A 57671-nucleotide genomic window follows, 5' to 3' on the forward strand; every position below is an offset into this window, starting at 1 on the left:
TACTGCACCCGGGAGGGTGTGGGAGAGTAGGTCACCGCCGGACAACCATTAGGTCGAGAGCCCCAACCACACGGTTGGGGCTCTCCCGCATTTAAACACCATTCTTCACAGTGCCGCTGAAGATAGGGCCTGGGGTTCGACTCCACCAGCACGCACACGGCAGGGGTTTTCACACGCTCCACCCGTGGCCCCTCCCGGAGCAGGACCTGTCGGGGAAGCACCAGACGGGAGCGTGGATCCAGGATGGAGGCCGCATTTGGATGGAAATCCTTGAAATACCGGTGATTTAGGTCAAAAAGTGGCGGAAACACGCGGAATTTGTCCCTCTCGCGGGTGCAAGCTGGTAAGTTTTCGAACAGTGGCTTGCACGCACGCCGCATGCAGGATCCAGAATCAAAAGCGTCCAGGAGGACATACATGGCTAAGAACCGTAGTGAACTTGTTTCCGAGGTAGCAGGCAAGGCCGGCACCAGCCAGGCAGCCGTCAACTCCGTGCTCGATGCACTGTTCGAGGTTTTCGAATCTTCTGTCGCCGCCGGCGAGAAGATCACCATCCCGGGCTGGCTCGCAGTTGAGCGCACTGACCGTGCAGCCCGCACTGGCCGCAACCCGCAGACCGGCGAGACCATCCAGATTGCCGCTGGCCACAGCGTCAAGCTGACCGCCGGCTCCAAGCTGAAGGCCGCTGTCTCCAAGAAGTAGTCTTTACGCAGCTCAAAGGAGCGGCTCCCCCGCAGGGGTGCCGCTCCTTTTGCTTTTAACCACGGATCCGCCGAGGCCCCGATTCGCTGCCGTGGCGACGGTAGCGGACAATGGATAGGTGCCCTCAGCAGCAAAACCCCTAACACCGCAGCCAGCGCCCGATTCGGGAACGCGGGCCACTGACAGTGCCTTCGGCATTCCGCGGGCCTGGCAGCTGGCCGGACTCGGTGCCCTCTTCCTGGGGCTGGTGGCCGCGCTGCTGTTCTCCGGTGCCGCAGCCGCCCGCGAGGTCTCCGACCCCGGTGCACTGGTCCGGTGGGGGCTACCGGTCAGCAAGGCCATCCACAATGTTTCCCTGGCCACGGTGATCGGCGGGCTCATCTTCGCCGCGGGAGTTCTGCCGCACAAGCTCGGTGCCGCGCGGTCGAAGGAGACCGACGCCCCCGAGCACCCGGCCTTCACCCGCGCGCTGGCCATCGCGGCGGCCGCCGGCGTCGCGTGGACGCTGTCTGCCATTGCTGTGCTGGTGCTGACTTACTCCGATGTGGCGGGGCAGGGCATCTCCGGGGATGCCGAATTCACCCGTGCCCTCGTGTACTTCATGACTGATATTGAAACCGGGCGGGCCTGGCTGGCAGTCACGATCATCGCCGCTGTCGTGACAACCGCCCTCTTTGGAGTGCGTTCCCTGACTGGCCTCGCGTTCACGCTGCTGCTCGCGCTGATCGGCCTGGTTCCCACCGCCCTGATCGGCCACTCCGCCAGCTCCAATGACCACGAGGGTGCCATCAACTCGCTGGGCCTGCACCTGGTGGGCGTCAGCGTCTGGGTAGGCGGCATCATCCTGCTCGCCCTGCTCTCCGGCAGTCTCGCGCCCCGCAAGCTGTCCCGCAGCGGCCAGATGTCGCAACCGGGAGGACAGGACATCACCGAGCCCGTCCTCCGCCGGTTCTCCTCGCTCGCAGGTTTCGCTTTCGCGCTGGTCTTCGCATCGGGCGTCATCAATGCCAGCATCCGCGTGACCAGCTGGGCCGCCCTGTTCGACTCGGCCTACGGGCAGCTGATCCTGGCGAAGGCCGCCGCCACACTGGTCCTGGGCGGCATCGGCTTCATGCACCGGCAATGGGTCATCCCGCAGCTGGCCCGCGCCGGGGCGTCCCTGTCCGCACGCCGGGTCCTCTGGCAGCTGATCCTCATTGAACTCCTCATCATGGGCGCCACGTCCGGCATCGCCGTCGCACTGGGCCGCTCGGCGCCGCCGGAACCCACCACGTATGCCCCCGATGCCTCCCCGGCCTTCATCCTTTCCGGCTACGAGCTGCCCCCCGAGCTGACGCCAGAACGCTGGCTCACCGAGTGGCGCCTCGACTGGCTCTGGATCGCCGTCGGAATCTTCGGCCTGGTGTCCTACCTGCTGGGCGTGGCCAAGGTCCGCGCACGCGGGGACAAGTGGGCCTGGTTCCGCACGACGAACTGGATCATCGGTCTTGTGGTGCTGACCTACATCACTTCGGGACCGCCGTCGGTATACGGCCGCGTACTGTTCTCAGCGCACATGGTGGACCACATGGCCCTCACCATGGTGGCCCCGATCTTCCTGGTCCTGGGCGCCCCCGTGACGCTCGCGCTCCGCGCACTTCCGGCGAGGAAGGACGGGTCCCGCGGCCTGCGCGAATGGATCCTGCTGTTCGTGCACTCGAAGTTCTCGCAGGTGGTCACCCACCCGCTGTTCGCGGCGGCCAACTTTGCCGGCTCCATCATCCTGTTCTACTACTCGGACGCCTTCAGCCTGGCGATGCGGGAACACGTGGGCCACGAGCTGATGAACCTGCACTTTGCCCTGACGGGGTACATCTTCGTGCTCAGCATGATCGGCACAGACCCGCTGCCGCGCCGCGCCCCCTACCCTTTCCGGCTCCTGCTCCTGCTGGCCACCATGGGCTTCCACGCCTTCTTCGGCGTGGCCATCATGGGCGGCACCAACCTGCTGGCCGCCGACTACTTCGGCAACCTCGGCCGCACCTGGGGAGGCTCGGCCCTCCTGGACCAGCAAATGGGCGGCGCCGTGGCCTGGGGAATCGGCGAAGTGCCCACACTTCTGGTGGCGATCGGGGTCGCCATCATGTGGTCCAGGTCCGATGAACGCGAGACCCGGCGCACCGACCGGGCCGCGGACAGGAATAACGACGCCGATCTGACCGCTTACAACGATATGTTTGCCAAATTGGCCGAACGCGATGCCAAGCTGGCTGAACGCAACTCAAAGCTGGAAGGACGCTGATGAGCGAAACCGTACGCACCCACCTCCGGGTCCGCGCCTCCGAACTGGTGGGCCGTAACTGGCTGAACACCGGCGGCAAGTCTCTGGACCTGGAAGCCCTGCGCGGCAAGATCGTGCTCCTGGACTTCTGGACCTTCTGCTGCATCAACTGCCTGCACGTGCTGGACGAACTCCGGCCGCTGGAGGAGAAGTACTCCGACGTCCTGGTCACCGTGGGCGTGCATTCGCCGAAGTTCGAGCACGAGGCCGATCCTGTCGCGCTGGCCGCCGCCGTGGAGCGCTACGAGATCCACCATCCGGTCCTGGACGACCCCGAGCTGGAAACCTGGAAGGCCTACACGGCCCGCGCCTGGCCCACGCTGGTGGTCATTGACCCCGAGGGCTACATCGTGGCACACCTGTCGGGTGAGGGCCACGCCGACGGCCTGGGCGTGCTCATTCCCGAGCTGATCGCCGAGCATGAGGCCCGCGGCACGCTTCACCGCGGCAGCGGCCCCTACGTGGCCCCGGAGCCGACGTCGGGAACCCTGCGGTTCCCGGGCAAGGCACTCTACCTTCCCGCCGGCCGTGGTTCGGCGTCCGCCGGTTCAGCGTCCGACGCCGGTGCTGCCGCCGGCACGGGTGCCAACGGCACCGCCGACGCGGGCACCTGGCTGGTCACCGATACCGGCCACCACCGCGTTCTGGAGCTCGGCACCGACTTCCACACCGTGCTGAACACGTACGGTTCCGGGGAGAAGGGACATGCCGACGGCGCCGCCGGCGCCGCCCGGTTCAACGAACCGCAGGGTCTTGTCCTGCTGCCGGAAGACGTGGCAGCGAAGACGGGCTACGACGTCGTAATTGCCGACTCCGTCAACCACCGCCTGCGCGGACTGTCGCTCGCCGACGGAACCGTCACCACCCTTGTTGGAAGCGGTGTGCAGCGGCTCCTCGAGACCGGGCCCGCCCGCGTGGACGAGGACGCGGCCGGTTTCACCGGACGCCTGGGGGACCACCCCCTGAACGTTGCCCTCAGCTCGCCGTGGGATGTTGTCTGGTCCAGCAAGCTGAACGCCGTGGTGGTCGCCATGGCCGGTGTGCACCAGATCTTCAGCTACGAGCCGCTTACCGGGGATGTCTCGATCGTCGCCGGCAACGGGCTGGAAGGCCTGCTGGACGGGGCTGCCCACGAGTCGTGGTTTGCGCAGCCGTCGGGTGTGGCCGAGGACGCCGACGGGAACATCTGGGTTGCGGACTCTGAGACCTCTGCCCTGCGCAAACTGGTGATCGACGACGACGGCACCGTCACCGTTGAATCAGCGGTGGGCAAGGGCCTCTTCGACTTCGGCTTCCGCGACGGCAAGGCGTCCGAGGCGCGCCTGCAGCACCCGCTGGGTGTCACGGTGCTGCCGGACGGCTCCGTTGCGATCGCCGATACCTACAACGGTGCTGTGCGCCGCTACGACCCGGCCGCCGGCACCGTCTCGACGCTGGCGCGTGGCCTGGCCGAGCCGTCTGACGTGATTGTCGACCACACCCAAGTGGCGGGCTCCGAGCCGCTGCTGGTGGTGGTGGAGGCGAACAAGCACCAGCTCGTGTACGTGCCCATCCCCAAGGAGGCCCAGCAGGTGGACGAGGGGGCCGCCCAGACGCACCGGCCCAAGAGCCCTGTGGCCCCCGGGCTGCTGCAGCTCGCCGTCCGCTTCACGGCGCCCACCGGGCAGAAGCTCGATGACCGCTGGGGCGACCCCACCCAGATGAAGATCTCCTCCACCCCGCCGGAACTGCTCGTGTCCGGCGGCGGGACCTCAGTGGGCTTGCTCCGCACGCTCGAGCTGGCCTCCGACGTTCCCGAGGGCGTGCTGCACATTACCGCCCGCGCCGCTGCCTGCGACGGCCCCGAAACCGAAGACGGCGAGATCCCCGACCACGCCGCGTGCCACCTCTACCAGCAGGACTGGGGAATCCCCGTGGTGCTGCAGGCCGACGGTGACACGGACCTTGTGCTGGACCTGCGCGGCATGGACTAAGGTCCCCCGAGGCTGAGCCGGCGCCTGGCTGACGCGGCCCGGTTTTCCGCCCTCGCGGCGCGAAAGCCGGGCCCTTGCCGTTGCTTTGGGGTCCAAAACCGGGCCTGTCCGGCCACCGACGAAGGGCACTTGTTCACATGGACCAAGTAATGCCTGACGCGGGAGTCATGCGGCAGGCAGGGTGGACGTGTGGATCCCGCGTACATCATCAGATCCGCCGGCGGTGTGCTGCTGACACGGGACGTGCTGGCCAGGGGTGCCTCGGAGGCAAGTATTCGCCGGGCCGTCCGTAGCGGTGCGGTCTTGCGGGTTGAGCGCGGGCTGCTTGCCGTGGCTGGGGCGGACCCCGAACTGGTGGCGGCCGGGCGCATTCGTGGCCTCCTGACTTGCGTGTCAGCCGCTCCGAGGTTCGGCCTATGGCAGCTCCGTCCGGCAACGCAGCCCCATTACTGGCACAGCAACGGCCGGGCAGCCGAGGGCTGCGTCAGCCACCGCCTTGCCCTGACGCAACCGAGACGCCACGGAACCGTCGCCGCGCTCCCGGATGTCCTGCTCCAATCCCTGCTGTGCCTGCCGCCCCTGGAGTCGCTGGTGATGGTGGAGTGCGCTTACAACCGGGGAGACATAGACCCCACGTTCCTGCGCAACCACCTCGTCGGTAACCGCTGCGGGAAGGCCCGGGACGTTCTGGCAAAGGTGGAACGGGGCTCCGATTCACTGCTGGAGACTCTGGCCCGCGTTCTGTTCCGTGAGGCGGGGATCGCCACCGAAACCCAGGTTTGGATCGATGGGATCGGAACCGTGGACTTCCTGTTGGAAGGCTTCCTCATCGTGGAGCTCGACGGGGTCGCCTTCCATCCCGAGTCGCGGCAGTTCAAGAAGGACCGGCGGCGGGACAATGCCGCCGCCGTGCGGGGGCTGCCGGTCCTTCGCTTCTTCTATGACGACGTCGTTCACGCGCCGGAAATGATGTTGGCACAGGTGCGGGAGGTCCTGGCCCGTGGTTCATCACGCTGGCCGCAGCCGGACCAGCCCGGTTTCGGGCCTTACAGGCGGTTGCTGAGGCCGTAATGATGGGGGACGGGCCATTGAAGATGGGCCAGTCCGGCAGACCGCCCAGCTCGGCACCAGGCCTTAGAAGGTGAGCAGCGGCGTGACCTTGATGGTGTCGCCGTCGATGTCCAGACGCGTGGTGAAGCTGAAGTCGTGCTCCTCGTTCAGCGGCGAGACGGCTCCGGTGAACAGGTCGATCTGCTGGGCCGTGATCTTGGCCTTGCCGTCCAGCGGCGCCACCACCCACTTGCCGTCAAACGGCTCGATGGTGACCTTCGGGTACTGGGTGATGCTCCACTTGATGGTCCCGTCCACCACGCGGTTGTTGGTCACGTGGTAGAACGGGCAGTCGGGCTGGAGCCGCTGCTGCTGGCCGGCTTCCGCGGCGCACTTGTCGAGGAACTCCTTCACCCGGGCGGACACTGCCTGGTTCAGCTCGTCCGTGGCGTGCGTCAGCAGGTTCAGCGGCGCGGCGGGAGCCTCCCGTCCGGAGACCGTGGCCCGGGTGGACGGAGCCGCGAAGTACTGGCCGTTGAGGGACGCCTCGTACTCGCCCGGATAAAACACGGCGAAGCTGTTGTGGCCGCCGGGCATGTTCACCGGCACGCCGTTCATCGTTGCCTCGCTGGAGTTCACCACCGTCACGTCCACGGTGGGCAGTGTGGTGGGCACGAAGGACCATTTGTGGAAGAACAGCCATTCGGTGCCGGTGCTCTCCAGCAGGAACTCGGTATGCAGCTGGCTTCCGTCGATGGTGTAGTCCATCGGCACCATTACCCGGTTGCCGCCACGCGCAACAGCGGCGCCGAGCTTGACGTTGGTGATCCGTGAGGCCGAGGTCTGCAGGGCCGTGCCGTCGAGCATGGCGGGATCGGCGTCAGGTACCGACGCGCGGAGCAAGCCAAGCGCGCGCTCGCCTTCACCATGCTGCAGGGCCTCCAGATATTCGCGGACTGGCTGCTGCGGACTGGCCACGGAGGAGTTGACCAAATTGACCGAAATGATGGCGCCAACGATGGCAAGCATGAGGCCCAGCAGCCATCCGGCCGCCGTCTTCACCAACGCTTGACTCATTTGCACGCACCCCACGTTACCTGCAACGCCCGGCAACTCTGGAGTAGGGCCGGTCCCCGTGACGCTCAGCCAGCGTGCAGGAAGGCCCGACGGCGGGGGCTCACCGGCCGCTTCCGGCGCTGCCTTACGCTAGCGCCGGCGCCGGGACGAGGTGCCGAAAACGCCCCGCAGGAGCTCCCGGCCCAGCTGGGTGCCCATGGACCGGGCCATGCTTTTCAGGCCGCTGCCAAGGACCCCGCCCAGGGCGCCGGTGATGTCATCCATCATGCCGCCGGACGCGGGAGCCTGGCGTCTGGCCGGGGGCGGAGGCGCGGGCCTGCTGTCGGGCTGGCTGTTGGGCTGCCTGCTGCTGGGGCGGCCGAGGATCTCCTCCTCGATACGGCGGGCTTCGTCGTCGATGGCTGTGGGGTCAGGACTGCCGGGAACGAACACTTCGGGCGACGGCACAGGCGGCTGACCCGGCGCCGCGGCGCCGGTGGCCGCCCCTGCCTTGCCGGTTAGCTTCTCGTACGCTGAGACGTTGTCCACCGCCGTGCCGTACTTCGCGAGCAGCGCCGACCCCGCCACGGTGCTCCTGACCAGTTCGGCGCTGCTGGGACCCATGACGGATTCCGGTGCCCGCAGCCGGGTGAGGGCAACCGGCGTCGGCGCTCCCCTCTCGTTCATGACCGTAATGACGGCCTCGCCGATGCCCGCGGACGTCAGGGTTTCCTCGAGATCGTAGTCGCTGACCGGGAACGTGGAGACGGTGGCCTTGAGCGCCTTCGCATCCTCCGGCGTGAACGCCCGGAGGGCGTGCTGGACGCGGTTGGCCAGCTGCCCGAGGACGTCCGCAGGAACATCCTTGGGGGTCTGCGTAACGAAGAAGATGCCCACGCCCTTGGAACGGATCAGGCGGACGGTGGTGGTGATGGCTTCCAGGAAGGCCTTGGAGGCGTCGTTGAAGAGCAAGTGCGCCTCGTCCAGGAAGAAGACGAGCTTGGGCTTGTCGAGGTCGCCGGCTTCCGGCAGATCCTCGAACAGGTCGGCGAGCAGCCACATGAGGAACGTGGAGAAGACCATCGGCTTGGTCTGCAGGGTGGGCAGCTCCAGGCAGCTGATGACGCCGCGCCCGTCAGGTGCCGTGCGGAGCAGCTCGGCGGTGTCGAACTCAGGCTCGCCGAAGAAGCGCTCCATGCCCTGCGCCTCGAGGGTGACCAGCTCGCGGAGGATGACGCCGGCGGTGGCCTTGGACAGGCCGCCCAGGTCCTTGAGCGCTTCTTTGCCCTCGTCGGAGATGAGGAACTGGATGACGGCGCGCAGGTCCTTCAGGTCCACCAGCTCAAGGTTGTTCTTGTCGGCAAAGTGGAACACGAGCTGGAGGCTTGATTCCTGGGTGTCGTTGAGCTCCAGGACGCGGGAGAGCAGGATGGGCCCGAACGATGTAATTGTGGCGCGGACCGGGACGCCGTCGCCGTCCCCGCCGAGGGCCAGGAACTCCACCGGAAACGTCTTCCCGGACCAGGCCTGCCCGATGCTCTCGGTCCGCTTGGCCAGCTTGTCGCTTCCGGCGGCCGCCGTGGCCAGCCCGGAGAGGTCGCCCTTGATGTCGGCCAGGAAAACGGGCACCCCGGCGGTAGAGAGCTGCTCGGCCATCATGTGCAGGGTGACGGTTTTGCCCGTGCCGGTGGCGCCGGCCACGAGCCCGTGGCGGTTCATCATGGACAGCGGCAGCCGGACCGGAGCGTCCTTGTACAGTTCACCGTCCACGATGGCGGCGCCCAGCTCGATGGTGGCACCCTCCAGGGTGTATCCCTTTTGGATGGTGGCTACTTTATCTGCGGTGGACTTGTTGGCCATGCCGCCAGCATAGCGGGCGGTGAATGGACGGGATATGTGGACAGCGTCACCGGCGGGGAAAGAAATAACCCGGGCTCCGCCGTCGTTGTTGCTTACGTGCCGAACCACATCGAGGCTGGCACCTGTGCACCCCCTACGAAAGGCCATCCTGCCGTGACTGTTCCCCTCTCCATCCTCGACCTGGCAACCATCGGCAAGGGCCAGACGGCGGCGGAGAGCTTTGCCGGGAGCGTCGCCATGGCGCAGCTGGCCGAGAAGCTGGGCTACCGGCGGGTCTGGTACGCCGAGCACCACAACATGTCCTCCATCGCGTCGTCCGCCACGTCCGTGCTGATCGCCCACGTTGCCGCGCACACCCAAAGCATCAGGCTGGGCGCCGGCGGCGTAATGCTGCCCAACCATTCCCCGCTCACCATCGCGGAGCAATTCGGTACGCTGGAGACCCTGCATCCCGGCCGGATTGACCTGGGCCTTGGCCGTGCGCCCGGCAGCGACCAGAACACCATGCGCGCCCTGCGGCGTGACCCGCAGTCGGCCGATACCTTCCCGCAGGACGTTCTTGAATTGCAGGGCTACCTCACCGGGCCCACCCGCGTGCAGGGCGTGGAGGCGACGCCGGGCAGGGGAACCAATGTGCCCCTCTACATCCTGGGCTCCTCCCTCTTCGGGGCGCGCCTGGCGGCCCAGCTGGGGCTGCCGTACGCTTTCGCCTCCCACTTCGCGCCGAATGCGCTGCAGGACGCCGTCGCGCTGTACCGCCGGGAGTTCAAGCCGTCGGAGCAGCTGTCCGCTCCGCACGTCATCGCCGGGGTCAACGTGGTGGCCGCCGATGCCGCCTCGGACGCCCAGGAAATGCTGCGGGCCACGATGCGGGCCCGCGTCTCGCTGTTCTTCGGCGGGGGCCGGCAATTCACCGACGACGAGGCCGACATGATCCTGGATTCGCCGCAGGGACAGCACGTCTCGCAGATGATGAAGTACTCGGCCGTGGGCACGCCCGACGTCGTGCTCGATTACCTGGACGGCTTTGCCCGGCACGCCGACGCCGACGAGCTCATAGTGGCGCACCAGAGCACCGGAACCGCCGAACGGCTGCGCTCGGTGGAGCTCCTTGCAGAAGTGGCCGGACTGGTGAGCGTCTAAGTCATATCTGTTGACTTCGACCGGGGCGGAACCTAGCTTTAAGGGCGCAAGGTCTCGATCTAAACGCTCATTGCCGGCTGGGTTGAATGTAGCGGTCTCACATCACTGCAGACCCAGGCCGCCATCCTGAATGCCTGGGGAAAAATTGAAGATCAAGTCTCCGGCCGCGGCCGTTCTCACCACCTTCCTCATGGTCGGCGGGCTGATTGGCGGCGCGGCTGCTCCGGCGTCCGCCGCGGGCACCACGTACTATGTCAGCGCCGCCGGCAGCGACAGCAACTCCGGCACGGCCAGCACATCGGCTTGGAAGACGCTGTCCAGGGTCAACCAGGCGGTGCTCAGGCCGGGTGACACCGTCAGCTTCCGGCGGGGCGACACCTTCAGCGGCGGCATCGTCACCGCACAAAGCGGAACCTCCACCGCCCCCATCACGCTGAACAGCTACGGCACGGGCAACGCCCCCATCGTCACCGGCGGTAAATCCGGAAACTGCATCAGGATCAACGGCAACTACACCATCCTTGAGGGCCTGCGCGCCGTGACGTGCGGCTACGCGGGAGTCAGCGTCACCGGAGACCGCAATACCGTGCGGAACACCAGCGCGTCCTACAACCCCGTTGGACTTAAGGTCGGCACCGGCTCCGACTTCGGCAAATACACGGGAAATTCACTCACCAACAACAGCGTGATGAATGTAAACACGCCGGGTACAAATTGCGGGACGTCGGCGGCCGTGAACTGCAGCGACGACTCGGGGGCTTTTGGCGTACTGATCAACGGCAGCGACAACGAGTTTTCCGGCAACACCGTCAGCGGGTCCACCGGCAAATCCTATGACTACAACCAGGACGGCGGTGCGTTTGAAATCTACAACGGCAACCGCAACAACATTCACCACAACGTTTCGCTTGACAACAACAACTTCTCCGAACTTGGAAAGTCCTCGGGCACGGCGGACGGCAATACGTTCCGGTACAACCTCATCCGTTCAACCTGCGGCGCCAACTGCTCCGAGGCCAAGGGTCTGATTGCCCGTGGAAACGGAACGTCATTCGGTCCCACCAACGGCACCGTCTTTGAGTTCAACACGGTCTACCTGACCGGCACCCATTCACAGGCGATCGTCTGCCACGCGACCTGCCCCGCCTCGACGGTGATCCGCGCCAACATCCTGGTGGGCGTCAGGAACTCCCTGTGGATCAACGGTTCCGGCTGGACCGAGAAGCAGAACGTCCTGAACGGCCCCGTCAACATCACCCCGAACAGCACGTCGACGACGGCGCCGGTCCGCTTCGCGAGTGCTCCGGCGGACCTGCGCCTGACGGGCACCAGTCCCGCCATCGACAGGGCCGGCACCACGCCTTACACGGTGGACCTTCTGAAGGCCCCCGCCGTGCAGAACGGGGACTGCTCCGGAACGGCCGCTGCTGATGCCGGGGCATATGAATACGATTCGCCCAACTGCTGACAGCGGTCGGCAGGGACAGGGTCCGCAAAGTAACACGAACGCAATAACCGGGATATTCAGGGGAAACGGCTGCGCCGGACACTTTAGGTGTCTAAGTCCGATTTGGGGATAATCCGAAGGATTGCCGCGCATGCCCACTCCGCTCAACCAGACGGTGGCCGATTCCGCGCTACTGACCAAATCCCTTCCGCTCGGCCTGCTGCGGGCCTTCGTTCAATCGGAGGCAGCCGACGACGGGCTTACGCCCCAGCTGCTCGCCGAACTGAAGATCCTGGCCCGGACACCGGGACTGCTCGTGGCCTGTAATTACGGCGGGACCCTGTGCGCCGCCGAGGGTATCTCCACGGAAACGCTGCCGCTGGGCAGCGCGGCCATCGCCCTCCGGGCCCTCGCTGCCCTGCCCAACACTCACGCCGCAGTCATCTCCGGACGGTCCCTGCGTGACCTCGCCGCCGTCTCCCGGCTTCCCGCCGAAGTCCACCTGGTGGGTTCGCACGGTGCGGAGTTCGACATGGGGTTCGCGCACGGACTGTCCCTCGCCACCGAGTCGGTGCTGCAGCAGGCCAACCAGGCCCTGCTCGAAGCGGTGGGTGCCTACAAGGGAATCAGCATCGAACGGAAGCCCGTCGCCGTCTCTGTCCACACCCGGTCCGCCGCCCCGGACGTCGTGGCCAGGTGTGCCAGGAAAGCGGAGGAGGTTGCCCGGGCCTTCGGGCTCTTCTTCATTGTGGACGGCTCCGTCCTGGACCTCTCCGTGCTGCAGCCCTCCAAAGCCGATGCCCTGGACCACCTGAGGGCCCGCCTGGGGGTGAGCGCCGCCTTGTACGCCGGGGATGCCGTGAGCGACGAACTGGCCATGGCCACACTCCGCGGCCCGGACATGGGGCTGTGGGTAGGGGACATGCCATCGGAGACCAAACACCGGCTGAAGGATCCGGAATCATTCGCACGCGTGCTCGGCATCCTCTTCGAGTTGCGCCGGGCATGGCTTTTCGGCGAGGACGCCGTCGGCCTGGAGCGGCACTCCATGATCGGGAACGGCTCCTCCACCGCGTTGGTGACGCCCGAGGCCAAGATCTGCTGGATGAGCCATCCCCTGCCGGACTCGGGCTCGCTTTTTGCCCACATCCTGGGCGGCGACGCCGCCGGGCACTTCTCGGTGGAACCCGTCAAGGCATCGCGGGTTCTTGGCCAGCGGTACGTGGACAGCACCATGATCGTGGAAACGCGGTGGGCGGACGTCACCGTGACCGATTATCTTGAGCCCGCCCCGGAAGGCATCACCAGCCTGGTCCGGGTGCTGTCAGGCACCGGGGCGGCCAGGATCGTCTTCGCACCGCGGCCGGACTACGCCAATGCGCCCTTCAGCATGGAGACCCGCGGCAGCGAGCTCCACGTCGTCGGCACCTCCGACCCCATCATCCTGCTGGCTCCGGACGTCACGTTTGCCATCACTTCCGACGGGCGGCACGCAACAGCCACCGCCGAGGTCAATCTGCAGCACGGGCCGGTGGTCCTGAACCTCAGGTGCGGCGATACGGAGCCCCGGCACGCTGACGGGACAGGTGAAGCGGACCGCAGGGCCGCCGTCGCGCATCATTCCCGGCGCTGGGTACAGGGCCTGAGCCTGCCGTCCGTCAAGCCGTCCCTCGTGCGGCGCTCGGCACTGGTGCTGCGCGCGCTGGTCCATGAGCCCACCGGCGCGGTGCTTGCGGCCCCCACGACGTCCCTTCCGGAGGGCATCGGCGGCACCCGCAACTGGGATTACCGCTACTGCTGGCTGCGCGACGGATCCATGACCGTCAATGCACTGGTGGACCTGGGATCAACGGTGGAGGCCGACGGTTTCCTCAGCTGGCTGACCGGGATCCTGGCGAACGCTCCCGGGCCGGAATGGCTGCATCCGCTGTATTCCGTCACCGGCGCCCCGCTTTCAACGGAGGCCATCATCGAGAGCCTCCCCGGATACGCGGGTTCGCGTCCCGTGCGGATCGGCAACGCCGCGGACCACCAGGTCCAGCTCGATGTTTTTGGCCCGATCGCGGAGCTGATCCACGGGTTGAGCGAGTCCCGGCATTCGCTGGCTGACGGGCACTGGGAGCTGCTGGTCCAGATGGCCAGCGCCGTGCTGGCGCGGTGGCACGAGCCGGACCACGGCATCTGGGAGGCGCGGCGTGCGCCGAGACACCATGTCTACACCAAGGTGATGTGCTGGGTGACCTTGGACCGCGCCCTGCGCACGGCCGCCAGGCACGGCCGCAGCCCCGACCCTGCCTGGGCGGACACGGCGGCCACCATCCGGGACGAGGTGCTACGTGAAGGATGGGACCACACCGCCGCGTCCTACACCGTCGCCTACGACAGCCCGGACCTCGACGCCGCGGTGCTGCACATCGGGCTCTCCGGCCTGCTCGACGTCAGCGACCAGCGGTTCCTCGACACCGTCACTGCCGTGGAGCGGGAACTGCGGGTTGGACCCACGGTTTTCCGGTACAGGTACGACGACGGCCTGCCGGGCCTCGAGGGCGGCTTCCACATCTGCACCACCTGGCTGATCGAGGCGTACGTGGCGGTGGGCCGGATCGCCGAGGCCTGGGACCTCTTCGACCAGCTGGTCAACCTGTTCGGGCCCACGGGGCTGCTTCCGGAGGAGTACGATCCGGGCACCGAGACGCACCTGGGGAACCACCCGCAGGCATATTCACACCTCGGGTTCATCCGCTGCGCGCGGCTCCTGGATAGGCACCAGCGGAGCTGAACCTAGGCGCGGGAAGCCGCGAAGATCGCCGGCACCGGGCCCCTGCCCGTGGCAAGGTCCGCGAGAATTCGGCCCACCACCGGCGTGAACTTGAAGCCGTGGCCGGCGAAGCCCGCCCCGATGATCACGGGGCCAATCCGGTCCAGCACGAAGTTGTGGTCAGGGGCGGTGGTGTAGGTGCAGCTGATGTCGGTCATGGCGTCGGCGTCCACGCCGGGCAGCCAGTCCCTCGCGTACTGCTGGAGGGCTGCACGCTGGCGCGGTTCGGGCAGGTAGGACCTCCGGTCCGGATCCACGACCGGCCCCACTCCGTGCCAGCCCGCCTTGATGCCCTCGCCGGGGGTCAGCATGCCGTACACGGGGGAGTAGAAACCCGCGTAGTCCCCGCCCTCGCCGGGGAAGTGGTTGAAGCCCGGCCAGGTGGCGCCGTCGTCGGTGATGCCGAAGTGGGCCGGCTGCTCCTGCGTGACTGTCAGGCGCGGGGTGGCGACTGAGCCAGCGAGCAGCTTGGAGGTCCAGCCGCCTGCGGTGACCACCGCCTGCCGGGCGGTGAGCACGTCCGTCCGTCCGCCGTCGTCCACGGTGAGCCGGACGCCGTCGTCGAGTATGTCCAGCCCCACAACCTTCACGCCATGCCGGATGTCCGCGCCGTTCCCGGCCGCGAGCCGCTGAAACGCCGGAAGGGCGGCCTCGGGGTTGAGCTGGCCGCCGTCGGGCATGTGGAGCACCTGCCGGTCGAAGCGGATGCCGCGCCAGCGTTCGCCGGCCTCGGCCAGCGGCACGAAGTCCGCCCGCAGGCCGGCGCCGTTCAGCGCCGCATGGATCTCGCCGAGGTGCGGGTCGGGACCGTGATTGACGACGCCGGTGCGCGCCAGCAGTTGCTCCCCGCTCTCGTCCTCGAGCTCGGCCCAGAGCTTCAGCGTTTCAGCCAGCATGGTGACGTACTCTGGCTCCGCGTAGGCAAGGCTCAGGTTCCGGGTTGCGCCGTGCGAGGCGCCCTTGTGGTGGCCGGGCGTGAACTGCTCAAGCAGGGTCACGCCGCGTCCGCGGGCAGCCAGCGCCCAGGCGGCAGCGGAACCCATGGCTCCGCCTCCGATGATCACCGTGTCCAGGGTGGTATTCAAGGTTCCTCCAATTCGGTCGGCAGCCGCGGAGCGGTCAGGGGTGGTGCTTTGGGGCGGGGCCGCAGTTATGCCAAAAGCAGGGCCACGAGGATCATCGCAGGCACGGCCACGATGGTGGTGATCAGGACGGTGTCCTTCGCCACCGTGAGCCCGGCCTTGTACCGGCTGGCGGCAACAAACACATTCTGTGCGGTGGGCAGGGCGGACGTGACCACGACGGCGAACAGGGCCGCACCATCCAGGCCGAGCGCGAAGCGCGCAAAGACATATGCAATGGCGGGGTGGACGAAGAGCTTGAAGCCGCTGGCCAGCAGGGCGTCGGTTCTCCGGCCGGCATCCGCCTGCAGAGGCCTCGATCCGTTCAGGCTCATGCCGAAGGCCATCAGCATGGCCGGAATTGCGGCGCCGCCGATCAGGTGGACGGGCTCCAGCAGCAGCGGCGGGACTTGAAACCCAGTTCCCGCGACCAGCAGCCCGAGGGCCGAACCGACGATCATGGGGTTTTTCAGGATCAGCATCACGAACCGGAGGGGCGTGGTCCGGTGCGAGCTGGTGGTGGCATCGAGGGCCATAAGGAACATCGGGGTGAAAAACGCCAGCTGGAAGATCAGCAGGGGAGCGACATGGCTGGCGTCGCCGAGGACGTAGACGGCGATCGGGATGCCCAGGTTGGCGGAGTTGGCCAGCGAGGCGCTCATGGACGACATCAGTGATTCCGGGACGCTGCGCTTCAGCAGGAACCTGACGATGATGAAAAACAGGGCAGCGGTGGCGACGGCACCGACTCCTGCCACCAGCAGGGGGGCGGCGAACACGTCACGGAGGCTCGCCCTGCTGAGTGTTTCGAAGAGCAACGCGGGGCTGGCCACGAAGAAGGTCAGCCCGCTCAGGACCTGGCGGGCGTTCTCGCCCAGGATCTTGCGCCTGCCCACGAACATGCCCACCAGAATGATGGACCAGACCACAAAAAAGCCTGCGAGGACGCCTAGCACGGGGTCGCCGTGGGGGACAGGCTTGGGCAGGGGGTGGCATCCACCATCCCAGCCTAATCAGATTTATTCAGCCGCGGTTCACGTTGTGGCAGGGATCTCGCTGTTGGCGGTTAGCCTGTCGCGGCGATGTTCTTAGCTCAGTGCGGCGTTGTTGAGTGCGAACGGCGGCCGCATTAGTCCCGGGGTGAGGCCTTCGGCCGGGTCATTGCCCAACTGGATGATGCGGTTGTCCTTGTCCACGTGGACAACCTTCGGCTCGTAGGCCTTGGCTTCCTCAGTCGTCATCTGCGCGTAGGTGATCAGAATGACGGTGTCGTTCTCGTGCACCAGGTGGGCTGCGGGGCCGTTGATCCCGATCACGCCGGAGCCGCGCTCGCCGGCGATGGTGTAGGTCTCGAGGCGGGCGCCGTTGGTGACATCCACAATGGCCACGAGCTCGCCGGGCAGGATGTCGGCAGCGTCGAGCAGGTCCAGGTCAACGGTGACCGACCCCACGTAGTGCAGGTCCGCATGCGTGACAGTGGCCCGGTGGATTTTGGACTTAAACATTGTGCGATTCATAACGTCAACAGTCTAACGCCGGGGTCAACGCTTGGCTGTGAGCCAGGGAACACCCCGCTACACAACTTCTCCGCCTGTTGTCGTGGTTCCGGGGGTTGCCGCGGGGGCGCCGGAGGCGTCCGCCCCGGTGTCGATTTCCTGGGCGGCCGCAATGGAGGCGGCGGTCGAGGCAAGGATCTCACGTGCCGCGAGGATGGCGGGCCGCTGCGCGCCGGAGCGCCGCACGGACGTGAAGACCGTCCGCCTCGGCTTGCCGGGAAGATCCAGCAGCTTCGCCGTCGTGCCTCGGCCGGTCCACACCAGATCCGGCATCAGGGCTACGGCGTTTCCGGACTCAATCAGGCGGATCTGGGCCTGGAGGTCTGCCGTTTCAAAACGGACGTCCGGCTCGAAGCCTGCACTTCTGCAGGCCTGCTCGGCCCAGTGCCGCGACGCCGCACCGCGCGGTTCCATCACCCAGGGCATCTCGGCCGTGTCCGCGAGTGACTCGACTGTCGCCCTGGCCGGCGCGGGGGGCGGGACTGCGAGGCGGATGGCGTCCCCGGTGAGGCGTACACGGTCCAGCTCGGGGTAGCGCGGCGCCGCGTGGCCGGGGTACTGCTCGGCGATGACCAGGTCGAAGTCGCGCGCCCACGTCTCATGCAGCGCCGTCTCCGGCTCGCGCTGCGTCATCTCGATCCGGACCTCGGGGTACGTCGCGGCGAGGCGGGTCAGTGCGTCAGGCATCAGCGCCAGTGCTGCGGACTGGAAGACGGCGATCCGCACCGTGCCGGAGACGGTGGTCAGTGATGCTGCCAGATCCGCTTCGGCCTGCTCCAGGGTTTCCAGCAGGTGCGCTGTATGTGCCACCAGAACCTCGGCCTGCGGGGTGAGCTGCACGCGGCGCCCGGTTTTCCTGAGCAGTTCCACCCCAACTTCCTTCTCAAGCAGGGCCAATTGTTGGGAAACTGAGGAGGGACTGTACTGCAGGGCTGCTGCCACCTCGGCGAGCGTGCCCCGGATCTTCAGCTCGCGGAGCAGCCTCAACCGGCGGACATCAAGCATGGACTGTTCCCTTGGATTGCACAAATGAATAGTTGGACTAACGAATACTGGTTAGAAGTATGCACTTTATCTAATGCAACACGCCTTGCATACTAAACAGATTGAGTTACCCCCATCACAGGGCGAAATGATGGGGCCGCACCTACGCAGGAGTCCCGATGAGTACAACAGATCCTTCACAGTCAATCCTGAGGCGCAAGCCCATAGACGACATCGAAGTAGAGAACAAGCACAGCGGCCTATTCAAGTCCCTCGGGCTGTGGCAGCTGACCGCCATCGGCGTCGGCGGCATCATCGGCGTCGGCATCTTTTCGCTGGCAGGCCTTGTGGCGCACGGCAGTGCGGACACGCCCGGCGTCGGACCCGCGGTGCTGATTTCCTTCCTGATCGCCGGCCTGGCCTCGGCTGCCGCCGCGCTGTCCTACGCGGAGTTCGCGGGCATGATTCCGCGTGCCGGCTCGGCGTACACCTACGGCTACGTGGCCCTGGGCGAAATCATCGGCTGGTTCATCGGCTGGGACCTGCTACTGGAATACATCGCCATCGTGGCTGTGGTGGCCATCGGCATCTCAGGGTATTTTGATGCCTTCCTGGCCGGCATCGGGATCCACATGCCCGCGTGGATGACGTCCACTGTGGATGAGGGCAAGGGCGGCATCATCAACATCCCGGCCATTCTTGTCTGCCTCCTGGTTACCTGGATCCTCTCCCGCGGCACCAAGACCTTCGGCCGGTTTGAACTGATCGCCGTGGCCATCAAGGTTGTCCTGATCCTGTTCATCATCGGGCTGGGCGTCTTCTACATCAACACCCAGAACTTCACCCCGTTCATGCCCAGCGGCTTCGGACCCGTCGTGGCCGGCTCGGCCACCGTGTTCTTCGCCGTGTTCGGTTACGACGCCATGAGTACCGCGGCGGAAGAGGCAACCGACGGCAAGAAGCACATGCCCAAGGCCATCGTCCTGTCCCTCATCATCGCCATGCTGCTCTACGTTGCCGCCACCCTCGTGCTCACCGGCATGCAGAACTACAAGGACATCGATCCTGCCGCCGGCTTCGCTTCGGCGTTCCAGGGCGTCGGCCTTCCCGTCATCGCCACCATCATCTCTGTATTCGCCGTGCTGTCCATCCTCACCGTGATGCTCACCTTCCTCCTCGGCGTCACCCGGGTGTGGTTCTCCATGAGCCGCGACGGCCTCCTTCCCGGCTGGTTCTCGAAGACCGACCGGCACGGAACCCCGCAGCGCGTGACGTGGATCGGCGGTATTGCCTCGGCGCTTCTGGCCGGCGTGTTCCCCATCAAGGCTGTCGCCGACCTCACCAACATCGGCATCCTCGCCGCGTTCGTGGTGGTGTGCGTTTCCGTGATCATCTTCCGCTACACCAAGCCGGAGGCGCCGCGGACCTTCCGCCTGCCGCTGATGCCGGCGGTCCCCGCCTTCGGTGTCCTGGCTTCCGCCTTCCTGATGTTTCAGCTGCACTGGGAGACCTGGCTGCGCTTCGTCATCTGGCTCGTGATCGGACTGGTGATCTACTTCGGCTACGGCAAGCGGCACTCCCTCATGAACCCGAACAGCCCGCGGCACAACGAGGCTGTGGAGATGCACACGCCCGTGTAGCCCCCGCCTTTGGCGCCGTGCCGGCAAACCCTCCCGCACCTGTCAGGTGCGGGAGGGTTTGCCTTTAAGCGACGAAAGCTGATCGAGCGTTTGGGAAAAGGCGGCAGGATCTGATCGAGCGTTTGGGAAAAGGCGGCAGGATCTGATCGAGCGTTTGGGATATGCAACGCGCGATCACTTGTTGGAGGGATTCCCGCGACGCTTCCTCACGTCCTGCAGGGATTTCCCAAACCCTTCCCCACGTCGTCGCGCCGGCGGCGAAGCGGCGCCGATCCAGGGTGTCGGGCGGCAATACAGAACGATCGGTATTTCTAACGTGTATTGCTCAGGAAAGATCGCTTTATCTTAAGGGATGCGAGGCTCATACTGATGAATAAGACGATCACATCGCACTGAAAGAACGAGGAAAGCCATGACCAACACCGCAACGGATCACCGCGTGCAGGCAGGCAAGGGCGCCACTGTATCCGGCGCCGTCGCCACCCCCTCGGCAGGGTCCGACGTCGCCGAAGCGACCGCTCTGGCCACCGACGCAATTGCCCTCGTCCGCCGCTGGCTGACCGAAGCCAGCAAGGTTCCCGTGGACGCCTCCGCCGAGCAGCTCGCCGGCGTCCTCAAGGACCCGAACGGCCTGGACTTCACCGTGGGCTTCGTCGACGGCGTGGTCCGCCCCGAGGACCTCCACGTCGCCGCCCGCAACCTTGCCGCCCTCGCCCCGAAGGTTCCCGCCTTCCTGCCCTGGTACATGCGCAGCGCTGTCCAGGTGGGCGGCCGCATGGCCCCGGTCCTGCCGCAGGTTGTCATCCCCGTGGCCCGCAAGGTCCTCCGCGAAATGGTGGGCCACCTCATCGTCGACGCCACCGACTCCAAGCTCGGCCCGGCCATCGCCAAGATCCGCAAGGACGGCATCAAGCTCAACGTGAACCTCCTCGGCGAGGCCGTGCTCGGCGAGCACGAGGCCTCCCGCCGGCTCGAGGGAACCCACACGCTGCTGGCCCGCCCGGACGTGGACTACGTCTCCATCAAGGTGTCCTCCACCGTGGCCCCGCACTCCGCGTGGGCCTTCGACGAGGCCGTGGAGCACGTCGTCGAAAAGCTCACCCCGCTGTTCGCCCGAGCCGCTTCCTTCCCCAAGCCCAAGTTCATCAACCTGGACATGGAGGAGTACAAGGACCTGGACATGACCATCGCGGTCTTCACCCGGATCCTGGACAAGCCCGAGTTCAGGAACCTGGAAGCCGGTATTGTGCTCCAGGCCTACCTCCCGGACGCCCTCGCCGCCATGATCCGGCTGCAGGAGTGGGCAGCCGCCCGCCGCGCTGATGGCGGCGCGGCCATCAAGGTCCGGGTGGTCAAGGGCGCCAACCTCCCCATGGAGCAGGTGGAAGCCTCGCTGCACGACTGGCCGCTGGCCACCTGGGGCACCAAGCTCGACTCGGACATCAACTACAAGCGCGTCATCAACTACGCGCTGCACCCGGACCGGATCGGCAACATCCGCATCGGCGTCGCCGGCCACAACCTGTTCGACATCGCCTTCGCCTGGCTGCTGGCCAAGCAGCGCGGCGTCGAGTCGGGCATCGAGTTCGAGATGCTGCTCGGCATGGCACAGGGCCAGGCCGAGGCCGTCAAGAAGGACGTCGGCTCCCTGCTGCTCTACACACCCGTGGTGCACCCGGCCGAGTTCGATGTCGCCATCGCCTACCTGATCCGCCGCCTCGAAGAGGGCGCCAGCCAGGAAAACTTCATGTCCGCCGTCTTCGAGCTTAGTGAGAACGAAACGCTGTTCGAGCGTGAAAAGCAGCGCTTCCTGTCCTCCCTGGAAGAGCTCGACGACGAGGTCCCGGCGCCCAACCGCCTGCAGAACCGCAACCACCCGGCAGAGCCGATGCCCCGCACCGGCTTCCGGAACACCCCGGACACCGACCCGTCCCTGCCCGCCAACCGCGACTGGGGCCGGGCCATCCTGGACCGGGTCCCGGCGTCGACCCTGGGCAATGCCTCCGTTGAAGCCGCCACCATCACGGATGCGGACACCCTCAACACCGTGATCGCCACCGCCGTCGAAAAGGGCAAGGCGTGGGGTGCGCTGTCCGGCGCCGAGCGTGCCGAGATCCTGCACCGCGCCGGCGACGTTCTCGAGTCCCGCCGTGCGGACCTGCTCGAGGTCATGGCCAGCGAGACCGGCAAGACCATCGACCAGGGCGATCCCGAGGTCAGTGAGGCAGTGGACTTCGCCCATTACTACGCCGAGTCCGCCCGCAAGCTGGACCAGGTCGACGGCGCCACGTTCGTTCCGGCGAAGCTCACCGTCGTCACGCCGCCGTGGAACTTCCCGGTGGCCATCCCCGCCGGCTCCACGCTTGCGGCACTCGCCGCCGGCTCGGCCGTCGTGATCAAGCCTGCCAAGCAGGCCCGCCGCAGCGGCGCCGTGATGATCGAGGCACTGTGGGAGGCCGGCGTCCCGCGCGACGTGCTCACCATGGTGCAGCTGGGTGAACGCGAGCTCGGCCAGCAGCTGATCTCCCACCCTGCCGTGGACCGCGTCATCCTGACCGGCGGCTACGAGACCGCCGAACTGTTCCGCTCGTTCCGCAAGGACCTGCCGCTGCTGGCCGAAACCAGCGGCAAGAACGCCATCATCGTCACCCCCAGCGCGGACCTGGACCTCGCAGCGAAGGATGTTGCCTACTCCGCCTTCGGCCACGCAGGCCAGAAGTGCTCCGCCGCCTCGCTGGTGATCCTGGTGGGGTCCGTGGCCACCTCGAAGCGGTTCCACAACCAGCTGATCGACGCGGTGACCTCGCTGAAGGTGGGCTACCCGCAGGACCCCACCAGCCAGATGGGCCCGATCATTGAGCCGGCCAAGGGCAAGCTGCTCAACGCGCTGACCACCCTCGGCGACGGCGAGAACTGGGCCGTCGAGCCCCGCAAGCTCGATGACACCGGCCGGCTCTGGAGCCCGGGCGTGCGCTACGGCGTCAAGCGCGGATCCTACTTCCACCTCACCGAGTTCTTCGGTCCCGTCCTCGGCGTCATGACCGCGGACACCCTGGAGGAGGCCATCGCCATCCAGAACCAGATCGAGTACGGCCTGACCGCCGGCCTGCACTCGCTCAACACCGATGAGCTGGGAGTGTGGCTGGACACCATCCAGGCCGGCAACCTGTACATCAACCGCGGCATCACCGGCGCCATCGTGCAGCGGCAGCCGTTCGGCGGCTGGAAGAAGTCGGCGGTTGGCGCCGGCACCAAGGCGGGCGGCCCCAACTACCTCGCCGGCCTCGGCGACTGGACCAGCACCGAGAGCACCCAGGGTGCCGCGGCGGGCATCGCGAACCGCAGGGTGCAGCGGCTCCTGGACGCCGTCAAGGGTGAACTCAGCGCTTCCGACACCGAGGCCCTGCAGCGGGCGCTGGGCTCGGACGCCCTCGCCTGGGCGGACGAATTCGGCACCGCCAAGGACGTCTCCAACCTCAGCGCCGAGCGGAACATCTTCCGCTACCGTGCACTGCCGGTCACCGTGCGGTTGTCCGACGGCGAATCCCTCCGCGCCCTCGTCCGGACAGTAGCCGCCGGCGTACTTGCCGGCGCCCCCGTTACCGTTTCGTCCGGCGTCGAACTTCCCGCCCAGCTGCGTGCGGTGCTCACCGGACTGGACATCCCCGTGACGGTGGAGGACGACGCCGCGTGGCTGGCATCCGCGGGCCGTCTCGCCGCGGCGGACAACCTGTCCGGCGGACGCATCCGCCTGATCGGCGGCTCCGCAGCCGACCTGGCCGAAGCGACCGGCGGCCGTCCGGATCTGGCCATCTACGCCCACGAGGTGACGGAGGCCGGCCGCATCGAAATGCTGCCGTTCCTGCACGAGCAGGCCGTCAGCATCACGGCCCACCGGTTCGGCACGCCGAACCACCTCTCCGACTCGCTGATCTAGGGGAGTCGCCCTCACAAGGCAAAGAGAACGGGCGGGCACCCCAGAAGGTGCCCGCCCGTTCTCTTTGCGTGTTGCTGCTTAACCCAGATACCAGCCCGGTGGAGCCCACGATGCCGGGACGCTGTGCGCGGAAAAGTCCTCGCATCGCGTGCAGGTGTAGGCGACTTCGCCCAGCTTCCGGACGGTGCCGTCCTGGCGGTGCTTGGCCGGCACGAAGGACTCCAGATAAATGAACTCGTCTGTTCCGCACTTTTCGCAGTTCGGCTGGCCGACATATTCGGCATCCGCGGTCATCGAGTGGCGGGTATAGCGGGGGTTTGCGGCTGTGGTCACGGCGTACCTATCCCGAACAAGGCGGGCTTCGTTGCCAAGCAATGTTCGTCTTCGAAACCTGTGTGTTGACAGCCGCTGCATGACCGCAACAGTCACAGCATAAGCCAGCTGCGAACGGTTATCAATCATTTTTCCGGCTTCGGCCCTGCTACGCCGGCTTTTTGAGGGTCCTTCCCATAATGGCCTGGGTCAGGGCGTCGATGACCTCGGCGTTCGCCAGCGGGTTCCTGATCAGCGTGAAATCGACGTCCCCCACAGGCGGCAGCTCGAAGCGGCGGGTGATGATTTTCAGGTCTTCCGGCACCAGCGAGGACGGCATCACGGCCACCCCGATGCCGGCGCGGACGGCCGCCAGCACGCCGCTGATCTGCTTGGTGGTGCAGGTGATGCGCCACGTCCTGCCCACGGATTCGAGCGCATCGATGGCAAGCTTGCGGCTCAGGCTGGGCGCCGGGTACGCGATCAGCGGCACCGGATGGCCCGGCTCCAGGGCAGTCTGTTCGAGGCCCACCCAGGAAAAGGTGTCGTGCTGGACCACGGTGCCGTCCTTGGCCCCGTCCACCCACTTCACGAAGACGAGGTCCAGCTGGCCGGAATTCAGGCGCTTGTACAGCTGGTCACTCTGACCGACCGTGAGCTCGAGGTTGATCTGCGGGTAGATCTGCCGGAACTCGCGCAGGATCCGCGGCAGGCCGGTGATGGCGAGGTCGTCCGCCGTGCCGAAGCGCAGGCGCCCCCGCATGGCCGAGCCGGAAAAGTAGCGGGCGGCGGCGTCGTGGGCGGCGAGGATGCTGCGGGCGAACCCCGCCATCGCATCGCCGTTGTCCGTCAGGCTGACGTCCCTTGTGTCACGGCTGATGAGCGTCCGTTTGGCGGCGGCCTCGAGCTTGCGCACGTGCTGGCTGACCGTCGGCTGGGCCAGACCCAGGCGCTCTGCCGCCTTGGTGAAGCTCAGCGTTTCGGCCACGGCGAGGAACGATCGGAGCTGGGCCGGTTCGAACATGCGTCCTCCTCGACGGCGGGGGTCATTACGCTTGGCAATGCGAGTTATAGGAGCAATAGTCTTCCACAATCAGAAGTGCGCGCCATAGCGTTGAGGGCATCCCCCATCGGACCGCTCAGCTGAGGAAACTCCTGTGACACCCCCGCCGCCGCCACTGGCCACCGTTACCCAGCCCGTCGCCGTCGTCAGTGAACGCCTGCCCTGGCGTCACACCTTCATTTCACTCCGGGTCCCCAACTTCCGGCTTTTCGCCACGGGCCACTTTATTGCCGTCATCGCCATCTGGATGCAGCGCATCGCCCAGGACTGGCTGGTGCTCCAGCTCTCCGGATCCGTCACCGCAGTCGGCTTCACCGTGGCGCTGCAGTTCCTGCCGTCACTGCTGCTCGGTCCGTGGGGCGGGATGGTCGCGGACAGGTTCTCCAAGCGCAAAATCCTCATCGTGTGCCAGTCCGCCGCGGCTGTCCTGGCCGCTGCGCTCGCCGCCCTGTCGCTCACCGGGCGGATCGAGGTCTGGCACGTCTACGCCATAGCACTGGTGCTCGGCCTGGTCACCGTGCTGGACCAGCCCGCCCGGCAGGTGTTCGTCCACGAGCTGGTGGGCCCCCGCTACCTGCGCAACGCCATCAGCGTGAACTCCACGACGTTCCAGCTGGGCGGGCTGATCGGTCCGGCGATCGCGGGGGTGCTGCTGACCGCCGTTGGCGCAGGCTGGGCCTTCGCCGCCAACGCGGCGGCCTGCTGTTCCACCGTGGCCATGCTCCTGCTGCTGCGCCGGGACGAGCTGTTAGTCAGCGCGCCGGCGCCCAAGTCCAAGGGCATGCTGCGGGAGGGGCTGCGGTACGCGCTCAGCAAGCCCACCATCTACTGGCCGTGGCTCATGGTGGGCTTCATCTCGGTGTTCGCCATGAGCCTGCCGGTGCTGCTCGCCGCCTTCGCGGACCGGGTGTACGGCATCGGCGCCGGCGGTTACGGCATGTTGAATGCGCTGGTGGCGCTCGGGGCGCTGACCGGGGCGGTCGCCTCCACCCGGCGCCGGCAGCTCCGGCTGCGGTCGGTGGTCCTGGCAGCCGGCATGTACGGCCTGATGCTGTGCCTGTCCGCCGCCGTCCCCACCCTGCCGCTCTTCGGCGCCGCGCTGGTGCTGTCAGGGTTCTGGTGCCTGATGTTCCTCACCGCGTCCAACCAGCTGGTGCAGACCAGCTCCAACATGGGCATCCGGGGCCGCGTGATGAGCCTCTACATCATGGTGCTGATCGGCGGCCAGGCCCTCGGCGGACCCATGATCGGTTTCATTGCCGAACACGTTGATCCGCACGCCGGGCTGCTGGTGGCCGGCGGGGTGCCGGCGCTCGCCGCGGCGACTGTCGCCGTCGTGCTTGCCCGCAAAGGTGAGCTGACGCTCAAGGTGGACCTGCGGAACCGGCGGGGAGTGCTGCGGGTGGTGCGCCGGGCGGTCTAGGACCGGCATCCGCGCATTCGGGGGTGGGATTGGAGCGGCTGACGGGAATCGAACCCGCGTATCAAGCTTGGGAAGCTAGCGCTCTACCATTGAGCTACAGCCGCAGTCGCACCGGAAACTGTCCGGGGCAGAACCCAGCATAGCGCAGTTGTACCGTGACGCCGGCCATCCGGATCCCGAGCCCGCGCGCGTCGGAACACCGGGCAGAAAGGGCTCCCGTAACTGTTCGGTAAAGGCCCGGGCGGTGCGCGGCCGCGGGCCGGAGCAGGTGATTATCCTGAATCTCGTTAGCTGCAGGTAGGGGAACGGGCTACGCAAGGCAGGCCCGACGTCGGAAAAGGATCCCCATGGCAGGTGCAGAACACGAGGTCCTCGTTGCGCGCGACGCCATGACGGTCTGGTCCTTCCTCTTGGACGGCGCGAATCTGCCCAGATGGCAGGCCGACGTCCGGAGCGTGGGGCTCAGTTCGGGCAGCGCCGGCTGCGTGGGGGCCAGGTACCAGGTCACCGTAGACGGGCCCCATGGCCGCCCGGTGGCCCGGGATTACGAGATCACCCATGCCCGGCCCGGCGCCGAAATCCAGTTCCAGGTGGTGGGCGGCCCGTCCCTCCTGCGCGGCGGTTTTTACCTCAGCACCGAGACCGCCGGAACCCGGGTGCGGTTCGCGCTGGAGGCGCCGGCGCTTGGCTTCTGGAGCTTCCTCCGCCCGGCATACCGGCGCCGGCTCCGCGCGGCCGTGGGGCATCTCGCGAAGCTCCCCGCCGTTATCGAAGAACGCACGACGGCGGACTGAGGCTCCCCCTCTTCCGCTGGAGTTTTCGTCCATTTGTCGCGAGTTAAAGGGCCCTTAACTCGCGATATGTGGACAAAAACTCCAGGTTTTAGTGCTTTATTACTGGGCCAACTGCTGGCCCGCCCATGTGCCGGGGATGGCCGACGGCGGCGACAGGACTCCCGCGTCGAGGTTCCAGTACTGCACGGGGCCGGCTTGCCCGGTCCGCTGCAGGACGAGGCCGGTGGAGTACGCGCCGGTGACTCCGTGCAGTGCACGGACGGCTGTCACGTCGCCCCAGCCGCTGGCGACCAGCGTCCGGGCTTCCGCCTTGGGTGACGGACCGCCGGAACCCCGGTACAACAGAACATTGCCGTCGCCTTGGCGTGCCAGCAGGTCCTGGAAGCCGTCGCCGTCGTAATCCGCCATGGCGAGCCGGGTGGCGTCGACACCGGAGGCGATGAGGGTCCGCTGGACGAGGTCGCCGGTGCCCCGGTTAGGGTAGAGCCAGAGGTTTGAGTCGGAGTCGAGCGCCAGCAGCTCGGGGAGCCGGTTGGTGGAACACCATCCGCCGACTGCCAGCGTCATGCCCGCCCAGCCGGACTGTCCCAGTGTGACCGGCGGCAGGAACCCGCCCGCCAGCTGCCCCGGATACAGGGTGAGGCGGCCGTCGGACCATTGCACCAGGACGTCGTAAACTCCGTCCCGGTCCCAGTCGGTGACGAAAACCTGCCGGGCGGCCGCGAAGCCGGAGCCGATGGTTTCGGGCGGGCCGAACTGTCCGGCGCCCAATGCGGGCCGGTTGATGAGCTGCCCTGCTGAGTCCAACGACACGATGTCGCCGGCGCTCCGGATGGCGGCCGTCGCGAGGTCGAACGTGGGCGGCATGTGTTTCACCAGGGGCTCGCACACGTCGGTCGGCTGCACGGGAACCGAGGTGCTGCCACCCGGAGTGGCCGTGGTGCCGGCGGGCAGGGCTGTGTAGCCGAAGAAGTCCACCACGCCCCACATGGTGTAGCGGTTGGGTGCGGTCTGCCAGTTGCCGTCGGTGAAGGTGATGCCGATGCCGACGACGTTGAACCGGGGGTCCGTGAGGATGGCATTGTGCGACGGCGAGTTCTTCCACCACTCGACGAGCTGTGCGGCGTCGCGGTCCCAGCGGACGGCAATGACCTCGCCTGCGCCGTTGGTGGGACTCAGGGCGCGGGCGTCTGTCCAGAAGTTGGCCCGGTGTTCAATGACCTCGCGGGAGGCAATGCTGTCCGACCATTCCTGCGCCATGCCGGCAACCGTTGCGTGGTACCTGACGGCAGGCAGGCCCAAGGAGGCCCTGTAGGTGTTGATCGCGGTGAAGACGGCGGCCACCTGGGCGGCGTTGCTGTCCGGCACCAGCGCCTGCGGCGTCAGCAGGCCCTTCGCGGCGGCGCCCTGGTCCGTCCGCGCCGTGTCTTTCGGTGCGGCGTCTTGCGGCGCGACGAAGGCATCGGCGGGTGCCGAGAGCGGCGGAATGGAGGCCGGCTCCGGCGGGCCCTCTGCAGCTGGGCTGGCGGTCCGGGCCGGAGCGGGCTGCGCGGGCGCGGGCTGCGTGGCGGGGCTTGGAGGGGCGGGCTCTTCCCGGGCGGTCGCGGGCGCCGGGGCGGCAGTGGCCGCCGTCGTCTCCGCGGGTGTTTCAGTGTGCGGTGCGGGGTCAGCAGCTCCGGTGAGTGGAAGCCGTGGTGGGAGTGCCGCGGTAGCCGGTCCGCCGCCGTCGGGCGTTGCCGCAGACGGCGCAGCGGCTGCATCGGGTGCGGCGGCAGTGGCGCCCGGCATGGCGGCGGGCGTCGCGGAACTTCCGGCGCTTGCCACGGTTGGCAGGCCACTTGCCGCGGGCGTGGCCAGCGCGAGGGCGCAGGCGAGTGCAACAGCGGCCTTGGCCGCAATCCTGTTCAAAATATCCCCAGCTCTACTTCTGGCCGTGTGACGTGAGACCGCCAGCCTGATTGTTCACGCAACACTAGCGGCAGGGCAGGGGAGCAGCAATGGTATTTTTGAGGGTGTGCTGATCTCTGACCGCGACATTCGTGCCGAAATTGATTCCGAACGGATCGTCCTCGATCCGTACGAAGCCGCGATGGTCCAGCCGTCCTCGGTGGATGTCCGGATTGACCGTTATTTCCGGCTGTTCGACAACCACAAATACGCCCATATCGACCCCGCTGAAGAGCAGCCCGAGCTGACCCGGCTGGTGGAGGTGGAGGAGGGCGAGCCGTTCATCCTGCACCCCGGCGAGTTCGTGCTCGGCTCAACCTACGAAACCGTCACGCTGCCGGACGACATTGCCGCGCGTCTTGAGGGCAAGTCCTCGCTTGGCCGCCTCGGCCTGCTGACGCATTCAACGGCCGGCTTCATCGACCCCGGGTTCTCCGGGCACGTCACGCTGGAGCTGTCCAACATGGCCACGCTGCCCATCAAGCTCTGGCCCGGCATGAAGATCGGCCAGCTCTGCTTCTTCCGGCTGACGTCCGCCGCCGAGTTCCCGTACGGCTCCGGCGAGTACGGCAACCGCTACCAGGGCCAGCGCGGACCCACCGCCAGCCGCAGCCACCTGAACTTCCACCGCACCGACATTTAGCGCGGCCTTTTGCGCCGAGAGGTGAGGTCTCGTCGCCTGGCTGGCCAGCAAACGTCGGGATCTCACCTCTCGATGGGTGGGGCCGTCTGAACCGGGTCCGACCCGGACTCAGGCCCGGACGGGCTCCGGCCGCGCCGGACGGGAGAACTTCTTGACGAGGGGCTCGACGTAGCGCGCAGCCAGCGGGCCCATGACCGCCATGATGAGAACGTACGCCGTGGCGAGGGCCGCAAGCTCGGCCGTAACCACCCCGGACGTCACGGCGAGGCCAGCGATAACAATGGAGAATTCGCCGCGTGCAATCAGCGCAGCCCCGGCGCGAAAGCGGCCCGGCCGCGCGATGCCGGCACGCTTGGCAGCCCACACTCCTGTGATGATCTTGGTGACGGCTGTGATCACCGCCAGGACAAGCGCCCACGCCAGCACCGGGGGGATGGAGGTGGGGTCGGTGTTGAGCCCGAACGCCACAAAGAAGATGGCGGCGAAGAGGTCCCGCAGCGGCTCAAGGATCCGCGTCGCACTGTGGGCCGTGGCGCCCGAGATCGCGATGCCGAGCATGAAGGCGCCCACCGCGGCGGACACCTGCAGCACCGCAGCCACGCCGGACACCAGCAGGGCTGCCCCCAGCAGGTTCAGGAGGAAAACCTCCGAATTCTCGCTGTGCACGGCTTTGGAGACATGGTGCCCGTGCCGCAGGGCAACCAGCAGCACCACCGTGACCACAGCCAGCGAGACGCCCACGGTCTGCAGGCCGCCCAGGAAGCTGACGCCGGCAAGCGTGGCGGTGAGGATCGGCAGATAAATTGCCATGGCCAGGTCCTCGAAGACCAGGATGGAAAGGACCACTGGCGTCTCACGGTTACCGATACGGCCAAGGTCCGTGATGACCTTGGCCGCGATGCCCGACGACGATATATACGTGACGCCGCCCATAACCATGGCGCCCACGACGCCCCAGCCGAGAAGGGCAGCAAGGGCGGCGCCGGGAATGAAGTTCAGGACGAAGTCGAGGATGCCGGCCTTCCACGATCTGCGCAGGCCGGTCACAAGCTCTTTCGCCGTATATTCCAGACCGAGCATAAGCAGTAGCAGGATGACGCCGATCTCACCCGAGAGGTGGGAAAACTCCTTCATGCCGCTCAGTTCCACGACGCCACCGGCGCCGAAGCACAGCCCGCCCACCAGATACAGCGGAATGGGAGACATCCCGATCCGCCCCGCCAGCCTCGCCAGCAGTCCGAGGCAGAATACAACTGCCCCGAGTTCGATGAGGGACAAGGCCACGCGATCCATGTGGGTCAGCCGTTGCGCAGGATGTCGGCCGCAGCGTCCAGCCCCTCTTGCGTGCCGACGGCGACCAGCAGGTCACCGGGGTGAAGGAGGAGGTCGGGCCCTGGCGACGGAACCACCTCGCCTTCACGCATGATCGCCACAATCGAAACGCCGCACCTGGTGCGGATGCGGGCCTTGCCCATCGGCTGGTTCTGGAACGGGGAGTCCGCGGCAATGGAGAATTGCCGGGTGGCGATGCCGGGAACTTCCCGGTGGGCCTCGGTCAGGGCCATGGCAATGTGCTGGCCGCCGAGCAGATTTCCCAGGCACGCCGCCTCCTCGCCGGTCAGCGGAATGGAGGCCTGGCAGGTGTCCGGGTCATCCCAGGTGGAAACGAACAGCTCGGTCTGGCCCTCGCGCAGTTCCACCACCCCGATGCGCCGGCCGGATGCTGTCATGAAGTCCTTGCGCCTGCCCAGTCCCGGGAGGTCTGTCTCTTCCACGTACATAACATCAGCCTAGTCCGCGAACCTGCGATTTCGACTGAATCTGGGGCCCCGCCAGGGGCGCAAGTGTACGTCGCACTCTGAGGCGGACCGGACGCCGGACTGGAGCCGGGCCGGAGCAGGTCAGGACTGCGGGACGACGGCGATCTCGGCTTCGCTCGGGGCCTTGACCGGCAGGAGGACAAGGAGCCCGGCGAGCAGCACCACCATGATGCCCAGGATGCCCCAGCGCTGCGCCTCGCCCTGGGCCACCAGCGGAGTGGCAACGGTGATGCACAGCGTGAACAGGGCCGGCGCGAGGAAGCTGACGGCGCGGCCGGTGGTCGCGTACAGGCCGAAGAGCTCGCCGGATTCTCCCTGCGGAGCCAGCCGGGCCAGGTACGCGCGCGAGGAGGACTGTGCGGGCCCGACGAACAGGCAAAGGAACAGGCCGAAAACCCAGAAAGTCGTGGCGCCGGACCAGGGCACTCCGAGGAACGTGTAATTGTCGTTGCCCAGCACCAGGATCACCGTTCCCGCGACCAGCAGGCCGGTGAGGGAACCGATGATCACGGCCTTGGGCCCCACCCTGTCATCCAGGAAGCCGCCGAGGATCGCGCCCACGGCCGCGACGATGTTGCCGAAAATCGCGAAAAAGATGACCTGCGGCAGTGCGAAGCCGAAGGTGCCCGCCGCGATGATCCCGCCGAAGGTGAAGACCGCCGCCAGCCCGTCCCGGAAGATGGCGCTCGCCAGCAGGAAGAAGATGGTGTGGGGGCTGGTCCGGTAGATGGCCTTGATCCTGCGCGCCAACAGGCCGTACGACGCCAGGAACCCGAGGCGCGCCGCGCGCTTCGGCTTCGGCAGTTCCGGGACGGCAAACATCACCGGCAGCGCGAAGATGACGAACCACAGGGCGGAGAACACCGCCACCAGCCGGATGTTCAGGCCGTCCTGGGTGGAGGCGCCAAACCACTCGAAGCGCGGCTGCACGAACAGCTGGAGCACGATGAGCAGGGCCACGATGCCGCCCAGGTAGCCCATGCCCCAGCCGAACCCGCTGACCTTGCCGATGTTCCGCGGCGTCGAAATCTGCGCCAGCATGGCGTTGTAGTTCACGCCCGCGAACTCGAAGAACACGTTGGCAACGGCGATCAGCGACACTCCCAGCAGGAGGAACTCGGGCCGGGGAAAGACGAAGAAGCACAATGCCGTCAGGATCGCGACGGCGGCCGTGTTAACCCCCAGCCAGAGCTTGCGGCGGCCCCCGGTGTCGGACCGCTGGCCCGTGACCGGTGCGAGCAGCGCGATGGCCGCCCCCGCAATGGCCAGCGCTCCGCCGAGCACTGCTGATGCCCGGTCTTCGCCGCCAAACGCCTGGGACGTCAGGTAGACGGTGAAGACGAACGTCGTCATGACCGCGTTGAACGCCGCGGACCCCCAGTCCCACGCCGCCCAGGCAAGGACGCGGCCCTTGCTGGAAGCATGCGGCCCTGCTTCAAGTTCCGACGACGGCTGCGTTGCCTCGGGTGCGGCTGCGGAGTTCATAGGCCGATGCTATCCGCCCGGAGCGAACAGGGAACGGGAACTCCCCCGCAGGCTGGCGAAACTTGCGCTGCGGCTGGCCAGGGCCGGGGAAAAGTGTCAGTGCCCCCTTGATAAACTGTCGGGACCGAACCCAACGAATGACCGCCTGCTCCAACCTTTGATAACCGAATTCTGACTTTGCGGAGATACCAGTGATCACAGTCCTTGCCGTGCACTTCGCGGTGGCCGCTGTGGCGCCGTTCATCTTCCGGAAGTTCGGCCGCAAATCGTTCTACGCGCTGGCCGCCGTCCCCGCCGGTTCGTTCATCTGGCTCCTGTTCCAGCACGCCGCCGTCTACGCCACCGGAGAAGCAAACACCGGAGCCCCCGCCGAATCCGTCCCGTGGATTCCAAGCCTCGGCATCGAATTCGCCTTCCGCATGGACGCCCTGGCCTGGGTCATGTCCCTCCTGGTCCTCGGCGTCGGCGCCCTGGTGCTGGTCTACTGCGCACAGTACTTCAAGGACAAGGACAGCTACCTCGGCGGCTTCGGCGCGCAGCTGCTGGCATTCGCCGGGGCCATGTTCGGGCTGGTCACCGCGGACGACCTGCTGATGATGTTCATCTTCTGGGAACTCACCACGGTCCTGTCCTACCTCCTGATCGGGTACGCGCGGACACGGCTTGCCGCCCGCCGCTCCGCGCTGCAGGCCCTCATGGTCACCACAGCCGGCGGCCTGGCGATGCTCGTCGGGCTGATCATGCTCGGGGCCAGCGCCGGCACCTACCGGATCTCGGCCATCCTCGAGCAGGCACCGCAGCTGGTTTCCGGGCCGGCGGCGGGAGCCGTGGGCGCCGCCGTCGTCCTCATCCTGGCCGGTGCGGTGACCAAATCCGCGCTGGTGCCCTTCCACTTCTGGCTTCCCGGCGCCATGGCGGCGCCAACCCCCGTGAGCGCGTACCTGCACGCCGCCGCGATGGTGAAGGCCGGCGTGTACATCGTGGCGCGCCTTGCCCCGGGCTTCACGGACACGGCCTACTGGCTGCCGGTGGTCCTCGGGCTCGGGCTCGCCACGATGCTCGTGGGCGGATACCGGGCCCTGCGCCAGACGGACATCAAGCTCATCCTGGCCTACGGCACCGTGAGCCAGCTCGGGTTCATCACCATGGTGGTGGGGCTCGGCAAGCCGGACGCGGCGCTCGCCGGCCTCGCCATGCTGCTCGCGCACGGGCTCTTCAAGGCAACGCTTTTCCTGGTGGTGGGCATCATCGACCACCAGTCCGGCACACGTGACATCCGCCAGCTTTCAGGCGTTTTCCGTTCCTCCCGGGCCCTCGGCATCGTGGCCGGCATCGGCGCCGCCTCCATGGCCGGCATCCCGCTGCTGGGCGGTTTCGTGGCGAAGGAGTCGGTCCTCGAGGCGTTCGTGCACTTCGCCGGCGAGCCCGGCTACGGGCCCTGGGGCGCGGTGGTCCTGGCGGGCACGGTACTCGGCTCCATCCTGACCTTCGCCTACAGTGCGCGCTTCATGTGGGGTGCCTTCGCCGTGAAGCCGGGCGTCGGGCCCACCCCGTTCAAGGCCATCAGGCCCTCCTTCCTGGCAGCCCCGGCCGTCCTGAGCGGCCTGACCATCGTGTACGGCCTGTGGCCCGTTCCGGTGGACGCCTGGATCCAGCCGTACGCCGCCCTGTTTGCAGGGGGACCGCTCACCGGGGGAACGCACGACGCCGGCAGCGCGGCAGGCGCCGCAGGGCACCTTGCGCTGTGGCACGGGCTGACCCCCGCGCTGGGCCTGACCGCCATCACCTTCGCCGCCGGCGCGGCGATGTTCTACGGTCGGGCGGTGGTGGACCGAATCCAGAGCGCCGTTCCGCCCTGGTTCGACGCCGACCGCGGCTACCAGTTGACCATCGGCGCACTGGACGACATCGCCGTGTGGATCACCGGACGCACGCAGCGCGGTTCGCTGTATTTCTACCTTGCCGTCATCCTCAGCGTCGCCTTCGTGCTGCCCCTGTCCGCCCTGATCGCCGCGAACAAGCCGCTTCCCGACGGGCTGTATTTCATCGACCCCAACTCGCCCCTGCAACTGGTGGCCGGAGCCGGGATCGTCATCGGGGCCCTCGCTGCTGTCCGTGCCAACAAGCGCTTCCTTGCAGTGCTCATGGTGTCCGTCACCGGCTACGGCATCGCCCTGATGTTCGCGCTGCAGGGCGCCCCGGACCTGGCCCTGACGCAGATGCTCGTCGAAACCATCATCCTGGTGGCGTTCGTGCTGGCCATGCGCAGCCTCCCCGCGGAACTGCGGGACCGCACCCGCGGCAAGTACCGGGTGGTCCGCGTGATCATCGGCCTGTCCTTCGGCGCCACCATGGTCTTCGCCGCCATCCACGCCATGGGCGCCCGCATCGCCACGCCCGTCTCCCTCGGGTTCCCCAAGCTGGCGTACGAGGGCGGCGGCGGGTTCAACATCGTCAACGTCACGCTCGTGGACATCCGCGCCTGGGACACCTTCGGTGAGATCTCCGTGCTGGCGCTGGCCGCCACCGGCGTGGCAAGCCTCATCTTCGTCCGGGGCCGCGGGGACCGGCTCCGCACGTCTTCTGCAGTGGCCGAGGGGACCGTCGGCCGCCGCCACGGCGTGGACAAGTCATCGCGGGACGGCGCCGCGCTGGCGCTGACCCGGAAGTTCGCTGCGGCCGCGCGGGACCCGTGGCTCGTTGCCGGGCGCACGCTGGCGCCGGAGCGCCGCTCCATCATTTTCGAGGTGGTCACCCGGCTGGTCTTCCACTCGATGATCATCTTCTCGCTCTACCTGCTGCTGGCCGGGCACAACCTCCCCGGCGGCGGCTTCGCCGGCGGCCTCATGGCCGGGCTGGCCCTGACCCTGCGCTACCTTGCGGGCGGCCGGTTCGAACTGCGCGAAGCCACCCCCATCAGTGCCGGCACCCTGCTCGGAATCGGACTGGCCACGGCCGCGCTGTCCGGGGCCGCCCCCGTCCTCTTCGGCGGCCAGGTGTTCCAGAGCGCCATTATCGAGTTCTGGCTGCCGGTGTTCGGCGACATCAAGTTCGTCACGTCCACCATCTTCGACACGGGCGTGTACATCGTCGTCGTCGGCCTGGTGCTGGATGTGCTCCGCAGCCTGGGCGCCGAGATCGACGAGCACTTTGAGGAACGGCCCCTGCAGCAGGACGGGCCCCAGGCCGCGCAGGAGGGCGACGGGCGCGGCGAAGAAGTGCCCGGTGGCATCCCCGCCGGATCAACCCGAGGCGGCACGGAATGACGGTAAACCTGACCCTGCTGACGGTCATGGGCGCGCTCTATGCCTGCGGCATCTACCTGATCCTGGAACGCAGCCTCACGCGCGTGCTGCTGGGGCTGATGCTGCTGGCCAACGCCACCAACCTGCTGATCCTCGCCACGGGCGGCTACGCCGGGCTGGCCCCCTTCTTCAGCAAGGACACGGACCCGGCGTCCTACAACGACCCCCTGCCGCAGGCACTGATCCTGACGTCCATCGTCATTTCTTTCGCGGTGACGGCCTTCATGCTGGGCATCATCTACCGGACCTGGGTGCTTGCCCGCCAGGACGACATCCAGGACGACGTCGAGGACCGCCGAGTGGCCGAGACCCCCAGCTTCGACGCCGAAGACGACGCCGTCATCCCCGTGGAAACCTCCGAGTTCCCGCTGCCCATGCGCGGCGCTGACGGTTCCGGCCCGGACGGTTCCGCGGCGGCGGAGCCGTCGGCGACCGTGGAGGCAGGCGGCCGGACCCTCCTGGCGGAACACGCGGCGCTGGAGGAGAAACCGGGATCCGGCAACATCGCTGCGGAAAACGGCACGGCTACGGACGGAGGCGCGAAGTGAACCTCGCAAGCCTTGCCCCGCTCGCCGTCGTACTTCCCATCCTGGGCGCGGCGCTGACGTTCGTGCTGATCCGGCACTCCCGCGCGCAGCGCGCCGTCAGCATCGGCCTGCTCTCGCTCACCCTGCTGCTGGAGTGCCTGCTGCTGGCGTCCGTCTGGAACGGCGGCACGTCCGCGGTGAACATCGGCGGCTGGGTGCCGCCCTTTGGGATCGTGATGGTGGTGGACCAGTTCTCCTCGCTCATGCTCGTGGTGTCCTCTGCGGTGAGCCTGGCCGTCCTCGTGTACGCCACCGGGCAGGGCATGGCCGACGGCGACCAGGATGCCCCGGTGTCGATCTTCCACCCCACGTACCTGATCCTCGTGGCCGGGGTCTCCAACGCGTTTCTCTCGGGGGACCTGTTCAACCTCTACGTCGGCTTCGAGATCCTGCTGACGGCAAGCTATGTGCTGATGACCCTCGGCGGAACGGGCCCGCGCATCCGGGCGGGCGTCACCTACGTGGTGGTCTCGGTGGTGTCGTCAGTGCTGTTCCTGATCGCCATCGCCATGGTCTACGGCGCGACCGGCACCATCAACATGGCGGACCTTGCCATCAAGCTGTCCGAACTGGACCAGGGAACCAAGACGCTCCTGCACGTCATGCTGCTGGTGGCCTTCGGCATCAAGGCCGCCGTGTTCCCCCTGTCTTTCTGGCTTCCGGACTCGTACCCCACCGCGCCGGCCCCGGTCACGGCCGTGTTTGCCGGCCTGCTCACCAAGGTGGGTGTGTACGCCATGGTCCGCACGGAGACCCTGCTGTTCCCCGGCGACAGCCTCAACACGCCCCTGATGGTGGTGGCGCTGCTGACCATGGTGGTCGGTATTCTGGGTGCGCTCGCCCAGAGCGATATTAAGCGTCTGCTGTCGTTCACCCTGGTCAGCCACATCGGCTACATGGTGTTCGGCCTGGCGATGTCCTCCGTGGCAGGGCTGGCCGCTGCAGTGTTCTACGTGGCGCACCACATCACCATCCAGACCAGCCTGTTCCTGGTCACCGGCCTGATCGAGCGCCGGGGCGGCAGTTCCTCCGTGGACCGGCTGGCCGGGCTGGCTAAACTGTCCCCGCTGCTGGCGCTGCTGTTCTTCGTTCCCGCCATGAACCTTGCGGGCATCCCGCCCTTCTCCGGATTCTTGGGCAAGCTCGGCCTGATGCAGGCCGGCATCGGACTGGGCACCCCGCTGGCCTATGCCCTGGTGATCGGCGGCGTGCTGACGAGCCTCCTGACCCTCCTGGCCGTTGCCCGCGTGTGGAACCGTGCGTTCTGGCGCAAGGCCGAGGACGCGGAGCACCCTGACCCGGTGCTCCTCGCTCCCGCCCCGGCAGTGGAAGCCGGCACGACGGCGCTACGCCTCCTGCCGCGGACCATGGTGGGGTCCACCCTGGGCTTGGTGGTGCTGGGTGTGGCGCTCACCGTTTTCGCCGGGCCGCTCTTCCACGTGGCGGACCAGTCCGCCGCGGCCATGCTGGACAGGTCCGCCTACATCCAGGCGGTGCTTGGTGACGGCACACCCGTTCCCGCTTTGGCGCTGAGCGGAGGCGGAAGGTGAGCCGGAAAAAGGTGTCCCTGCGGCAGGAACTGCCGCTGCTGGTGTGGCTGGTCATCGTCTGGGGAGCGCTCTGGCAGGACTTCAGCCCCGGCAACCTGCTCTTCGGAGCCCTGCTGGCGGTTGCCGTGGCGCGCCTGTTCTACCTGCCGCCGGTGGATCTGAGCGGCCGCTTCAACGTGCTGCGGGCCGTTCCGTTCGCCGCGGTGTTCCTCGGCAAGGTGGTGGCCGCCAGCTGCCAGGTGTTCTACCTGGCGGTGGCCCAGGGGCCCAAGGTGACCAACGCCGTCGTCGCCGTTCGGTTGCGCAGCCATTCAGACCTGATGGTGACGGCGACCGGCCACGTGATTTCCCTGATCCCAGGGTCGCTGGTGGTGGAGGTGGACAGGTCCACCTCCACGCTCTACATCCATGGACTGAACGTCCGGAACGGGGAGGACGTCCTCAAGCTGCGCAAGGAAGTCCGCGACACCGAGGCGGGGCTCATCCGGATCATGGGAACGAAGGACGAGCTTGCCGCCCTGAACCAGGAAGCAGGCGCATGATGGAACTGGTCCTCACCGTCACGGCCGTGGCGCTGGCCCTCGCCGCCGCGGGCGCGATTATCCGCATCGCCCGTGGCCCGTCGCTGCTGGACCGGGTCCTCGCGGCGGACGTGCTGCTGGCTATTCTCGGCGCGGCGCTGTGCATCGACATGGCCGTGAACCGGCACCTGAACAACCTGATGCTGGTGGTGGCCATCTCCGTCATCGGCTTCATCGGCTCGGTGACGGTGGCCCGCTTCGTGGCCGACAGGAGGGGGCAGCCGAATGAGTCCTGAACCGAATGCCGTGGATGCCGTCATCGATGCTGTGTCGGCCGTGTTCATGGTGGTGGGTGCCCTGATGTCGCTCGCCGCCGCCATCGGCCTGCTCCGCTTCCCGGACCTGATGAGCCGCATGCACGCCGCCACCAAGCCGCAGGTGCTCGGCCTGTTCCTGCTGCTGGCCGCGGTGGGACTGCAGCTGCGCACCTGGTGGGTGTGGCCGGTGCTGGCCGTTGCCTGGATCTTCCAGCTGCTCACCGTGCCGGTCTCGGCCCACATGGTGGGCCGCGCCGGCTACCGCACCAAGCACCTCCACAAGGAACTGCTCAGCACCGACGAGCTGGAGGCCGTGGTGCTGAAGGCCGCCAAGGCGGCCAAGGACTCGGAAGAGGACGACGGCGGTAACCACCCGCCGTCGTAGGCGATTGAAAATCGATAGGAAACCAGCGATACTCGATCCATGCACAAGACACGCCTGGCGGTAACCGCGCTTCGGATCCTGCTGATAGCGGCCTTCGGCCTGCTGCTGGTGTTCCAGACCCTGTCCCTGCCCGGGCAGTTTGCCTACATGGCGCAGGAGAACCCCGCCGATGCGCCCCTGCAGTGGCCGCTGACCGTCTTCGCAGTGGTGGAAGTGGCCTGCGTGCAGGTGGTGATCGTGAGCACCTGGAAACTCTTGACCATGGTCAAGCGGGACCGCATCTTCAGCAACGCAGCCCTGGCCTGGGTGGACGCGATCGTGTGGGCGGTGCTCACGGCCTGGGTCCTGCTGGCCGGTCTCTTCCTCTTCATCGTGCTGAATGCCGACGATCCCGGAGTGCCGATGATCCTGATGCTGATGCTGGTCGGCGGCGCCGTCATCGGCCTGCTCATGGTGGTGATGCGCGCGCTGCTGCGGCAGGCCACGGCACTGCGGACCGACATGGAAGCCGTGATCTGATGCCCATCGTGGTGCGCATCGACGTCGAACTGGCCAAACGCAAAATGAGCGTGGGGGAGTTCGCGGACCGGGTTGGCCTGACGCCGGCCAACGTGGCCGTGCTGAAGAACGGACGGGCCAAGGCCGTGCGCTTCAGCACGCTGGAGGCCATGTGCAAAGTGCTCGGCTGCCAGCCAGGCGATCTGCTCGAGTGGGTCGAGGACTAAACCGGTAAGACCGGCCGGCGTCGGGGCCTAGACGATGTCCTGGGTCTTCGCGAAGCGGGTGATGGCCCGCTGCGTGCCGCGGTTGGCCAGCACCTGGATGACCGCGCTCACGGACGCGGAAACGAGCGCGAACGTCAGGGCCGTGCGCAGCGTGGTGGGGACATCGTCCTTGTCACCCTTGGGCGGCTTCTGCCCGGTGACCTTTTCCCAGATGGTATCGACGGCCTTGGTGCCGGCGAATCCTGCCAGCAGGCTGATGCCCGTGCCAAGCAGCTTGATGAAGAAACTCATTCCGGAACTCCTCGCGTGGTGAACACTGGTCTTTGCCTAGCCTATCCGGACGAAACAGCCTATCGGCATGAAACGCTAGCTTTGCCGCATGGACCGGTGGATTTCCCGCAACGCCTGGACCACGAGGTCGTGGTCCGCTTTCTGCGGCAGCCCGGACACCGTGACCACGGCCACCGCTCCCACATCCCGGACATAGATTGGGAAGGCTCCGCCGTGCGCGGCGTAGGTGGACTGGTCGAACCAGGCGTTGTCCTCGATCCGTCCGCCGCCGGCCCTGCCGCGCAGGCCCACCAGCAGCGACGGCTCCTCGTAGCGCACGGCAGTGCGCCGCTTGGCCCGCACCCAGCCCTCGTTGTCCGGCGTGGCACCCTCGAGCGCCACGTGAAAGAGGACCTGTTCACCCTTGGTGATGTCGATGGCAATGGGGAGGTTGTCCTCCTTGCCGCGTTCAACCAGTTCCAGGCCGAGCGCCAGGGCGTCGTCCTTGCTGAACCTCGGGAACTGCAGCTCGGCGATTTCACCCTCGATCTGACCGATCAGGGCTTCCAGGGCTCCCGCCGGCTGGTCCTCGGCGGAATCGGGGTCAAAGGCGGGCAGGCCAGCGCTGCCGGAGTCCTGTAGCGTCATGGCCCCAATGTACTCCGGGCGGCTGCCCCGGCCGCGCAGGGAGCCCTCCCCGACTGTGACGGCGGCCCCGGAATTCCGGGGCCGCCGAGGTGTAAACTGGACCAGCCCACAAGGGCAGATTTATTACGACAGGGGAGCGCCGCCGTCGGGATGCAAAGGCCACTTGCCAGAGCAGCCGCGGATGGGCGCTGAGAGTGCGGACAGCCGCAGACCCTCGAACCTGATCCGGCTAGTACCGGCGCAAGGGAGTCGAGTTCTCAGAGCGCCCGGCAGAAGGTGGCCCGCCACCGGCAGCCGGGGGAACGCTTTCCCCTCCTGTTCCTCAGGAGGACCATCATGACAACAGCAGCAATCAAGAAGACCAGCTATAACTGGCGCGTGGCGGACATCGTGGTGGCGGCGCTCATCGCCGTTGCCGGCGGCGTCATCTTCTGGGCCTGGTCCCAGGGCGCCAACCTCATCTCCGCTCCCGTCAACGCCGTCTACCCGCCGCTGAGCGGTCTGTACGCCGGAGGCTGGATGATCCCGGCGGTCCTGGGCATGCTCATCATCCGCAAACCCGGCGCGGCCCTGTTCTGCGAAACGGTCGCAGCCACCGGCGAGCTCATCATGGGCTCCCAGTACGGCACCACGGTGCTGATTTCCGGCGTCCTCCAGGGCCTGGGCGCGGAGCTCGTGATCGCCGCCCTGGTGTACCGGAAGTTCAACCTCCCGGCCTCACTGCTTGCCGGTGCCGGCGCGGGCCTGTTCTGCGGCCTCAACGACTCCTTCGCGCCGTGGGGCTGGAACATCGCCTACGCCCCAGGAGACAAGCTCGCGTACATCGTGTTCTGCGCCATCTCCGGCGCAGTCATCGCCGGTGCCCTGTCCTGGATCGCCACCCGCGGCCTGGCTAAGACGGGCGTACTGGGCTCCTTCGCGTCCCGCAAGGCAGCCACGGAGCCCGTCTTCTCCTGATGCCCGCACATCACGACGGCGGCGTCCGCCCCGCCGCGGTACGCGCCCGCGGCTGGGGCTGGCGCCACGCCGGCCGCACCAAGCCGGCCGTCCACGCCCTGGACCTGGACATCCGGCCCGGCGAACGGGTCATGCTGCTGGGCCCCTCCGGGGCCGGCAAGTCCACGCTGCTTCACGCCCTGGCCGGCGTACTGGGGGACAGCGACCCGGGCGGCAGTTCGGCCGACGACGGCGGTCCGCAAGGCACCGGGGCGCCGGACCCTGACGACGCGGACGAGAGCGGTCAGCTGCTCATCGACGGCGCACCGTCGCGCGCGCAGCGCGGCCGTGCGGGACTCATGCAGCAGGACCCGGAAACCCAGGTGGTGCTTTCCCGCCTGGGCGACGACGTCGCCTTCGGCGCCGAAAACCTCTCGGTGCCCCGCGGCGAGATCTGGCGCCGCGTGCACGAGGCACTGGACGACGTCGGACTCGCCCACCTGCCGCTGAACCACCCGACGTCGGCCCTGTCCGGCGGCCAGAAGCAGCGACTGGCCCTGGCCGGCATCCTGGCGATGAGGCCGGGACTGATCCTGCTGGACGAGCCCACCGCGAACCTTGATCCCGCCGGCGTCCTGGAGGTCCGGGACGCCGTGGGCCGCTGCCTCGACAAGACCGGGGCCACCCTGGTGGTGGTGGAGCACCGGGTTGCCGCGTGGAAAGACCTGGTGGACCGCATTGTGGTCCTGCAACCGGGGTCGGCAGCGGACGGCGCGGTGCTGATCGACGGCACGCCGGACGAGGTCCTCCAGCAGGCCCGCGGGATGCTCACCGCCGCCGGCGTCTGGGTCCCGGGCTACGTTCCCGAAACCCGGCACCGCTCGGCCGCCGGTCCGTCCAACGCCAATAGCGGCCGGCTGCTGCTCGCGGCCGAAAAGCTGGCGGTGTCGCGGGAACGTCCCAGGCGCCGCGGCTTCCGCGCCGTACCTCCCGAGCCGGTGCTGCGCGACGTCACGGCACAGGTCCGGGCAGGGGAGGCACTGACCGTCACAGGTCCCAACGGCGCCGGCAAGTCCACCTTTGCGCTGACCCTCGCCGGGCTGCTGCCGCCGGTGGACGGCAAGGTCTCCGCGACCGTTGAGCTGAGCGCCGGCGCCGGGATCGACCCGTACAAGTGGAAGGCCGAGCACCTGATCTCCCGGATCGGCACCGTGTTCCAGGAACCCGAGCACCAGTTCGTCACCGGCCGCGTCCTGGACGAGCTGCAGTTCGGCCCGCGCCACCTGGGCCGCGGCGAGGAGCGCGTCGACGAACTCCTGGAGCGCCTGCGCCTCACGCATCTGGTGGACGCCAACCCGTACACCCTGTCCGGCGGTGAGAAGCGCCGGTTGTCAGTGGCCACAGTCCTGGCCGCGCACCCGCAGGTGCTGGTCCTGGACGAGCCCACCTTCGGCCAGGACGCCAACACCTGGGCGGAACTTGCCTCGTTCCTTTCCGAACTGCTCGACGCCGGTACAGCCGTGGTGTCCGTGACGCACGACGAGGAGTTCACCCATGTGCTCGGCGGCACCGAGCTCCGGCTGGGCTCCAAAGGCCGGCCCGAGCCCAGGGCCATCGAGCCGACATCCGAACAGGCGGCGACATGAGGGAAGCACTGACACTCGCCGGAAACCGGGCGGTGCTGACCCGGGCCAATCCGCTGGCCAAGTTCGCCGCGGTTTTCCTGGTCACCTTGGCCCTGGCGCTGTCCATCGACTGGATGTCCGCCTCCGTGGCCCTCGCCTGCGAGCTGCTGGTCTTTCCGCTGGCCGGGCTCACGTTTTCGCTGCTCTGGCAGCGCGGCTGGCCGCTGATCCTGGCCGCCGCCGTGGGCGGCTGGAGCACCTCCATCCTGGCGCCGGACAGCGGAAGGATACTGCTCGACGTCGGACTCTGGTCCATGAGCGAAGGTTCCCTTCAGCTGGGGCTGGGTTTTCTGCTCCGGGGCCTGGCCATCGCCCTGCCCGCGGTGCTGCTGATGAGCTGCACCGATCCCACCGACCTGGCGGACGCCCTGGCGCAGAAGGCCCGGCTGCCGCACCGTTTTGTGCTGGGGACCCTGGCCGCGATGCGGCTGGTGGGGCTGATGGCAGAGGAGTGGCAGACCATCGGCATGGCCCGGCGCGCCCGCGGCGTGGGATCGCGCGGCAACCCGTGGCAGCGCATGCGGGCCACCCTGGGGCAGAGCTTCGGCCTCATGGTCCAGGCCATCCGCCGTGCCACCCGGCTGGCGGTGACCATGGAGGCCCGCGGTTTCGGTGGTGGCAGCCGGACCTGGGCGCGTGTCTCCACCTACAGCGTGCTGGACATCTGGGTGGTGCTCGGCGGAGTCCTCATCGCCGCCGGTGCCGTGGCCGCCGCGGTGTGGGCCGGCACGTGGCACATGGTGTGGCTGGAGGGCTCCTAGGAGGCTATCGCCGGGCCGGCCGCGCCATCCGGACCTCGGCCTGCCCCTCCCAGTCCTCGACCGTGTCCCTGGCGCCGGTAAAGACGAAGCCGTTGCGCCGGTAGAAGGCCTGGGCGCGCGGGTTCTCCTCGGCAACCCACAGCCCGGCCTGCTCGTTTCCGATCGCGGCATCGAGCAGTGCCTGGCCCAGCCCTCTGCCCTGGTGGGAGGCGAGGAGATAGATGCCCCAGAGCTCGGTCTGCTCCCGCACCCCATCCTCTGGCGGAAGCGAGCCGGCGAAACCCACCAGCGTGCCGCCGTCGGCCGCTACGTACTGGCGGCATGCGTGCGGACCGGCCAACAGGTGGCGCCACATCGCCAGCCTCCCTTCCACACCCTGGCTGGCCATGAAGCCCGGTGACAGCAGGTGCCCGTAGGTTTCGCGCCAGCATTCCAGGTGGAGCCGGGCCAGGTCCTCGGCGTCTTCGGGCGCGGCCAGGCGCACGCGGCAGATGTGGTCCATGGGCCGAGTCTAATGTTGTCCTCAGATGCACGAGTGGTCGTGGTCGAAGCCGTCGGCCACGAACTGGGTGAGCACTACGTGGCCGCCAGGGGTGAGGGGCGCCGCGGCACACATGTCCTTGGCCTCGGCGGCGCTGTGCGCCCCGGCGAGCCAGCTTGGCAGGGAGTAGAGGCTGCTGGCAGAGCCCACCTCGCCGACGATCTGACCCCACTGCCGGGCGGAGGAGTAGATGCCCACCCTGGCGCCGATGCTGTGGAAGAAGTCCGCCATGCCTTCGAGGTCCGCCCGGTTCGCGTTCCTGTCGCCTGACCAGCTGTTGCCCGTCTCCACGTCCAGCCACCAGAGGTACGTCTCAGGTTCGGGAATCGTGCGGAGGTAGGCGTCGTCGAAGGCCTTGGCGTACCCGTACATGTAGGCGCACGCTGCATCCTCCTGCCCCTGGCACGTGCCGTAGGGGTTGGACACGGTCTCGCCGCCGTACTCGTTGTTCGTCGGCCACCAGGTGCCGCGCAGCCCGGGGTTGGCCGTGTTCACGTAGAGTGCCAGCCGTGGCTGCCCGGTCCCGCCGGCCGAATCATCCGCCCAGTCGAGCTGCTGGTGGAGGCATGGGTTCGTGGTGTTCGCCAGGCCGTTGTTGACCCCGACAATGGCGAACGCGGGATCGTCAGGCAGGCCGTCGCTGCACTGCGGCCAGGAGACGTCGTTGCCTACCAGCGTTTCGGCGTCGGAACCTGACGGCAGCCGCGGGGGTTGCCGCGTTGCCGGCTGCGGTGAATGCCGTGGTGGGCGAGGTTGCGCCTGCGCTGCGGCGCCGGGACTGGCGGACGCCCCGGGCGGCGCCTGGGTGACCGCTGCTCCGGGAGCCGGCGGCGCGCCGTCGTCGAGCCTGGGTCCCGGGATAAAACCGACGGCGGTTGCGACGATGAAGGACAGCAGCGCTGAAGCCCGGCGCCCTTCCGAGCGCCTCCTGGTCAGTACAGCGGAGCTGAAAATGGACACGGCGGCCTCCCGTTCCCTCACGGCCGCAACAGGTACCGCTAGCTTGCGCCCGGACACGCGCCGCGGTCAAGGCGGCCGCCGGGGGCTTGACGCGCGCCGCGAATGCCGAGACGGATTCTGTCACAGGACTCCCGCGCGTTTTTGAAAATTTATGCATGCAACGGGTATGTCAGGCGCCCGAGCGCAGTATTGTGAGGGCATGAGGCGACGAAATAACTCATACGTGATATATTTTTGTCCATGACTCAACAGACCGCTGAACACGTCGGCCTCCTTCTCCGCGATGCCCGCGGCCAGAAGGGGTGGACCCAGGGCCAGTTGGCCGCGGAACTTGGCACCAGCCAGAGCGCCGTGGCCCGGATGGAACAGGGCAAACAGAACCTGAGCCTGAAAATGATCCAGCGGCTGGAAACGATCTTCGGCCGCAGCATCGTCCAGCTTGGCAAATCGCAGATGACACACCTTCGGGTGGAAGGCGGCCGGACGCTCTCCGGTTCCGTTGACGTCAACACCAGCAAGAACGCCGGGGTCGCCCTGCTCTGCGCCAGCCTCATCAACCGCGGGACCACGACGCTGCGCCGGCTGGCCCGCATCGAGGAAGTCAACCGCATCGTGGAGGTCCTGAGCAGCATCGGCGTCGAGTGCACCTGGCTCAACGACAACGACCTCCAGCTCCGCCGTCCCGCGGACCTGGACCTTGAGTCCATGGACGTCGAGGCCGCACGCCGCACCCGGAGCGTCATCATGCTGCTGGGACCGCTGCTTGATGAGACAGATGAGTACCGGTTGCCCTATGCCGGCGGCTGCGATCTGGGCATCCGCACCGTGGAGCCGCACATGCAGGCGCTGCGGCAGTTCGGCCTGTCCGTGGAGGCCAGCTCAGGCTTCTACTCCGTGCAGGCACCGCCCACCGACGAGCTCGACCGCTCCTTCGTGCTGACGGAGCGTGGCGACACCGTGACCGAGAATGCCATCATGGCCGCCGCGCACCGCTGCGGTACCACGGTCATCCGCAACGCCAGCCCCAACTACATGGTCCAGGACCTCTGTTTCTACCTGCAGCGGCTGGGCGTGGAGATCGACGGTGTCGGGACCACCACGCTGAAGATCACCGGCAAGCCGACCATCGACGTCGACATCGAATACTTCCCTTCCGAAGACCCCATCGAGGCGATGAGCCTTATTACCGCCGGCATCGTGACCAACTCCGAGGTGACCATCCGCCGCGTGCCCATCGAATTCATGGAGATCGAGCTGGCCACGCTGGAGCAGATGGGCCAGCAACTGGAGATCTCCGGCGAGTACACGGCCCGCAACGGGCGCACCCGGCTGGTGGACGTGACCACCAAGCCGTCCGAGCTGCGCGCACCGGAGGACAAGATCCACCCGATGCCCTTCCCGGGGCTGAACATCGACAACCTGCCGTTCTTCGCGGTGATCGCCGGCAACGCCGAGGGCCAGACCATGATCCACGACTGGGTCTACGAGAACCGCGCCATCTACCTGACGGAGCTGAACAAGCTGGGCGCCCGGATCCAGCTGCTGGACCCGCACCGGATCTACGTCAACGGACCCACGCGCTGGCGCGCCGCGGAGGTGGGCTGCCCGCCCGCGCTGCGCCCCGCCGCCTGCCTGCTGCTGGCCATGCTGGCAGCCCGCGGCGTGTCCGAGCTGCGCAACATCTACGTCATTGAGCGCGGGTACGAGGACCTGGCCGAGCGGCTCAACACCATCGGCGCCAAGATCGAGTACTTCCAGGACTGACGGCCCCCCGAAACCACTGCGCGAACTGGCAGATAACGACCTCTCCGGGCGAATTTGAGGGTGTTACCTGCCAGTTCGCGCTTCGTCATCTCGGGGACGTTTTCGCTGGCCTGGCGCACAATGTAGGCATGCGGACTTTTGGCGTGGAGGAAGAGCTCCTGATCGTTGATCCGGGCAGCGGGGAACCGCTGGCGCTCGCCGATGCCCTGTTGGCGGCCCGCAAGCTCGCCGCCGACGACGCTCCGGGCAAGCCCCGGCTGGTGAAGAAGAAGGCCGAAACCACGTGCGACGACGAAATGGGCCTGAGCGCCGAACTCAAGCTTGAGCAGATCGAAACGCAGACACGCCCCTGCCTCGATCACGCGGAACTGCTGCGCCAGATCCGCGCCGGCCGCGCACTGGCGGATGACGCCGCACAGGGCCACGGCGCGCGGATCGCCGCCCTGGCCACCTCACCGCTGGCCCTGTCCAGCCACACGACGCCGGATCCGCGCTACGCCAGGATGCTGGAACGGTTCGGCCTGACCGCCCAGGAGCAGCTCACCTGCGGCTTCCACGTCCACACCTACATCGAATCCCCGGACGAAGGCGTGGCTGTGCTGGACAGGATCCGGGACAAGCTGGCCGTCCTGATCGCGCTGAGTGCCAACTCCCCGTTCTGGAACGGCCTGGAGACCGGCTTTGAGAGCTACCGGACGCAGGCGTGGAACCGCTGGCCGTCGTCGGGCCCGTCCGGCATCTACGGCAGCCTGTCCTCCTACCGCCGCGTGGTGACCCGGCTGCTGGACAGCGGCGTGGTGCTGGATGAGGGCATGATCTACTTCGACGCGCGACTCTCCCGGAACCATCCCACCGTGGAGGTGCGGGTGGCGGACGTCTGTCTCCGCGCCGAGGACGCAGCGCTGATCGCCGTCCTGGTCCGTGCGCTCGTCGAATCGGCCTGCCGGGAATGGCGTGAGGGTGTGGAACCGGCACCCGTGCCCACGGTGCTGCTGCGCATGGCGACATGGCAGGCCAGCAACTTCGGCCTGCGCGGTGAGCTGCTGGACTTCGGCAGCTTCCGGCCGGCCCCGGCCGAGGACGTGGTCCGCTCGCTGGTCGACTACCTGGAACCGGTGCTGGCCGAGAACGGGGAACTGGACCTGGCCCGGCGGGGCATCGAGGAGATCTTCGCGCGCGGCACCGGCGCTGCTGAGCAGCGCACCGTCCGTCAGGTGGTGCTGGACAAAGCAGAGCCCGACGACGGCGGGCTGGGTGCCGTCGTCGCACACGCCGTGCGGGCCACCCACAAGGGCGAGGGGTACGCCGGCCCCGACGACGAGGACGCTCCGGAGCTCCTGCGCGTCCGCCACCTCTGACCCTGGCCTCAGCACGCGAACGGAGCTTTAAGCCCACACGCATTTAACCTTCGCTTTAACCCGAGGGCCGGTGGGGCCGGGATGTTTCCGATGGTCATTTTCCGGTAAACCGCCTGAAATGTCGGCTGGCTAGGGTGGGAATCAAAGAACCGCCCGGGGAAGGAACGGACCATGCGCGTAGGAATCATCAGGGCTTTGACCACCACGGACAGGCGGCTGCTCAACTCGCACGGCAAGCTGCTCCGCGACAGCTTCGGCTTCGACGTCACGACCAGGTGCATTCCGGACCAGCCGTCCGGGGTCCACGACGCTGACTCGCTGCGGCGCGCGGTGCCGAAGGTGGTTGAACTGGCGCTGGAGATGGCGCCGGACGTCGACGCGCTGGTCATCAGCTGCGCCGCAGACCCCGGGCTGCCCGAGGCGCGTGCCCTGCTGGATATCCCCGTGATCGGTGCGGGCTCCGCGGCGGCTGCGGCGGCCCTCGCCTTCGGTGGCAGGGCGGGCGTACTGGGCCTCAAGCATTCGGTGCCCGGCCCCATTGCCGATGCACTCGGCGACAGGATGCTCCTGATCGACGGTCCCGAAAGCGTGGAGACGCCGGAAGGCTTCCTGCTGCCGACAGGAATCTTCGACGCGCTCGCTGCCGCCCACATGCTCGTGGACGCCGGCGCCGACGTCATTGTGGAGGCCAGCACGGGACTGACGAGCATCGGCATGGCGGACGTCCTGCGGCGCCGGCTGGGCATTCCCGTCATCGACCCCGTCACCGCGGCCGGCTCCATGCTGGTCTCGGCCGTGGCCTCCCGCGAGCTGCAGACGGCCTGAGGTCCCGGTCGCTGGTCCGGCCCGCCTGGCAGGCCGCCTGATCAGGAGCTGCGGACCCCGGCCCGGCTGAACCGGCGGCGGAGCGTGCCCCGGCTGGTCCGGCTCAGCAGACCCATCACGCGCATGCACAGAGCCCAGTAGGCCACCCCGGCCGCCAGCGATGCGGCCACAGCAAGTGCCGGGCTGACGGCAACCAGCAGCGGGTAGACCAGCCAGTGCACGAGGTATGTGTAGAGGGAGGCGCTGGCCAGCAGGACCGCCAGCCGTTGCAGCCCGCTGGGTACGGGGATGGTGGGCAGCCAGGTGAGCAGCAGGATTCCGGCAACGAGCGTCAGCTCACGGTGCGTGTCCCCGAAGAAGTAGCCCGGGACCGTGAGGACCGCGAGGGCCGATACCGCACACCGCTGGACCCACGTCCGGGTCCGGGCAACGGCCCAGCCCAGGGCGAACAGCCACAGGGTGGGCGACGGGTGGGGAATGCCGGGATCAACGATGTCATAGCGCGAGAGCAGCCCCAGTCCGGTGAGGGCAAGCGGAAAGAGCAGCGGGAAACGCCGCTCCGCCCGGTCCGCCCAGGGAATGGCCAGCAGGGAAGTCATGGCCAGGAGAATGTAGACCAGCACCTCGATGAACCAGAAGTGCCACTGCGTGGTCACGGCTTCGGGGCCGACGATCGAATTCAGGAGCAGGACATTGGCCAGGGTGTACCGGTCGGTGACCAGGTAGGCCACTCCGATGAAGGCAATGCTGGGCACCGCCACCCGTGCCAGGCTGCTGAGTTGGCGCCTGAACCGGGGAAGCCGCTCCCCGGTGAGCTGGAACCGGGCGAAGTTGTATCCGGCCACCGCCATGAGCACGTGGGCCATTCCCGGCCATTTCATGAGCCCCACGTGGGTACCGACGATGAGCACAATGGCCACGGCCCTGAGCACGATGCTGGTTTCGAGCGGGGCGATGAACCGCCGCATCTTCCCGGCAGGCTTCCTCCCCGCGCTCTGCTCCAGGGCGCCGACCGGCGTTACATGCCAGTCCGCCGGGAGGTGGCCCAGCAGCTGCTCCAGGCGGACCGACGTTGCCACGTAGGACAGCGAGTCGCCGCCGAGCGAGACGAACGTGTCGCCGTCGTCGATGTCCGTACGCTCCAGGGTGTCGCGGAAGATCCGCCGCACGTCGTCCGGTCCGTTGCCGGGCCCGACGGCGGAACCCGGGCCGGGTGCCCCGGCTTCCGGCAGTGCCGGTTTCGACAGCGCCAGGACCGCCGGGTAGTCCACCTTGCCGGTGGCCAGGCGGGGGAGTTGCTCGACGGCGTGCAGCTCCAGGGCCGCACGGGGCAGACCGATGCCCTGCGACAGGACCTTGGCCAGCAGTTGCGTGTCGTGGTTCCCCTCGACCGCGACGACGAGGCCTTGGTCCGTGCCTGCGCTCGCCGCTTCAACGCCGAGGTCGGCCAGGATCTGCTCCACCTGGCCGAGGTCAACCCGGAGGCCGACGATTTTGACGAACCGGCTGCGCCGCCCCACCACCTCGTAGACGCCGGATGGGTGCTTCCTGGCCAGGTCGCCGGTGCGGAGTTCGTGGACTGCGCGGCCGACGCCGAGGTCCTCCGGAGTCTCCGCATAGCCGAGCATGACGTTGGGGCCGGTGTAGACGAGTTCGCCGTGCTCGAGGCCGGATACCGGCTCGATGCGGAAGGCGCCACCCGGCACGGGGATTCCGATGGCGCCGGGGTGCGCGGCGGCCAGCCCGGGCGGAAGGTAGGCCATCCGGGCGGTGGCCTCGGTCTGGCCGTACATGACGAACAGTTCCCAGCCCTGCCGGCGGCCGAGTTCTGCGTAGCTTTGCACGCGTTCGGGGGCGAGCCGGCCGCCGGCTTGGGTGACATACCGCAGGCGGGGGAGGTCCATCCCGGCAAAGCCCACCCGTTCCAGCAGTTCAAACGTGTAGGGCACCGCCGCGAAGGAGGTCGCTGCGGCGGCGCGGAAGAGTTCCCAGAAGCACGGATCAACTACTGAAAGGTCGGTGAGCACCAGGCCCGCGCCGCGAAGCAGGTGGCTGTTGATCACGGACAGCCCGTAGCAATAGGACATCGGCAGGGTGGTCGCGGCGCGGTCTTCCGGTCCGATGCCCAGGTACTCGGCAATCGACACCGCGTTGGCCTGCAGATTGGCGGCAGACAGGCGCACCAGCTTCGGCGAGCCGGTGGAACCGGAGGTGCTGAGCAGCAGCGCGAGGTCCGGATGGAGTTCATGCGCGCTGCCGGCCCTGCGTTCCTCGAACAGCGTTTGTCCGTTCGCGGAGCGCAGCACCACGTCGGGGTCGTACGCGGCAACCAGGGACTCGAGCGCCGCCGGCTTGTCCTCAGGAAGCAGGATCAGCGGATGGCCGCCAACCAGGGCGGCGAGGTAGGCCACCAACGAGTCGACGTCGTTCGCCGCGGCCAGTGCCACGAGGCGCCGCTGGGTGCCCAGACGAAGCGCGAGGGCATCGACCCTGCCGGCCAGTTCCCGGTAGGTGAGAGTGAAATTTTCGGTCTGAACTGCGGGCCTGTCCCCGTGGCCTGCGAGATCGGCGGCGAAGGGCACCCGCGCGAAATCAAGCTGCGTGGTCACCGGTAGAGGATATTAGTTAAGCCTTACCTAAGTAAAACCGGCCAGGTGCCTGTTACGCGTGCCATACTCAGTCCGGGAGCGAGGCATGGATATTCCGGGCCACCCTGTGACTGTATCCGGGCGAATCCGCCTGGCACTTCATTACGCTGCCAGACCTCGATCTTTCCGGACGCAGCACCGGCTCTTACCGGCTGCCGGGTCAACAGGGCGGTGCGGTCCCTGGCAGGCATAGCCGCAGGGGACGAACTCGAAGTCCGGCTGGCCGTTAACCTCTCAACCCGGCAACCTCTGGAACGCAGCCAGCCCCCAACATCCGACGGCGGTCCGGCGGGTGGGCTGTTGGGCCCCTACGCGGCGCCGGTCCACCGGGTCTGCGCTGCCGCCGGACGGTGCAGCGGCGAACCGGGAGCCTCCGACGGCGTGCGCTTCGCGCCGAACCCCTGCCTGCGGTGGTCCCCCCGCGCCGGGAGAGGCGCCTGTTTGGGGGCGGATACGCGGGCGAGGGCAGGCTCCTGCACGGCACCGGCTGTCACCGGGGATACGGCCGGGGAGAGGTCCGTGATAAGCCCCGTCCCTGCGCATTCGCGGACATTGGCGATCCCGGCCGCAGCCGCGCGCTTGTCCTCGAAGGGAGCGGAGATAGCCAGCACGGTTCCATCGGGGGCCTTCAGCCGGAACCGGTACTGGGACTCTGCATCAACAAAAACTTCAAATACTCCGGCCATGGCGGTCCTTCCGGTCAGGGAGGCTGCAGGCAGCGTCGTCGCGGCCGCGGCCCCGAACGCATCGCTGCGTCTGTCCTTGGGTGGGGTGCTGAACCGATAGGGATTTTATCAGTTCATCGGTGTTCTTAGAGTTTGCCCAGGGCACATGGACCCTACAAGACCATCCATGTAAACCCTGCGTAAACCCTGCCCGTCCATCCACTAAACCGTGCGGGCGGGCCGTTCTCAAGGGTGCCCGACACGAAGGGACGCGCAGCGCCACGCGTGTTCACAGCCCGCCATTGGAAGCAAAAAAGATCCGGCCCCGAAGGGCCGGATCTCAAAAGGAAGGACCAGAGCCGAAGCGATCAGACCTGGAACAGTCAGATCTGCTTGAGCGCCTGCTCCAGGTCCGCGATGAGGTCATCGGCGTCCTCGAGGCCGACGGACAGCCGCACCACTCCATCACTCAGCCCGATCGCGGCGCGTCCTTCGGGACCCATGGCCCGGTGCGTCGTGGTGGCGGGGTGGGTGATCAGCGACTTGGCGTCGCCCAGGTTGTTGGAGATGTCGATGATCTTCAGGGCGTCCAGCAGCGCAAAGGCGGCTTCCTTGCCAGACTGGCCTGCCGTCGTCGCAAGTTCCAGCGTGAGGACGGTGCCGCCGGCCTTCATCTGCCTGGCCGCCAGCTCGAACTGGGGGTGCGACTTGAGCAGCGGGTACTTGACCCAGTTGACAGCGGGCTGTGCCTCCAGCCATTCAGCCAGGCGCACCGCGGTGGCGGAGGAGTGGTTCACGCGGAGCGACATGGTCTCCAGGCCCTTGGTGAGGACCCAGGCGTTGAAGGCGGAGAGCGCGGGGCCGGTGTGGCGCATGAGCTGCCTGACCGGGCCGTCGATGAATTCCTTGGTGCCCAGGATGGCGCCGCCCATCACGCGGCCCTGGCCATCGATGTGCTTGGTGCCGGAGTAGACGATCACGTCCGCGCCGAGGTCCCCGCAGCGCTGCAGCAGCGGGGTGGCAAAGACGTTGTCCGCCACCACCTTGGCGCCGGCGGCGTGGGCGAGTTCGCTGACCGCTGCGATGTCCACAATTTCCTGCATGGGATTGGACGGGGATTCGAAGAAGACCGCCGTGGTGGGCACCGAGAGGGCAGCACGCCACTGCTCGAGGTCCGGACCGTCCACGAATACGGTCTCCACGCCCCAGCGCGGCAGGATTTCGTTGAGGATTACGAAGCAGGAGCCGAACAAAGAACGGCTGGCGACCACACGGTCCCCGGCGCCCAGCAGGGCACCCAGGGCGGTGAACACCGCAGACATGCCGGACGCCGTCGCAAAGCACGCCTCGGTGCCTTCGAGCAGGCGGAGCCGCTCCTGGAACGTGGCCACTGAAGGGTTCCCGTAACGTGAGTAGACGAAGCGTTCGTCCTCGCCGGTGAAGGCGCGCTCCGCAGCCGCGGCCGACTCATAAACGAACCCGGAGTTCAGGAAGACAGGTTCGGTGGTCTCTTGGAAATTGGTGCGGTCCAGCCCGCCGCGGACGGCCTGGGTATCGGGGCTCCAGCCGGCGGCGTCGTGATTAAAGGTCAACTTAGTTCTTTTCCAGGTTCGTCGGCAGTCCGCGGTTCTTCCATCCGTTCACGGTGCGCTCACCGTAGCGGTCGGGCTCGCCCTCGAAGCCTTCGAGGACGTTGTAGGCTGTGAAGCCGGCCTGCGCGGCAGCGGTGGCGGCGGCGATGGAGCGCTGGCCGGAGCGGCACAGGAACAGCAGCTCCACCCGGGTGTCCTCAGGCGCCTGCTGCCTCAGCTGCTCGACGAAGTCGGGGTTGGGAATGCCGCCGGGATAGGTCCACTGGATGAAAAGAGGATCATTCCGCTGGCCGTTCGCGGACGTGGTGTCCGGAATGCCGATGTGCGCCCACTCGCCCTCGGTCCGCACGTCCACCAGGACGGCGCCCTGCTCGAGCTTGGCCCACGCGTCCTGGGGAGTGAGGTCTCCGGCGTAGCTCATGCGTGGCCCTCGTAGGCTTCTGCGCTGAGGTCATCATCGGAGTCCAGCCGGTCCACGGCGGTGGCGACGGCGGCATCTGCGGTGGCGATGGCGGCAGGCAGGATAAGGGCCTGGGCCACGATGACGGTGGTGCCGTTGAAGGTGGCGGCAGGGCTGCCGTGCAGCACGTATCCCTCGGCCAGGGCGGCCGAGATGCGCTCACAGAATGCGCGGTCATCCGGGCCCGTGATCAGGCGGTAGGACAGCTTTTCCTCGGGTTTATCCTGCTGGGATGGCAGCGTTGCAACGGCGGGCGCGTCTGACACGACGGATCTCCTTTTCTCACGCTTGCAGCTCGAAGTGGTCGATATGCCGAGTATTCACCTGAGGCACCCCGCCGCGGAAGGAGGGTTGCCGACCGGCCAGTCAGGGCTTAATGCCGGTACTCATTACTCCCCAAAAACGTAACACTGACGACGGCGGCGCGCACCGCGGCCGTCGTCATGTTCCGTAACGCACCCAACAACTGGTCATGGTGGTGACCCCGCGTTGCGGTTACAAAGCCGGTGGCCGGGAGGATAATGACGGGAGATGAACCGCCGTAACGCCGGATGAAACCAGGCCACAGTGAATGACTCGCCCCCGAATACAGTGACTCCCATGCTGCACTTTGGATGGTTTGTGGGCCATGGCTTCGGGGTTCAGGGCTGGGGCACGCCCGGCTATGGAATCGGCTATGACTGGAAGAAGCCCGACCCCTACCAGCACGCCGTCCGGGAGTTCGAGCGGGCGGGGCTGGACCTGTTCATCATCGAGGACTCGCTCACCGTCCCCGACACCTACGGCGGGACCGCTGAGGTCTCGCTGGCGCAGGCGTCCTTTGCGCCGAAGCACGATCCGCTGGCACTGGTGCCGTATCTGCTCTCCGCCACGGAACACCTGGGCATTGTGCCCACGATCAGCGCGTCCTTCTATCCGCCGTTCACCGCCGCCCGGCTGCTGGCCACGCTGCAGCACTTCTCCAACGGGCAGCTCGGCTGGAACGTGGTGACCTCCGGCAGCGACCTGGCCGCGCAAAACTACGGGCTGGACCAGCAGATCGAGCACGACCTCCGCTACGAGAAGGCCGAGGAGTTCGTGGACGTCGTGCGCAAGCTCTGGCGCAGCTGGGAACCGGACGCCATCCGGGAGGACGTTGGGGCAGGAATCTTCGCGGACCACACCAAGGTCCGGCCGATCCACCATGACGGCGAGTTCTTCAAGGTCCGGGGACCGCTGAACACGGCACCCCTGCCGGAGGAACCGGTGCTGGTGCAGGCGGGGGCATCCCCGCGGGGCAAGGCCTTCGCGGGTGCAAATGCGGATGTCGCCATTGCCCTGGCCCGCGGTGTGGACGGCATGAAGGCCTACCGGGATTCCATCCGCGCCGAAGCCGCCGGGGCAGGCCGGAACCCCGACGACGTCAAGGTGCTGTTCGTCCTCAAACCCACCGTGACCGGTTCCACCGCCGAAGCGGAGGAACTGCGGGCTGCCCGCCGGGAGCTCACGCAGCGGGACATCGACAGCCAGCTCAACTCCATCTCCTACCTGTCCGTCATCGACTTCAAGCGGTTCGACCTCGACGCGCCCCTTCCCGAACTCAGCACCAACAGCAACCAGGGCACGCTGGAGCACTTCTCCAAGGCCGCCCCGCCGGGGTCCACCCTGCGGCAGATCCTGCAGGCCCGCAGCGGCGGCGCCGGTGACAGCATCATCGGCACCGCCGAGGAAATCGCGGACTACCTCGAGGAAACCGGGGCCGCAGTGGGCGGCGACGGGTTCCTCTTCTCCGGCTTCGTGGACCCGGCCACCATTCACGGAGTGCTGGACAGGCTGGCACCGGTGCTCCGCCGTCGGGGACTGCTGCGGACAAGCTACGGCGACGGCGGCTTCCGCCGGAACCTGCTGGACTTCTAACGCCATGGCAGGCGCTGATGCACGCGGCACGTTCCTGATCGGCACGGCGCAGATCCGCGCCGACGACGTGGCCGCGGCGGCAACCGATCCCGCGGTGGAGGTGGTGCTCAGTGCTGAGGCCCTTGAGCTCGTGGGCTTGTCCCGCGACGTGGTGCAGGCGACCATCGTTTCGGGCCAC

The 57671-nt window shown here is 67.4% G+C and carries 49 protein-coding genes, 1 tRNA gene and 2 riboswitches (1 of these 52 running past the window's edge); of the genes, 28 read left to right on the plus strand and 22 right to left on the minus strand.

Annotated features, from left to right (window positions below; all coding sequences use genetic code 11):
• Positions 1-417: 417 nt before the first annotated feature.
• From ACFTSA_RS11310 to ACFTSA_RS11325, 4 genes are all read left to right on the plus strand, one after another.
• Positions 418-702 (plus strand): HU family DNA-binding protein, encoded by a 285-nt coding sequence (locus ACFTSA_RS11310; RefSeq protein WP_003803320.1) that lies wholly within the window; start codon positions 418-420, stop codon positions 700-702.
• 118 nt (positions 703-820) lie between these two features.
• Positions 821-2983: a cytochrome c oxidase assembly protein gene (locus tag ACFTSA_RS11315; RefSeq protein WP_377951354.1), complete on the plus strand. Its 2163-nt coding sequence runs from the start codon at positions 821-823 to the stop codon at positions 2981-2983.
• Positions 2983-4995, plus strand: coding sequence for an NHL domain-containing thioredoxin family protein (locus ACFTSA_RS11320; RefSeq protein WP_377951355.1), 2013 nt, complete (start codon positions 2983-2985; stop codon positions 4993-4995). Before ACFTSA_RS11315 ends, ACFTSA_RS11320 begins: the two co-directional genes overlap by 1 nt.
• Before the next feature lie 189 nt (positions 4996-5184).
• A complete protein-coding gene (locus tag ACFTSA_RS11325; RefSeq protein WP_377951356.1) occupies positions 5185-6066 on the plus strand; it encodes a type IV toxin-antitoxin system AbiEi family antitoxin domain-containing protein in 882 nt (293 codons plus the stop codon).
• 63 nt (positions 6067-6129) lie between these two features.
• Here the strand turns inward: ACFTSA_RS11325 and ACFTSA_RS11330 are convergent, their stop codons facing one another.
• Positions 6130-7122, minus strand: a complete 993-nt coding sequence (locus ACFTSA_RS11330; RefSeq protein ID WP_377951357.1) for a hypothetical protein — start codon at positions 7120-7122, stop codon at positions 6130-6132.
• Positions 7123-7251: 129 nt separating this feature from the next.
• Entirely contained in the window at positions 7252-8961 is a 1710-nt protein-coding gene (locus tag ACFTSA_RS11335) for a helicase HerA-like domain-containing protein (protein WP_377951358.1), read from the minus strand.
• A gap of 153 nt (positions 8962-9114) precedes the next feature.
• Between ACFTSA_RS11335 and ACFTSA_RS11340 the strand changes: the two genes are divergently transcribed.
• From ACFTSA_RS11340 to ACFTSA_RS11350, 3 genes are all read left to right on the plus strand, one after another.
• The gene (locus ACFTSA_RS11340; RefSeq protein WP_377951359.1) at positions 9115-10104 is read left to right on the plus strand and encodes an LLM class flavin-dependent oxidoreductase; all 990 of its coding nucleotides are present in this window, start codon (positions 9115-9117) and stop codon (positions 10102-10104) included.
• 145 nt (positions 10105-10249) lie between these two features.
• Positions 10250-11572, plus strand: a complete 1323-nt coding sequence (locus ACFTSA_RS11345; protein ID WP_377951360.1) for a hypothetical protein — start codon at positions 10250-10252, stop codon at positions 11570-11572.
• Between the two features lie 130 nt (positions 11573-11702).
• Positions 11703-14330, plus strand: coding sequence for a trehalase-like domain-containing protein (locus ACFTSA_RS11350; RefSeq protein WP_377951361.1), 2628 nt, complete (start codon positions 11703-11705; stop codon positions 14328-14330).
• Positions 14331-14332: 2 nt separating this feature from the next.
• Here ACFTSA_RS11350 and ACFTSA_RS11355 read toward each other — a convergent pair whose 3' ends face one another.
• The 4 genes from ACFTSA_RS11355 to ACFTSA_RS11370 form a co-directional block, all read right to left on the minus strand.
• Positions 14333-15454 (minus strand): FAD-dependent oxidoreductase, encoded by a 1122-nt coding sequence (locus ACFTSA_RS11355; protein WP_377951362.1) that lies wholly within the window; start codon positions 15452-15454, stop codon positions 14333-14335.
• A gap of 65 nt (positions 15455-15519) precedes the next feature.
• Positions 15520-16446 (minus strand): AEC family transporter, encoded by a 927-nt coding sequence (locus ACFTSA_RS11360; protein ID WP_377951364.1) that lies wholly within the window; start codon positions 16444-16446, stop codon positions 15520-15522.
• A gap of 132 nt (positions 16447-16578) precedes the next feature.
• On the minus strand, positions 16579-17007 hold the full coding sequence (panD, locus tag ACFTSA_RS11365) for an aspartate 1-decarboxylase (RefSeq protein ID WP_331570838.1): 429 nt from the start codon (positions 17005-17007) through the stop codon (positions 16579-16581).
• Positions 17008-17064: 57 nt separating this feature from the next.
• Positions 17065-18051, minus strand: a complete 987-nt coding sequence (locus ACFTSA_RS11370) for a LysR substrate-binding domain-containing protein (protein ID WP_377951366.1) — start codon at positions 18049-18051, stop codon at positions 17065-17067.
• Positions 18052-18209: 158 nt separating this feature from the next.
• Between ACFTSA_RS11370 and ACFTSA_RS11375 the strand changes: the two genes are divergently transcribed.
• Complete coding sequence (locus ACFTSA_RS11375; RefSeq protein WP_377951367.1) at positions 18210-19670, plus strand: amino acid permease; 1461 nt, start codon at positions 18210-18212, stop codon at positions 19668-19670.
• Positions 19671-20082: 412 nt separating this feature from the next.
• A complete protein-coding gene (locus tag ACFTSA_RS11380; RefSeq protein WP_377951368.1) occupies positions 20083-23607 on the plus strand; it encodes a bifunctional proline dehydrogenase/L-glutamate gamma-semialdehyde dehydrogenase in 3525 nt (1174 codons plus the stop codon).
• Positions 23608-23685: 78 nt separating this feature from the next.
• Here ACFTSA_RS11380 and ACFTSA_RS11385 read toward each other — a convergent pair whose 3' ends face one another.
• Both ACFTSA_RS11385 and ACFTSA_RS11390 read right to left on the minus strand, forming a co-directional pair.
• Positions 23686-23940, minus strand: a complete 255-nt coding sequence (locus ACFTSA_RS11385) for a hypothetical protein (RefSeq protein ID WP_377951369.1) — start codon at positions 23938-23940, stop codon at positions 23686-23688.
• A 148-nt stretch (positions 23941-24088) separates the two neighbouring features.
• Positions 24089-24943 carry a LysR family transcriptional regulator gene (locus tag ACFTSA_RS11390; RefSeq protein ID WP_377951370.1) on the minus strand — a complete coding sequence of 285 codons (855 nt, stop codon included), beginning with the start codon at positions 24941-24943 and terminating at the stop codon, positions 24089-24091.
• Between the two features lie 133 nt (positions 24944-25076).
• Between ACFTSA_RS11390 and ACFTSA_RS11395 the strand changes: the two genes are divergently transcribed.
• Positions 25077-26405, plus strand: coding sequence for an MFS transporter (locus ACFTSA_RS11395; protein WP_377951371.1), 1329 nt, complete (start codon positions 25077-25079; stop codon positions 26403-26405).
• Positions 26406-26435: 30 nt separating this feature from the next.
• Here the strand turns inward: ACFTSA_RS11395 and ACFTSA_RS11400 are convergent.
• Positions 26436-26509: transfer RNA gene (locus tag ACFTSA_RS11400), tRNA-Gly, on the minus strand.
• 243 nt (positions 26510-26752) lie between these two features.
• Between ACFTSA_RS11400 and ACFTSA_RS11405 the strand changes: the two genes are divergently transcribed.
• Positions 26753-27199, plus strand: coding sequence for an SRPBCC family protein (locus tag ACFTSA_RS11405; RefSeq protein ID WP_377951372.1), 447 nt, complete (start codon positions 26753-26755; stop codon positions 27197-27199).
• Between the two features lie 99 nt (positions 27200-27298).
• On the opposite strand, the gene ACFTSA_RS11410 is transcribed toward ACFTSA_RS11405, so the two are convergent.
• A complete protein-coding gene (locus ACFTSA_RS11410) occupies positions 27299-29107 on the minus strand; it encodes a CAP domain-containing protein (RefSeq protein ID WP_377951373.1) in 1809 nt (602 codons plus the stop codon).
• A gap of 106 nt (positions 29108-29213) precedes the next feature.
• Between ACFTSA_RS11410 and dcd the strand changes: the two genes are divergently transcribed.
• Positions 29214-29789, plus strand: coding sequence for a dCTP deaminase (gene dcd / locus ACFTSA_RS11415; protein ID WP_003803277.1), 576 nt, complete (start codon positions 29214-29216; stop codon positions 29787-29789).
• A gap of 108 nt (positions 29790-29897) precedes the next feature.
• On the opposite strand, the gene ACFTSA_RS11420 is transcribed toward dcd, so the two are convergent.
• From ACFTSA_RS11420 to ACFTSA_RS11430, 3 genes are all read right to left on the minus strand, one after another.
• Positions 29898-31082, minus strand: coding sequence for a cation:proton antiporter (locus ACFTSA_RS11420; RefSeq protein ID WP_377951375.1), 1185 nt, complete (start codon positions 31080-31082; stop codon positions 29898-29900).
• Positions 31083-31087: 5 nt separating this feature from the next.
• Positions 31088-31570 (minus strand): cation:proton antiporter regulatory subunit, encoded by a 483-nt coding sequence (locus tag ACFTSA_RS11425; protein WP_377951376.1) that lies wholly within the window; start codon positions 31568-31570, stop codon positions 31088-31090.
• A gap of 120 nt (positions 31571-31690) precedes the next feature.
• Positions 31691-33094, minus strand: coding sequence for an MFS transporter (locus ACFTSA_RS11430; RefSeq protein ID WP_377951377.1), 1404 nt, complete (start codon positions 33092-33094; stop codon positions 31691-31693).
• A gap of 191 nt (positions 33095-33285) precedes the next feature.
• Between ACFTSA_RS11430 and ACFTSA_RS11435 the strand changes: the two genes are divergently transcribed.
• The 8 genes from ACFTSA_RS11435 to ACFTSA_RS11470 are packed head-to-tail and all read left to right on the plus strand — an operon-like array spanning position 33286 to position 40484.
• Entirely contained in the window at positions 33286-36360 is a 3075-nt protein-coding gene (locus tag ACFTSA_RS11435) for a Na+/H+ antiporter subunit A (protein WP_377951378.1), read from the plus strand.
• On the plus strand, positions 36357-36947 hold the full coding sequence (locus ACFTSA_RS11440) for a Na(+)/H(+) antiporter subunit C (protein WP_377951379.1): 591 nt from the start codon (positions 36357-36359) through the stop codon (positions 36945-36947). The genes ACFTSA_RS11435 and ACFTSA_RS11440 overlap by 4 nt, the downstream gene beginning before the upstream one ends.
• Positions 36944-38536 carry a Na+/H+ antiporter subunit D gene (locus tag ACFTSA_RS11445; protein WP_377951380.1) on the plus strand — a complete coding sequence of 531 codons (1593 nt, stop codon included), beginning with the start codon at positions 36944-36946 and terminating at the stop codon, positions 38534-38536. The genes ACFTSA_RS11440 and ACFTSA_RS11445 overlap by 4 nt, the downstream gene beginning before the upstream one ends.
• Entirely contained in the window at positions 38533-39078 is a 546-nt protein-coding gene (locus tag ACFTSA_RS11450) for a Na+/H+ antiporter subunit E (protein ID WP_377951381.1), read from the plus strand. The genes ACFTSA_RS11445 and ACFTSA_RS11450 overlap by 4 nt, the downstream gene beginning before the upstream one ends.
• On the plus strand, positions 39075-39353 hold the full coding sequence (locus ACFTSA_RS11455; RefSeq protein ID WP_354255172.1) for a monovalent cation/H+ antiporter complex subunit F: 279 nt from the start codon (positions 39075-39077) through the stop codon (positions 39351-39353). Before ACFTSA_RS11450 ends, ACFTSA_RS11455 begins: the two co-directional genes overlap by 4 nt.
• Positions 39343-39759: a monovalent cation/H(+) antiporter subunit G gene (mnhG, locus tag ACFTSA_RS11460; RefSeq protein ID WP_377951382.1), complete on the plus strand. Its 417-nt coding sequence runs from the start codon at positions 39343-39345 to the stop codon at positions 39757-39759. Before ACFTSA_RS11455 ends, mnhG begins: the two co-directional genes overlap by 11 nt.
• 39 nt (positions 39760-39798) lie before the next feature.
• Complete coding sequence (locus ACFTSA_RS11465; protein WP_377951383.1) at positions 39799-40278, plus strand: DUF2975 domain-containing protein; 480 nt, start codon at positions 39799-39801, stop codon at positions 40276-40278.
• Positions 40278-40484 (plus strand): helix-turn-helix domain-containing protein, encoded by a 207-nt coding sequence (locus ACFTSA_RS11470; RefSeq protein WP_377951384.1) that lies wholly within the window; start codon positions 40278-40280, stop codon positions 40482-40484. Before ACFTSA_RS11465 ends, ACFTSA_RS11470 begins: the two co-directional genes overlap by 1 nt.
• Before the next feature lie 27 nt (positions 40485-40511).
• On the opposite strand, the gene ACFTSA_RS11475 is transcribed toward ACFTSA_RS11470, so the two are convergent.
• Both ACFTSA_RS11475 and ACFTSA_RS11480 read right to left on the minus strand, forming a co-directional pair.
• Complete coding sequence (locus ACFTSA_RS11475) at positions 40512-40775, minus strand: DUF4235 domain-containing protein (protein ID WP_377951385.1); 264 nt, start codon at positions 40773-40775, stop codon at positions 40512-40514.
• 75 nt (positions 40776-40850) lie between these two features.
• The gene (locus ACFTSA_RS11480) at positions 40851-41402 is read right to left on the minus strand and encodes a heme-degrading domain-containing protein (RefSeq protein WP_377951386.1); all 552 of its coding nucleotides are present in this window, start codon (positions 41400-41402) and stop codon (positions 40851-40853) included.
• 120 nt (positions 41403-41522) lie between these two features.
• Positions 41523-41667, plus strand: a riboswitch (TPP riboswitch).
• Between the two features lie 71 nt (positions 41668-41738).
• Here ACFTSA_RS11480 and ACFTSA_RS11485 point away from each other — a divergent pair.
• From ACFTSA_RS11485 to ACFTSA_RS11495, 3 genes are read left to right on the plus strand one after another with little or no spacing between them, the layout of a single operon-like run.
• Entirely contained in the window at positions 41739-42359 is a 621-nt protein-coding gene (locus ACFTSA_RS11485) for an ECF transporter S component (RefSeq protein WP_377951387.1), read from the plus strand.
• Positions 42359-43984, plus strand: a complete 1626-nt coding sequence (locus ACFTSA_RS11490) for an ABC transporter ATP-binding protein (protein WP_377951388.1) — start codon at positions 42359-42361, stop codon at positions 43982-43984. Before ACFTSA_RS11485 ends, ACFTSA_RS11490 begins: the two co-directional genes overlap by 1 nt.
• On the plus strand, positions 43981-44784 hold the full coding sequence (locus ACFTSA_RS11495; protein ID WP_377951389.1) for an energy-coupling factor transporter transmembrane component T family protein: 804 nt from the start codon (positions 43981-43983) through the stop codon (positions 44782-44784). Before ACFTSA_RS11490 ends, ACFTSA_RS11495 begins: the two co-directional genes overlap by 4 nt.
• Before the next feature lie 4 nt (positions 44785-44788).
• On the opposite strand, the gene ACFTSA_RS11500 is transcribed toward ACFTSA_RS11495, so the two are convergent.
• A complete protein-coding gene (locus ACFTSA_RS11500) occupies positions 44789-45286 on the minus strand; it encodes a GNAT family N-acetyltransferase (protein ID WP_377951390.1) in 498 nt (165 codons plus the stop codon).
• Positions 45287-45307: 21 nt separating this feature from the next.
• Positions 45308-46285, minus strand: coding sequence for a hypothetical protein (locus tag ACFTSA_RS11505; RefSeq protein WP_377951391.1), 978 nt, complete (start codon positions 46283-46285; stop codon positions 45308-45310).
• Between the two features lie 240 nt (positions 46286-46525).
• Here ACFTSA_RS11505 and ACFTSA_RS11510 point away from each other — a divergent pair, with 240 nt between their 5' ends.
• The 3 genes from ACFTSA_RS11510 (at position 46526) to ACFTSA_RS11520 (ending at position 50232) form a co-directional block, all read left to right on the plus strand.
• Positions 46526-48049: a UDP-N-acetylglucosamine 1-carboxyvinyltransferase gene (locus ACFTSA_RS11510; protein WP_377951392.1), complete on the plus strand. Its 1524-nt coding sequence runs from the start codon at positions 46526-46528 to the stop codon at positions 48047-48049.
• 128 nt (positions 48050-48177) lie between these two features.
• On the plus strand, positions 48178-49407 hold the full coding sequence (locus tag ACFTSA_RS11515) for a glutamate--cysteine ligase (RefSeq protein ID WP_377951393.1): 1230 nt from the start codon (positions 48178-48180) through the stop codon (positions 49405-49407).
• Between the two features lie 171 nt (positions 49408-49578).
• On the plus strand, positions 49579-50232 hold the full coding sequence (locus ACFTSA_RS11520) for an aspartate/glutamate racemase family protein (protein ID WP_377951394.1): 654 nt from the start codon (positions 49579-49581) through the stop codon (positions 50230-50232).
• Between the two features lie 41 nt (positions 50233-50273).
• On the opposite strand, the gene ACFTSA_RS11525 is transcribed toward ACFTSA_RS11520, so the two are convergent.
• From ACFTSA_RS11525 to ACFTSA_RS11545, 5 genes are all read right to left on the minus strand, one after another.
• Positions 50274-52841: an AMP-binding protein gene (locus ACFTSA_RS11525; protein WP_377951395.1), complete on the minus strand. Its 2568-nt coding sequence runs from the start codon at positions 52839-52841 to the stop codon at positions 50274-50276.
• Positions 52842-53188: 347 nt separating this feature from the next.
• Positions 53189-53566 carry a YegP family protein gene (locus ACFTSA_RS11530; RefSeq protein ID WP_377951396.1) on the minus strand — a complete coding sequence of 126 codons (378 nt, stop codon included), beginning with the start codon at positions 53564-53566 and terminating at the stop codon, positions 53189-53191.
• Positions 53567-53928: 362 nt separating this feature from the next.
• On the minus strand, positions 53929-55137 hold the full coding sequence (locus tag ACFTSA_RS11535; RefSeq protein WP_377951397.1) for an O-succinylhomoserine sulfhydrylase: 1209 nt from the start codon (positions 55135-55137) through the stop codon (positions 53929-53931).
• Position 55138: 1 nt separating this feature from the next.
• Positions 55139-55558 carry a rhodanese-like domain-containing protein gene (locus tag ACFTSA_RS11540; RefSeq protein WP_377951398.1) on the minus strand — a complete coding sequence of 140 codons (420 nt, stop codon included), beginning with the start codon at positions 55556-55558 and terminating at the stop codon, positions 55139-55141.
• Positions 55555-55863: a DUF1737 domain-containing protein gene (locus ACFTSA_RS11545; protein ID WP_377951399.1), complete on the minus strand. Its 309-nt coding sequence runs from the start codon at positions 55861-55863 to the stop codon at positions 55555-55557. The genes ACFTSA_RS11540 and ACFTSA_RS11545 overlap by 4 nt, the downstream gene beginning before the upstream one ends.
• Positions 55864-55876: 13 nt before the next feature.
• Positions 55877-55991, minus strand: a riboswitch (SAM riboswitch).
• Positions 55992-56197: 206 nt separating this feature from the next.
• On the opposite strand from ACFTSA_RS11545, the gene ACFTSA_RS11550 reads away from it, so the two are divergent.
• Both ACFTSA_RS11550 and ACFTSA_RS11555 read left to right on the plus strand, forming a co-directional pair.
• Positions 56198-57493, plus strand: coding sequence for an NtaA/DmoA family FMN-dependent monooxygenase (locus ACFTSA_RS11550; protein ID WP_377951400.1), 1296 nt, complete (start codon positions 56198-56200; stop codon positions 57491-57493).
• Positions 57494-57497: 4 nt separating this feature from the next.
• Positions 57498-57671, plus strand: partial view of an aromatic amino acid ammonia-lyase gene (locus ACFTSA_RS11555; protein ID WP_377951401.1) — the 5' portion only. 1443 nt of this gene lie beyond the right edge of the window; the window shows 174 of its 1617 coding nt (coding positions 1-174); its start codon is at positions 57498-57500; the stop codon falls past the right edge of the window.

Source organism: Arthrobacter sp. NPDC057013, from assembly GCF_042674585.1.
In the GTDB taxonomy this organism is placed as follows: Bacteria; Actinomycetota; Actinomycetes; order Actinomycetales; family Micrococcaceae; genus Arthrobacter.

Bases quoted from the DNA above. Each gene is read 5' to 3' on its own strand.
- ACFTSA_RS11480 (WP_377951386.1), bottom strand. From the start codon at position 41,402: ATGACGCTACAGGACTCCGGCAGCGCTGGCCTGCCCGCCTTTGACCCC.
- ACFTSA_RS11390 (WP_377951370.1), bottom strand. From the start codon at position 24,943: ATGTTCGAACCGGCCCAGCTCCGATCGTTCCTCGCCGTGGCCGAAACG.
- ACFTSA_RS11330 (WP_377951357.1), bottom strand. From the start codon at position 7,122: ATGAGTCAAGCGTTGGTGAAGACGGCGGCCGGATGGCTGCTGGGCCTC.
- ACFTSA_RS11475 (WP_377951385.1), bottom strand. From the start codon at position 40,775: ATGAGTTTCTTCATCAAGCTGCTTGGCACGGGCATCAGCCTGCTGGCA.
- ACFTSA_RS11465 (WP_377951383.1), top strand. From the start codon at position 39,799: ATGCACAAGACACGCCTGGCGGTAACCGCGCTTCGGATCCTGCTGATA.
- ACFTSA_RS11335 (WP_377951358.1), bottom strand. From the start codon at position 8,961: ATGGCCAACAAGTCCACCGCAGATAAAGTAGCCACCATCCAAAAGGGA.
- ACFTSA_RS11350 (WP_377951361.1), top strand. From the start codon at position 11,703: ATGCCCACTCCGCTCAACCAGACGGTGGCCGATTCCGCGCTACTGACC.
- ACFTSA_RS11380 (WP_377951368.1), top strand. From the start codon at position 20,083: ATGACCAACACCGCAACGGATCACCGCGTGCAGGCAGGCAAGGGCGCC.
- ACFTSA_RS11510 (WP_377951392.1), top strand. From the start codon at position 46,526: ATGACTCAACAGACCGCTGAACACGTCGGCCTCCTTCTCCGCGATGCC.
- ACFTSA_RS11370 (WP_377951366.1), bottom strand. From the start codon at position 18,051: ATGCTTGATGTCCGCCGGTTGAGGCTGCTCCGCGAGCTGAAGATCCGG.
- ACFTSA_RS11540 (WP_377951398.1), bottom strand. From the start codon at position 55,558: ATGAGCTACGCCGGAGACCTCACTCCCCAGGACGCGTGGGCCAAGCTC.
- ACFTSA_RS11530 (WP_377951396.1), bottom strand. From the start codon at position 53,566: ATGGCCGGAGTATTTGAAGTTTTTGTTGATGCAGAGTCCCAGTACCGG.
- ACFTSA_RS11550 (WP_377951400.1), top strand. From the start codon at position 56,198: ATGCTGCACTTTGGATGGTTTGTGGGCCATGGCTTCGGGGTTCAGGGC.
- ACFTSA_RS11430 (WP_377951377.1), bottom strand. From the start codon at position 33,094: ATGAACTCCGCAGCCGCACCCGAGGCAACGCAGCCGTCGTCGGAACTT.
- ACFTSA_RS11420 (WP_377951375.1), bottom strand. From the start codon at position 31,082: ATGGATCGCGTGGCCTTGTCCCTCATCGAACTCGGGGCAGTTGTATTC.
- ACFTSA_RS11490 (WP_377951388.1), top strand. From the start codon at position 42,359: ATGCCCGCACATCACGACGGCGGCGTCCGCCCCGCCGCGGTACGCGCC.
- ACFTSA_RS11455 (WP_354255172.1), top strand. From the start codon at position 39,075: ATGATGGAACTGGTCCTCACCGTCACGGCCGTGGCGCTGGCCCTCGCC.
- ACFTSA_RS11500 (WP_377951390.1), bottom strand. From the start codon at position 45,286: ATGGACCACATCTGCCGCGTGCGCCTGGCCGCGCCCGAAGACGCCGAG.
- ACFTSA_RS11405 (WP_377951372.1), top strand. From the start codon at position 26,753: ATGGCAGGTGCAGAACACGAGGTCCTCGTTGCGCGCGACGCCATGACG.
- ACFTSA_RS11425 (WP_377951376.1), bottom strand. From the start codon at position 31,570: ATGTACGTGGAAGAGACAGACCTCCCGGGACTGGGCAGGCGCAAGGAC.
- ACFTSA_RS11320 (WP_377951355.1), top strand. From the start codon at position 2,983: ATGAGCGAAACCGTACGCACCCACCTCCGGGTCCGCGCCTCCGAACTG.
- ACFTSA_RS11375 (WP_377951367.1), top strand. From the start codon at position 18,210: ATGAGTACAACAGATCCTTCACAGTCAATCCTGAGGCGCAAGCCCATA.
- ACFTSA_RS11310 (WP_003803320.1), top strand. From the start codon at position 418: ATGGCTAAGAACCGTAGTGAACTTGTTTCCGAGGTAGCAGGCAAGGCC.
- ACFTSA_RS11440 (WP_377951379.1), top strand. From the start codon at position 36,357: ATGACGGTAAACCTGACCCTGCTGACGGTCATGGGCGCGCTCTATGCC.
- ACFTSA_RS11520 (WP_377951394.1), top strand. From the start codon at position 49,579: ATGCGCGTAGGAATCATCAGGGCTTTGACCACCACGGACAGGCGGCTG.
- mnhG (WP_377951382.1), top strand. From the start codon at position 39,343: ATGAGTCCTGAACCGAATGCCGTGGATGCCGTCATCGATGCTGTGTCG.
- ACFTSA_RS11485 (WP_377951387.1), top strand. From the start codon at position 41,739: ATGACAACAGCAGCAATCAAGAAGACCAGCTATAACTGGCGCGTGGCG.
- ACFTSA_RS11515 (WP_377951393.1), top strand. From the start codon at position 48,178: ATGCGGACTTTTGGCGTGGAGGAAGAGCTCCTGATCGTTGATCCGGGC.
- ACFTSA_RS11470 (WP_377951384.1), top strand. From the start codon at position 40,278: ATGCCCATCGTGGTGCGCATCGACGTCGAACTGGCCAAACGCAAAATG.
- panD (WP_331570838.1), bottom strand. From the start codon at position 17,007: ATGAATCGCACAATGTTTAAGTCCAAAATCCACCGGGCCACTGTCACG.
- ACFTSA_RS11495 (WP_377951389.1), top strand. From the start codon at position 43,981: ATGAGGGAAGCACTGACACTCGCCGGAAACCGGGCGGTGCTGACCCGG.